This window comes from Centipeda noxia ATCC 43541, assembly GCF_000160555.1.
In the GTDB taxonomy this organism is placed as follows: domain Bacteria; phylum Bacillota; class Negativicutes; order Selenomonadales; family Selenomonadaceae; genus Centipeda; species Centipeda noxia.
The window spans coordinates 95915-144583 of sequence record NZ_GG749279.1; the positions used below are offsets into that span (position 1 = coordinate 95915).

43 protein-coding genes and 1 pseudogene are annotated in these 48669 nt (G+C 54.2%); 34 read left to right on the top strand and 10 right to left on the bottom strand.

What is annotated here, in order from left to right; translation table 11 throughout:
* Positions 1-335: 335 nt before the first annotated feature.
* The 4 genes from ahpC to HMPREF7545_RS01920 all read left to right on the top strand — a co-directional run bounded on the left by ahpC (position 336) and on the right by HMPREF7545_RS01920 (position 4058).
* Positions 336-917: an alkyl hydroperoxide reductase subunit C gene (gene ahpC / locus HMPREF7545_RS01905; RefSeq protein WP_006693978.1), complete on the top strand. Its 582-nt coding sequence runs from the start codon at positions 336-338 to the stop codon at positions 915-917.
* An 83-nt stretch (positions 918-1000) separates the two neighbouring features.
* Positions 1001-2626, top strand: a complete 1626-nt coding sequence (locus tag HMPREF7545_RS01910; protein WP_006693979.1) for an FAD-dependent oxidoreductase — start codon at positions 1001-1003, stop codon at positions 2624-2626.
* Positions 2627-2742: 116 nt separating this feature from the next.
* Positions 2743-3276 (top strand): rubrerythrin, encoded by a 534-nt coding sequence (rbr, locus tag HMPREF7545_RS01915; protein WP_006693980.1) that lies wholly within the window; start codon positions 2743-2745, stop codon positions 3274-3276.
* Positions 3277-3365: 89 nt separating this feature from the next.
* The gene (locus HMPREF7545_RS01920; protein ID WP_040571129.1) at positions 3366-4058 is read left to right on the top strand and encodes a thiamine phosphate synthase; all 693 of its coding nucleotides are present in this window, start codon (positions 3366-3368) and stop codon (positions 4056-4058) included.
* A gap of 32 nt (positions 4059-4090) precedes the next feature.
* Here HMPREF7545_RS01920 and HMPREF7545_RS01925 read toward each other — a convergent pair whose 3' ends face one another.
* Positions 4091-4951, bottom strand: coding sequence for an NAD(P)-dependent oxidoreductase (locus tag HMPREF7545_RS01925; protein WP_040571130.1), 861 nt, complete (start codon positions 4949-4951; stop codon positions 4091-4093).
* Between the two features lie 138 nt (positions 4952-5089).
* Between HMPREF7545_RS01925 and HMPREF7545_RS01930 the strand changes: the two genes are divergently transcribed.
* From HMPREF7545_RS01930 to HMPREF7545_RS01965, 8 genes are all read left to right on the top strand, one after another.
* Positions 5090-6700, top strand: coding sequence for an MBL fold metallo-hydrolase RNA specificity domain-containing protein (locus tag HMPREF7545_RS01930; RefSeq protein WP_006693983.1), 1611 nt, complete (start codon positions 5090-5092; stop codon positions 6698-6700).
* A gap of 167 nt (positions 6701-6867) precedes the next feature.
* Positions 6868-11151, top strand: coding sequence for a 2-hydroxyacyl-CoA dehydratase (locus HMPREF7545_RS01935; RefSeq protein WP_006693984.1), 4284 nt, complete (start codon positions 6868-6870; stop codon positions 11149-11151).
* Between the two features lie 276 nt (positions 11152-11427).
* Complete coding sequence (locus HMPREF7545_RS01940) at positions 11428-11778, top strand: LysM peptidoglycan-binding domain-containing protein (protein ID WP_006696344.1); 351 nt, start codon at positions 11428-11430, stop codon at positions 11776-11778.
* A gap of 88 nt (positions 11779-11866) precedes the next feature.
* Positions 11867-13786: a threonine--tRNA ligase gene (gene thrS / locus HMPREF7545_RS01945; protein ID WP_006693986.1), complete on the top strand. Its 1920-nt coding sequence runs from the start codon at positions 11867-11869 to the stop codon at positions 13784-13786.
* A gap of 191 nt (positions 13787-13977) precedes the next feature.
* Positions 13978-14544, top strand: coding sequence for a translation initiation factor IF-3 (gene infC / locus HMPREF7545_RS01950; protein WP_006693987.1), 567 nt, complete (start codon positions 13978-13980; stop codon positions 14542-14544).
* Positions 14531-14728 carry a 50S ribosomal protein L35 gene (gene rpmI / locus HMPREF7545_RS01955; protein WP_006693988.1) on the top strand — a complete coding sequence of 66 codons (198 nt, stop codon included), beginning with the start codon at positions 14531-14533 and terminating at the stop codon, positions 14726-14728. Before infC ends, rpmI begins: the two co-directional genes overlap by 14 nt.
* Before the next feature lie 50 nt (positions 14729-14778).
* Positions 14779-15132, top strand: a complete 354-nt coding sequence (gene rplT, locus HMPREF7545_RS01960; protein ID WP_006693989.1) for a 50S ribosomal protein L20 — start codon at positions 14779-14781, stop codon at positions 15130-15132.
* 51 nt (positions 15133-15183) lie between these two features.
* Entirely contained in the window at positions 15184-16023 is an 840-nt protein-coding gene (locus HMPREF7545_RS01965; protein ID WP_040571177.1) for a TrmH family RNA methyltransferase, read from the top strand.
* Between the two features lie 51 nt (positions 16024-16074).
* Here the strand turns inward: HMPREF7545_RS01965 and trxA are convergent, their stop codons facing one another.
* Positions 16075-16386 (bottom strand): thioredoxin, encoded by a 312-nt coding sequence (trxA, locus tag HMPREF7545_RS01970; protein ID WP_006693991.1) that lies wholly within the window; start codon positions 16384-16386, stop codon positions 16075-16077.
* A 267-nt stretch (positions 16387-16653) separates the two neighbouring features.
* Here trxA and HMPREF7545_RS01975 point away from each other — a divergent pair, with 267 nt between their 5' ends.
* From HMPREF7545_RS01975 to HMPREF7545_RS02005, 7 genes are all read left to right on the top strand, one after another.
* Positions 16654-18345, top strand: coding sequence for a putative bifunctional diguanylate cyclase/phosphodiesterase (locus HMPREF7545_RS01975; protein ID WP_006693993.1), 1692 nt, complete (start codon positions 16654-16656; stop codon positions 18343-18345).
* A complete protein-coding gene (queF, locus tag HMPREF7545_RS01980; protein WP_006693994.1) occupies positions 18346-18837 on the top strand; it encodes a preQ(1) synthase in 492 nt (163 codons plus the stop codon).
* Positions 18837-19667, top strand: a complete 831-nt coding sequence (locus HMPREF7545_RS01985; protein ID WP_006693995.1) for a pyridoxamine kinase — start codon at positions 18837-18839, stop codon at positions 19665-19667. Before queF ends, HMPREF7545_RS01985 begins: the two co-directional genes overlap by 1 nt.
* A 73-nt stretch (positions 19668-19740) precedes the next feature.
* A complete protein-coding gene (locus HMPREF7545_RS01990; protein WP_040571132.1) occupies positions 19741-20400 on the top strand; it encodes a TatD family nuclease-associated radical SAM protein in 660 nt (219 codons plus the stop codon).
* 138 nt (positions 20401-20538) lie between these two features.
* The gene (gene pheS, locus HMPREF7545_RS01995) at positions 20539-21567 is read left to right on the top strand and encodes a phenylalanine--tRNA ligase subunit alpha (RefSeq protein WP_040571133.1); all 1029 of its coding nucleotides are present in this window, start codon (positions 20539-20541) and stop codon (positions 21565-21567) included.
* A gap of 12 nt (positions 21568-21579) precedes the next feature.
* Positions 21580-24012, top strand: a complete 2433-nt coding sequence (gene pheT / locus HMPREF7545_RS02000) for a phenylalanine--tRNA ligase subunit beta (RefSeq protein ID WP_006693998.1) — start codon at positions 21580-21582, stop codon at positions 24010-24012.
* A gap of 15 nt (positions 24013-24027) precedes the next feature.
* Complete coding sequence (locus tag HMPREF7545_RS02005) at positions 24028-24285, top strand: cell division protein ZapA (protein ID WP_006693999.1); 258 nt, start codon at positions 24028-24030, stop codon at positions 24283-24285.
* Between the two features lie 53 nt (positions 24286-24338).
* Here the strand turns inward: HMPREF7545_RS02005 and HMPREF7545_RS02010 are convergent, their stop codons facing one another.
* The 4 genes from HMPREF7545_RS02010 to HMPREF7545_RS02025 are packed head-to-tail and all read right to left on the bottom strand — an operon-like array spanning position 24339 to position 28612.
* Positions 24339-25142, bottom strand: coding sequence for a TonB family protein (locus HMPREF7545_RS02010; protein ID WP_006694000.1), 804 nt, complete (start codon positions 25140-25142; stop codon positions 24339-24341).
* 4 nt (positions 25143-25146) lie between these two features.
* Entirely contained in the window at positions 25147-25554 is a 408-nt protein-coding gene (locus tag HMPREF7545_RS02015; protein WP_006694001.1) for an ExbD/TolR family protein, read from the bottom strand.
* A complete protein-coding gene (locus HMPREF7545_RS02020; protein WP_006694002.1) occupies positions 25551-26174 on the bottom strand; it encodes a MotA/TolQ/ExbB proton channel family protein in 624 nt (207 codons plus the stop codon). The genes HMPREF7545_RS02015 and HMPREF7545_RS02020 overlap by 4 nt, the downstream gene beginning before the upstream one ends.
* Before the next feature lie 23 nt (positions 26175-26197).
* The gene (locus tag HMPREF7545_RS02025; RefSeq protein ID WP_006694003.1) at positions 26198-28612 is read right to left on the bottom strand and encodes a TonB-dependent receptor plug domain-containing protein; all 2415 of its coding nucleotides are present in this window, start codon (positions 28610-28612) and stop codon (positions 26198-26200) included.
* Between the two features lie 202 nt (positions 28613-28814).
* Between HMPREF7545_RS02025 and HMPREF7545_RS02030 the strand changes: the two genes are divergently transcribed.
* The 5 genes from HMPREF7545_RS02030 to HMPREF7545_RS02050 are packed head-to-tail and all read left to right on the top strand — an operon-like array spanning position 28815 to position 33134.
* Positions 28815-29969 (top strand): PIN/TRAM domain-containing protein, encoded by a 1155-nt coding sequence (locus tag HMPREF7545_RS02030; protein ID WP_006696335.1) that lies wholly within the window; start codon positions 28815-28817, stop codon positions 29967-29969.
* A 24-nt stretch (positions 29970-29993) separates the two neighbouring features.
* Entirely contained in the window at positions 29994-30764 is a 771-nt protein-coding gene (ispD, locus tag HMPREF7545_RS02035; RefSeq protein ID WP_006694005.1) for a 2-C-methyl-D-erythritol 4-phosphate cytidylyltransferase, read from the top strand.
* Entirely contained in the window at positions 30761-31237 is a 477-nt protein-coding gene (gene ispF, locus HMPREF7545_RS02040) for a 2-C-methyl-D-erythritol 2,4-cyclodiphosphate synthase (protein WP_006694006.1), read from the top strand. The genes ispD and ispF overlap by 4 nt, the downstream gene beginning before the upstream one ends.
* A gap of 24 nt (positions 31238-31261) precedes the next feature.
* Positions 31262-32206, top strand: coding sequence for a nitronate monooxygenase (locus HMPREF7545_RS02045; protein WP_006694007.1), 945 nt, complete (start codon positions 31262-31264; stop codon positions 32204-32206).
* Positions 32207-32222: 16 nt separating this feature from the next.
* Positions 32223-33134 carry a hypothetical protein gene (locus tag HMPREF7545_RS02050; protein ID WP_006694008.1) on the top strand — a complete coding sequence of 304 codons (912 nt, stop codon included), beginning with the start codon at positions 32223-32225 and terminating at the stop codon, positions 33132-33134.
* Positions 33135-33171: 37 nt separating this feature from the next.
* On the opposite strand, the gene HMPREF7545_RS02055 is transcribed toward HMPREF7545_RS02050, so the two are convergent.
* A complete protein-coding gene (locus HMPREF7545_RS02055) occupies positions 33172-34950 on the bottom strand; it encodes a nicotinate-nucleotide--dimethylbenzimidazole phosphoribosyltransferase (protein WP_006694009.1) in 1779 nt (592 codons plus the stop codon).
* Positions 34947-37136 (bottom strand): Tex family protein, encoded by a 2190-nt coding sequence (locus HMPREF7545_RS02060; protein ID WP_006694010.1) that lies wholly within the window; start codon positions 37134-37136, stop codon positions 34947-34949. The genes HMPREF7545_RS02055 and HMPREF7545_RS02060 overlap by 4 nt, the downstream gene beginning before the upstream one ends.
* 188 nt (positions 37137-37324) lie before the next feature.
* On the opposite strand from HMPREF7545_RS02060, the gene perR reads away from it, so the two are divergent.
* Positions 37325-37777: a transcriptional regulator PerR gene (gene perR / locus HMPREF7545_RS02065; protein WP_040571134.1), complete on the top strand. Its 453-nt coding sequence runs from the start codon at positions 37325-37327 to the stop codon at positions 37775-37777.
* Between the two features lie 123 nt (positions 37778-37900).
* On the opposite strand, the gene HMPREF7545_RS02070 is transcribed toward perR, so the two are convergent.
* Positions 37901-38359, bottom strand: a complete 459-nt coding sequence (locus tag HMPREF7545_RS02070) for an S-adenosylmethionine decarboxylase family protein (protein ID WP_040571135.1) — start codon at positions 38357-38359, stop codon at positions 37901-37903.
* 243 nt (positions 38360-38602) lie between these two features.
* On the opposite strand from HMPREF7545_RS02070, the gene HMPREF7545_RS02075 reads away from it, so the two are divergent.
* The 9 genes from HMPREF7545_RS02075 (at position 38603) to HMPREF7545_RS02115 (ending at position 48475) form a co-directional block, all read left to right on the top strand.
* Positions 38603-39634, top strand: coding sequence for a rod shape-determining protein (locus HMPREF7545_RS02075; protein WP_006694013.1), 1032 nt, complete (start codon positions 38603-38605; stop codon positions 39632-39634).
* The gene (gene mreC / locus HMPREF7545_RS02080) at positions 39634-40575 is read left to right on the top strand and encodes a rod shape-determining protein MreC (RefSeq protein ID WP_006694014.1); all 942 of its coding nucleotides are present in this window, start codon (positions 39634-39636) and stop codon (positions 40573-40575) included. Before HMPREF7545_RS02075 ends, mreC begins: the two co-directional genes overlap by 1 nt.
* A complete protein-coding gene (gene mreD / locus HMPREF7545_RS02085; RefSeq protein WP_006694015.1) occupies positions 40572-41069 on the top strand; it encodes a rod shape-determining protein MreD in 498 nt (165 codons plus the stop codon). The genes mreC and mreD overlap by 4 nt, the downstream gene beginning before the upstream one ends.
* A 30-nt stretch (positions 41070-41099) precedes the next feature.
* Positions 41100-42890, top strand: a complete 1791-nt coding sequence (mrdA, locus tag HMPREF7545_RS02090; RefSeq protein ID WP_006694016.1) for a penicillin-binding protein 2 — start codon at positions 41100-41102, stop codon at positions 42888-42890.
* Positions 42891-42899: 9 nt separating this feature from the next.
* Positions 42900-43562: a septum site-determining protein MinC gene (minC, locus tag HMPREF7545_RS02095; RefSeq protein WP_006694017.1), complete on the top strand. Its 663-nt coding sequence runs from the start codon at positions 42900-42902 to the stop codon at positions 43560-43562.
* Between the two features lie 9 nt (positions 43563-43571).
* A complete protein-coding gene (minD, locus tag HMPREF7545_RS02100) occupies positions 43572-44366 on the top strand; it encodes a septum site-determining protein MinD (protein WP_006694018.1) in 795 nt (264 codons plus the stop codon).
* A 12-nt stretch (positions 44367-44378) separates the two neighbouring features.
* Positions 44379-44666, top strand: a complete 288-nt coding sequence (gene minE / locus HMPREF7545_RS02105; RefSeq protein ID WP_006694019.1) for a cell division topological specificity factor MinE — start codon at positions 44379-44381, stop codon at positions 44664-44666.
* The gene (gene rodA / locus HMPREF7545_RS02110) at positions 44663-45772 is read left to right on the top strand and encodes a rod shape-determining protein RodA (protein WP_006694020.1); all 1110 of its coding nucleotides are present in this window, start codon (positions 44663-44665) and stop codon (positions 45770-45772) included. Before minE ends, rodA begins: the two co-directional genes overlap by 4 nt.
* A 75-nt stretch (positions 45773-45847) precedes the next feature.
* Positions 45848-48475, top strand: coding sequence for a TIGR03960 family B12-binding radical SAM protein (locus tag HMPREF7545_RS02115; RefSeq protein WP_006694021.1), 2628 nt, complete (start codon positions 45848-45850; stop codon positions 48473-48475).
* Here HMPREF7545_RS02115 and HMPREF7545_RS10345 read toward each other — a convergent pair.
* A pseudogene (locus tag HMPREF7545_RS10345) lies at positions 48461-48669 on the bottom strand (transglycosylase domain-containing protein); the annotation flags it as partial. The gene HMPREF7545_RS02115 and the pseudogene HMPREF7545_RS10345 overlap by 15 nt on opposite strands.

Below are 48669 nucleotides of genomic sequence, written 5' to 3' on the forward strand. Positions count from 1 at the left end.
CACGGTACGGTTACGGTGTAACGAGAGCCTGCATGATCCCGCCCCTCTGGCGGGCAATGAGAACCCGCAGGACTGCCACAGCGTGCATCATCTGCAGTCTGCGAAAAAGTGTACGGCATGCCAGGGCGTGCACTGGAAATTGGATGCAAGTTGGGAGAAGAAAAGAACTGTATGGGACCTTTTACCAATGACAAACAGTAAATAAAAATAATTATTAAAAAGTATAAATTTCTATTGACAAGAAATATCCATTGTGATATCATCAAACACATCAAAAGGACATATCCAATCGCCTGGAAGATAAGCGGTTGGTTTCAGCAAAAGGAGGATATTTAATGTCACTCATCAACAAGGAAATCAGCGATTTTAAGGTAGATGCATTTCAGAAGAAGGAAGGTTCTGCACAAGGGGAGTTCAAGCAGTACACAAAGGCAGACCTCAAGGGTAAGTGGAGCGTGTTCTTCTTCTACCCGGCAGACTTCACGTTTGTCTGCCCGACGGAGCTGGCAGATCTTCAGGATCAGTATGCAGAATTCCAGAAACTCGGCTGCGAGATCTTCGGCGTTTCCTGCGATTCCCACTTCGTGCACAAGGCATGGCATGAGAGTTCCGATCTTGTCGGCAGGCTGACGTACCCGATGCTTGCAGATCCGACGGCGAAGCTTGCACGCGATTTCGATGTCTACATTGAGGAGGACGGCCGTTCTGAGCGCGGTACGTTCGTTGTGAACCCCGAGGGCAAGATCGTTTCCTACGAGGTAAGCGCGGGCAATGTTGGCCGCAACGCTGCAGAGCTCCTCCGCAAAGTGCAGGCACTCCAGTTCGTCGCTGAGCATGGTGACGAGGTTTGTCCCGCACGTTGGAAGCCGGGTGAAAAGACACTCAAGCCGAGCTTCGATCTCGTCGGCAAACTCTAAGATACAGGCAAGAGCACTTCGCGAGGGCGCTCGCGAGGTGCTTTTTCCTATCAGCCAGAAAAAGAGGTGCTTTGGTGGACAAAATGTATGATGCCGTTATCGTTGGAGGGGGCCCTGCAGGTCTTTCTGCAGCGATCTATTTGGCGCGTGCGAAATGCAAAGTGCTTGTTATAGAAAAGGAAAAGATCGGCGGACAGATTACCATTACCGCCGATGTCGTGAACTATCCCGGCACGGGGAGGGTCAGCGGTTCTGAGCTTGCAGCGCAGATGGAGCAGCAGGCACGCGGATTTGGTGCGGAGTTCGTTTCCGCAGAAGTCATCGGCCTAAAGCTCGATCAGGATGTTAAGGAGCTTGAGACGACGGCGGGTACAGTACAGGCGCTGAGCGTCATCCTTGCCACGGGAGCAAATCCGCGCAAGGTGGGCTTCCTCGGAGAGAAGAAATTCCAGGGGCGCGGCGTTGCCTACTGCGCAACTTGCGATGCGGAATTCTTTTCCGGGATGGACATCTTCGTCATCGGCGGCGGTCTTTCGGCAGTGGAGGAGAGCATGTTCCTTTCGCGCTACGGAAGATCCGTCACTATACTCGTGCGCAGCGACAAGTTCCGCGCGCCGCAGACAACAGTAGATGCGCTTGCCAACTATCCGAATATCAAGGTGCGCTTCAACACCGTTGTGGAGCGCGTCGACGGTGAGACGATGATCTCCCGTGCCGATTTCCGCAACAGCGCGACGGGAGAGGTGGAGCATTATACGGCAAAAGAAGGAGAGACGTTCGGCGTCTTTGTCTTTGCCGGCTATCTCCCGAATACCGGATTGTTCCGTGATCAGGTCGTACTGAACGAGGACGGCTATGTTATTACGAACGAGGAAAAGGAGACGAGTGTCAAAGGCGTCTTTGCGGCAGGCGATGTCTGCATCAAGACACTGCGCCAAGTTGTGACGGCGGTCTCGGACGGCGCGATCAGCGCCGTTGCAGCGGAGCGGCATGCGGCAGCGCTGCACGATCGATTGAAGCTGCCTGCATTTGTGCGTGCCGAGGTGGATACGAACCGCTTTGAACAACGTAAGTCCTCCATTGAAAAAGAGGCAGCAGAGGGGAATGAGACAAACTTCATCTCCGCCGAGATTCGTGAGCAGCTGGCGGTTGTCTTTGATAAATTTGCGGCGCCGGTCAAGGTTGTCGGTCATTATGACGACGGCGATCTCTCGCGTGAGCTGCGCGGCTTTATGGATGAGTTTGCAGGGCTCACGGATAAGGTAAGCTACGAGGAGCGCAAAGACGCGAACGGCGCTCCAGGGCTTGAACTGTTCTATGCCGATGGGACGCCGAGCGGCATTACTTTCCATGCTGTTCCGGGCGGACATGAGTTCAACTCGTTCATCCTGGCTCTTTACAATGTGGCAGGCCCCGGACAGGAGCTGCGTCCCGAAACGCGCGCGAAAATTGAGCAGATTTCTGCCCCTGCCGATGTTAAGGTCCTCATGTCGCTGTCCTGCACGATGTGCCCCGATGTTGTGGCCGCAGTGCAGCGTATTGCGGCAGAGCGAAAAGATATCCGTGCGGACATCTATGATATCCGCTATTTCCCCGAGCTGAAAGAGAAATACAGCGTCATGAGCGTGCCCTGCATGGTCGTGGGGGAAGAACTGCACTTTGGCAAAAAGAACATTGACGAAGTCGCCGACATCCTCGGGAATCGCTGATCATTACGGCGGAGCATTTCTGTTGCCTGCGTCCCTGAGCAAGGCGCATACGGGCGGAAGAATGTCCTGCCGATTGATATATGTGTATCTGTGTATTATGAAAGAAGGAGAGCATTATGGAACTCAAGGGATCACAAACCGAGAAAAACCTCTGGGCCGCATTTGCCGGTGAATCGCAGGCGCATGCGAAGTATCTCTTTTATGCATCGCAGGCGAAGAAAGACGGCTATGTCCAGATTGCAAACATTTTCGATGAGACGGCGGTTAACGAGAAGGCACATGCGAAGATCTGGTTCAAACTTGTGAGCGGCATCGGCGACACAAAGGAGAATCTTGCTGCTGCCGCCGCCGGAGAAAATGAGGAATGGACGAGCATGTACCCCGAGTTTGCCCGTGTGGCACGTGAGGAAGGCTTTGACAAGATTGCCCGCCTCTTTGATGCCGTCGGCAAGATTGAGAAAGAGCACGATACGCGATACAATTTGCTCCTCGAAAACGTCAAGGAGGACACGGTATTCCGGCGTGATGAGAAGATCATCTGGCAGTGCCTGAACTGCGGCTACGTTTGCGAGAGTACGAAGGCCCCGATGAAGTGTCCAGTCTGTGAGCACCCGCAGTCCTTCTTTCAGCAGCTCGTGCAGGATTATTAAATCTCTTCGTCGAATCCAAGAGATGCACGGCTGCCGTATGAGAAAATCCCCGCCGTAAGGCGGGGATTTTTGTTTCACAGGAGGATAAAATGTCAATGCGACATCAATTTGATCTCTCATCTTATCTCGTCATAGGTCCCGAAAATACGAACGGACGACCCGTTGCGCACATCATTGCAGAAGCGCTGCGCGCAGGATTTACCTTTGCTCAAATCCGCGCAAAGCACGCAGAAGCAGCTGAGATCATCCGGCTTGCACGCGCGGCCGCAGATGCCATCGCCGGGCAAAAGAAGTCGGATGAGGTGGCTCTTGTTATCAACGATCGGCTGGATGTTGTGCTCGCTGCGCGGGAGCTGAGGATAAAGGTGGACGGCGTGCATGTCGGGCAGGAGGATATCCCGCCCGCTGTCTGCCGCAAGTATCTCGGCGTGAATGCCGTAATTGGCCTCTCTGCGCGTACTTCGGATCTGATCAACTATGTGGAGAGCTGTGACACATCGTGCATTGATTACTTCGGCGCAGGGCCGCTCCATGCGACGGCGACAAAGCCCGATGCAGGGATGGATCAGAATGGAAAAATTGTCACACGCAGCCTTGACGAACTGCGTGCGCTGCACCGCGTCAGTCCACTGCCGGTCGTTGTAGGCGGGGGAGTTAAGGCAGATGATCTGCCCGCGCTTCGGGCGACCGGCGTTGACGGATTCTTCGTCGTCAGTGCCGTAGCGGGAGCAGAGCATCCCTATACTGCGGCGAAGGAACTGGTGCGCTGCTGGCACAGCTAAGCAGTTGCAGGGGCTGCGCCAGAGAAAATCATTTACGCATACCAGCGCAGGAGGCTCTGCGTGCCGTCTGCGCCGCCGCCGCGCTCCTCGAGCGTGCGCGCCTCGCACAGCACTTGCTCCAGGATCGGCAGATCGACTCCGTATTCTTTGCTTGTTTCTGTACCAATCGTCATGTCCTTGACAAAATGTTTGATCATAAACCCCGGGGCAAAGTTGCCGTCCAGTGCCATGCGGATCATATGGGACATCTGAAAGCTTGCTGCTGCGCCGCCTGAGATGGATGCAAATACTTTCTCCGTATCGAGACCTGCAGCGCGCGCGTATGCAAACGCCTCGCAAGCTCCTGCGAGTGCACCTGCAATCGCGATCTGATTCGCCGCTTTTGTTTTCTGACCGGCACCTGCGCCGCCCTCGTAGATAATATTTTTGCCCATCACGGAGAAGATGGGACGCATTGCCTCATAGGCCGCTTCACTGCCGCCGACGAGAATATTCAGCGAGGCATTGCGTGCGCCTATATCACCCCCGGTTACTGGAGCATCAAGCGCGTATATCCCGCGTTTTTTTGCTTCTTCGTAGATACGCTCGGCGAGTGCCGGCGAGGAGGTCGTCATATCGACTGCGTACGCGCCGGCGCTGAGGTTTGCGAGAATGCCGTCTGCACCGAGGTAGATTTCCTCCACGTCCTTCGGATAGCCGACAATGGTGATGACGACATCCTGTCCGCGCGCACATGCGCCAGGACTGCTGCAGTATTTTGCCCCGCGGGCGACGAGAGCGTCCCCCTTCGATTTTGTGCGGTTGTAGACGCTGAGCTCAAATCCTGCATCCAGGAGATGTCCCGCCATGGCCGCGCCCATGATGCCAAGTCCGATAAATCCGATCTTTTTCATAACATCTGCCCCCCGTTTCATTATATTGTTTCTGCGTTCAGTGTAGCATAAAATCCTGTGGAAATGCAGGATTTTTTTGTTTTATTCCGAATTTTATAGAGCAAGAAAGCACTTTGGATCACAAAGGGAGGATGTCCTATGCGGATCGAATTTTTGGGTGCGGCACACGTTGTTACGGGCTCATGTTATCTGCTCCATGTGGGGGATCACAGATATTTGGTGGACTGCGGCATGTATCAGGGAACGCGGCGTCTGCGCGAGATGAACTATGAGGAGTTTCCATTTAATCCCGCGGAGATTGAGGCAGTCTTTCTGACGCACGCACATATCGACCATTGTGGGCGTATTCCGCGGCTCGTACGCGAGGGGTTTCGCGGCAAGGTCTATGCAACGCAGTCAACCTGCGATTTGGTCCGCATCATGCTGCCGGATTCGGCGCATATTCAAGAGAGTGATACAGAACTCTTCAATCGAAAAAATGCACGCAGGAGCGAAGCGCCGATCTCGCCGCTTTATACGCAGGCGGATGCCTTTGCAGCGCTCGAACTCTTCGAGCCCGTTTCTTACCATGCCCCGCTGCAGGTGAATAATCTGAAGCTCGTTTTCCGCGATGCAGGGCATATTCTGGGCTCGGCGATCTTGGAAATGACGGTGGAGGAGAACGGGCAGACGACCAAACTTGTCTTCTCAGGTGATCTCGGCCAACCGAATCAGCCTATTCTGCGTGATCCGGAGACGATCGTGGGAGCGGATTTTCTGCTTGTGGAGTCCACCTATGGCGACCGCATCCACCGTGACTACGACAAGGAGACGGCGCTGCTTGAGGTCATCCGCGATACCATGGACCGCGGCGGCAATGTGATCATTCCCTCTTTTGCCGTCGGCAGAACGCAGACCCTGCTGTATTATTTTTACAATCTCTGGAAGGAGGGACGTCTGGAGGGAGACATTCCCATCATCATCGACAGCCCGCTGGCCATCCAGGCAACGCGCATTTTTCTTAAAAACTATGAGGACTTTGACGAAGAGACGATTGCATTCTTCGGCGAGAAAGGAACGATTCCGTCGTTCCCGCAGGTACGTATTGCGGAAACGGCGGCGGAGTCGCGTGCACTCAACTCTGCCGAGGGCTCGGCGATCATCCTGTCCGCTTCAGGAATGGCAGATGCGGGGCGCGTTCTCCATCATCTCAAACACAACCTCTGGCGACCGGAGTCCACGGTGCTCTTTGTCGGCTATCAGGCGGAGGGAAGTCTCGGGCGGCGTCTCGTCGACGGGATTAAGCGCGTACGCGTGCTCGGCGAAGAGATTTCAGTCAAGGCGCGGATTCAAATGCTTGAGGGCTTCTCTGCGCATGCAGATGCTGCGCAGATTGTTGCGTGGATGGGGGCGATTACAGCGCCGCGCCCTGCGAAGGCGTTTCTCGTCCATGGCGAAGGGCAGGCGCAGGAGGCGCTGAAGGAACGCATTCAAGAGGAACTCGGATGGGAGGTATATGCACCCTTCCTTGGGGATATCGTGACGATTCAGGGACGCAATTGTGTACTCATTCCGTCAAATATTCCGTCGGTTTCCGTCGAGGCCGAGATGGAGGATGTCATGCGCGATTTCGACGCCGAGTACCGCCAGCTGCGCAAGGCGATTATCCGCACCGTCGTCCGTCAGCCGAAGCTCATGGAGCCGATCATCCGTACGATGCAGAAAGCCCGGAATTACTTCAAGAAGCTTGCTTCTCCCTATAATATTTGAGTAAAATTCTTGCAATAAAATAAGGAATGATTGGCTTAGAATTGGATATTGCCGGACTGTGGGCCTCACACTTGCATAGTCCTGTGAAATGCGTTAAAATAGGGAAGTTTTAAAAAGGCTTTCCTATTTAATATGTTTCAAAGGGAAGAATTCACCGTTCTTTCCATATGGATATGATAATGGGTGGTGTTATAGTGGAATCCCCATTTCGTGTCGGGGTGGATGTCGGCTCAACGACGATAAAGCTGGTTGTTCTCGGCGAGGAGCATGCGATCCTTTACAAGAACTACGCACGCCATTTCTCGGAGATCGGCAAAGCCCTGCAGGAAAATTTGAGACAACTCAAGGAAGTTGTCGGCGATGCAAAGTTCTCCTTTGCGCTCACAGGCTCGGCGGGCATGGGTATTGCCCAGCGCATCGGCCTGCCCTTCGTCCAGGAAGTCGTTGCCTGCGCTTCGGCGGTACGCCGTCTCATACCGGAGACAACGACGGCCGTAGAACTCGGCGGCGAGGATGCAAAGATCACATATTTCGGCGATGCGCCGGAGCAGCGCATGAACGGCGTCTGTGCGGGCGGTACAGGATCGTTCATCGATCATATGGCATCGCTTCTCTCGACGGATCCGATCGGTCTCAATGCGCTTGCAGAGAAGGGGAAGCGTGTCTATGCGATCGCTTCGCGCTGCGGCGTATTCGCCAAGACGGATGTTCAGGCGCTTATGAACGATGGCGCAGAGAAGGCAGATATTGCGCTCTCCGTGCTTCAGGCAGTTGTGAATCAGACCATCGGGAACCTCGCACAGGGGCGCCCGATCGGAGGAAATGTCGCGTTCCTTGGCGGCCCTCTGCACTTTCTCCCAGAATTGAAAAAACGTTTTATCGAGACATTAAAGCTCGACGATGATCATGTCGTTGATGTGGATTACGGCAATTATTTCGTTGCGGTCGGCGCGGCGCTCTCTGATGATGCCAGAGCAACCGATATGCGGGAGATGGAGACGTGCATCGCGCGTGCGGAGCAGGAGGCAGCGGCGGAAACGCGCACAGCTGACTTCACTCTGTTCAAGGATGCGGCGGACTATGAGGCGTTCAAGCAGCGCCATGACCGTGACCGGGTCAAACGCGGAAATCTTGCGGACTATCGCGGCGCGATCTGCATTGGGATCGATGCAGGCTCGACGACGACGAAACTTGTTGCCATTGGAAGTGACAAGGAACTGCTCTATACATCGTATGGCAGCAACCAGGGGTCGCCGCTGACCTCTGTCATCGAGGCGCTTCGTGCTTTTTATCGTGAAATGCCCGAGGGGTGTCATATCGCAGGTGCTATGACGACGGGGTACGGCGAGGCAATCGTTAAGGCCGCGCTGCATGCGGACGGCGGCGAGGTTGAGACTTTCGCACATCTGCGCGCAGCGCAGGAGTTTTGCCCCGATGTCAGCTTTGTGCTGGATATTGGCGGGCAGGATATGAAGTGCTTCTTTGTGCAGGACGGCAGTGTCGGCAATATCACGCTCAACGAGGCGTGCTCGGCAGGCTGCGGTTCCTTCATCCAGAACTTTGCAGAGGGGCTTCATATGACTCCGGCGGAGTTTGCGGGCAAGGCGATCGGTGCCAAAGCCCCAGTCGACCTCGGAACGCGCTGCACGGTCTTTATGAACTCAAAAGTCAAACAGGCGCAGAAGGAGGGGGCAGAAGTCGCCGATATCTCGGCAGGCATTGCGCTCTCGGTTGTCAAGAACGCACTGTTCAAGGTCATGCAGCTCAAGGATGTCTCTGCGCTCGGCGACCATATTGTCGTACAGGGCGGGACATTTTACAACGATGCCGTCCTGCGCGCGCTTGAGAACCTGATCGGCAAGGATGTTATTCGACCTGATATTGCAGGGCTCATGGGAGCATACGGCGCGGCTATTCTTGCGCTGGAGACGGGCACGGAGCATTCAACCCTCCTCGGGGCGGAAGCGATCGGAGACTTTAAGACCAAGACCAGCTCCTACCGCTGCGGAAAATGTGGGAATAAATGTCTTATCACAATGCAGCAGTTCCCCAACGGTGAACGCTATTTCACAGGAAATCGCTGTGAGCGCGGCATCGGCGGCGAAAAGCATGAGGACGATACGCCGAATATCTACAAGTTCAAGTACCGCCGCGTGTTCAAACACTACAAGTCGCCGGCGGAGCCGCGGCGCGGGCGCATCGGCATTCCCCGCACGCTCAATATGTACGAGGACTACCCGTTCTGGTTCACCTTCTTTGATCAGCTCGGCTACGGGGTTGTGCTCTCGGGGAAATCTTCGCCGCAGCTTTTCTACAAGGGCATGGCGACGATTCCGTCGGATTCGCTCTGCTATCCGGCAAAACTCGCACACGGTCATATTGTCGACCTCGTCGAAAAGGGCGTCGATACAATTTTCTATCCCTGTGAGCCGCACAATATGACCGATAAGCCCGGCTCATCGGCCAATCATTTCAACTGTCCGATTGTTGCGTCCTATGCGGAGAACATTCGCATTAACATGGATATCCTGCGCGAGAAGAACATTCGCTTTATCCAGCCGTTTCTGCCCATCGACGACCGGAACCGCATGATCGAACGCCTTGTGGAGGAATTTGGGAAAATTGAGGGCATCGGCAGGAAAGAGATCGCGGCCGCTGTGGATGCCGGCTATGCCGAGATCGAACAGTATCGGCAGGATGTGCGCGACTACGGTCAGCAGATACTTGAGCGCATTGCGAAGACGGGCGAGCATGCCATCCTCCTTGCGGGGCGTCCGTATCATGTCGACCCGGAGATCAATCACGGCATTCCGGAGATGATCCAGTCCTATAAACTGCCGATTCTATCGGAGGATGCGGTCTACCATATGCCGGTACGGGAACGCCGCCTGCAGGTTGTCAATCAGTGGAGCTACCATGCGCGTCTTTACCATGCGGCGCAGTTTGTTGCCGAGCATCCGAATGTGACGCTCATCCAGCTCAGTTCGTTTGGCTGCGGTCTCGATGCGCTCACGACATCGGAGGTGCGCGAGATCCTCGAGTCACATAAGCGCATCTACACGATGATCAAGCTGGACGAGGTATCGAACCTCGGCGCTGCACGGATACGTCTGCGCTCTTTGATTGCGGCGCTCGCGCGGAGAGAACCTCCTGCCTACCATGAGGTCCCCGTCATCGAGCGGCCGCGCTTCACCGAGGACTGCAAGAAAACGCATACAATTCTGGCGCCCCAGATGGCACCGACTCACTTCGAACTCTTCCGAACGACGATGCGCAAACATGGCTATAACGTCGTCATTCCGCCGATGCCGGACAAGGCAGCAATCGATACGGGGCTGCGCTATGTGCACAATGACATGTGCTATCCGGCGATCGTCATCATCGGACAGCTCCTTGCCGCACTCAAGGCAGGGCTCTGCGACCCCGATCATACGAGCATTGCCCTCTTTCAGACCTGCGGCGCATGCCGTGCGACCAACTATCTTGGCGTGCTGCGCAAGGCGCTCCGTGATGCGGGCTTCCCGAATGTCGCTGTCTTTGCCGTACGCGGCCTGCCCGAGGAGACGGACAGCTTTGCATTTAACCGCGAGATGATGGTGGATGCTGTCAAGGCAGCCATTTACGGGGATCTGCTGATGAACGTGCGCAATCGCATGATGCCGTACGAACTCGTGAAGGGGACAACACAAGCGGCGTTCGAGAAGTGGATGGCGCGTGCGAAAGAGGAACTCGAACACGGCAGCGTGTTCAAGTTTCGCCGAATGATCAAGGACATCGTGCGTGACTTCGATCATATTTCGATCGATGAGCGGCTCTGGAAGCCAAAGGTCGGCATTGTCGGTGAAATCCTCGTCAAGTATCATCCCGTTGCGAACAATGACATCGAGACGGTGCTGATGAATGAGGGAGCGGAAGTCGTTATGCCGGACTTCGTCGACTTCTTTCTCTACTCGGCGTACGATCCGATCGCGCAGCACAAGCTGCTCGCGGGCTCTTACAAAGATCGGCTTTACGGACGCATGTTCATCAAAGTTATCGAATTCTTCCGCGCGCCGATGCGCAAGGCCTTGGAGGAAAGCCGCCACTTCCGCCCGCCGCAGTCCATCGACCATACGGCGGAGCTTGCTGCCCGCCACGTCAGCCTCGGCAATATGGCAGGTGAGGGCTGGTTCCTTACGGGCGAGATGGTCAAGCTCATTGAGGAAGGCGTACCCAACGTTGTCTGCCTTCAGCCCTTCGGCTGCCTGCCGAACCATATCACGGGCAAAGGGGTTATGCATGATCTGCGCAAGGCATATCAAGGAGCGAACATCACAGCGATCGATTGTGATGCGGGCTCAAGCGAGGTCAACCAGCTCAACCGCCTGAAGCTCATGCTTGCCGTGGCGAAGGAACGCCGCCCGGCAAAGGCGGATGCCTCGGCGCCGACCGAAGCAGCAAGTCTGCATTAAAGTGTGGACGCCTACATTCTCGCTTCAAGGACCATGGAAAGACCTCCTAAGTCCGAAGAGATAGGGGGCCGCGTAAAGATAAAAGAATAAAATAAGACAGGAGTTACTGCATATGCGCAGTAACTCTTTTTTTACAAAAGCACGTTCCACGAACAAATTTTTCACAAAAATATGTTCGAAAATAGTTGACCGAACCTCCTTTCTGTGATATTCTATATGCGAACAAAAGTTTTGAGAATGTATATACGAATATTGATATAAATGGAGGGATGGAATATGAAACGCATCGGTTTCGTGCTCAGCATATTTACGCTCGTTTGGATGGGGGTATCTGCACTTCATTTGACGAACCCATATCTGCGTTCATCCGAGTTTGTCGAGGTATCGGTGATACGAGGAGATAGTGTCTGGACGATCGCCCGCAAATATGCGGCGAAAGAAACAATGGCGGAAGAGCTCGAAGAGGCAATCATCGAGGTGAATGACCTTCCGCCCGACGGCGCTGTTTATGCCGGACGCCGCCTGCTTGTGCCGGTCTTGGAGCCCGCCGAGCAGCTGCAGGCAATGGCGGACCACAAAGCCCTTGACACAGGGGGCCGTGCGCCTTATAATGGCTATACCGAGTAGGGTGGAAACATATAGCCTTGTCCCTATGGGATGGATTTCCTATCCCAAGGGGCAAGGCTTTTTTCTATGATTGGGAGGAGAGCGTTCTATGGTAAAGCTGACACTGCCGGATGGCTCCATTCGCGAGACAGAGGCGGGGACGACGCTGCTGGATGTCGTCAAGGGGATGAGCAATTCGCTGGCAAAAAAGGCACTGGCAGCGAGCCTCGACGGGAAGGTTGTTGATCTGACAACGCCCGTAACGAAGGATGCCGCCTTTCAGGTATTGACCTTTGCGGATGCGGGCGGACGGCTTGCTCTGCGTCATACTTGCTCGCACATTATGGCGCAGGCAGTGAAGCGTCTCTATCCAGAGAGCCGTGTGCAGCTCGCAATCGGACCTGCGATTGAGAATGGCTTCTACTATGATTTCGATATGGAGCATCAGTTGACAGACGCTGATCTGCGCGATATCGAGAAGGAAATGAAAAAGATCGTCAAAGAGAATCTGAAACTTGAGCGGCGTGAGATTCCGCGTGATGAGGCAATCGAATATTTCCGCGCCAAGGGTGAAAACTATAAGGTAGAACTCATCCGGGATCTGCCTGCCGATGCGACGATCTCGATCTATACGCAGGGAGAGTTTATCGATCTCTGTGCGGGCCCTCATGTCATGTCGACGGGCAAGGTTAAGGCGCTTAAGCTGCAGAGTGTGGCGGGAGCCTATTGGCGCGGGAGCGAAAAGAATAAGATGCTTCAGCGCATTTATGGCACGGCGTTTGAAAAGCAGGAAGAGCTTGATGCCTATCTCCATATGCTTGAGGAGGCAGCAAAGCGCGATCATCGTAAGCTCGGCCGGGAACTCGATCTCTTCAGCCTGCATGAGGAAGGACCGGGGTTCCCGTTCTTCCACCCGAACGGCATGATCCTGCGCAACGCTCTCTTGGAGTATTGGCGCGAGGTACATCGTCGCTATGGATATCAGGAAATCAGTACGCCCGTGATCCTCAGCCGTAAGCTCTGGGAGACTTCCGGGCATTGGTTCCACTATCGTGAGAATATGTATACGACTGAGATTGATGGAGAGGATTATGCGATCAAGCCGATGAACTGTCCCGGCTGCATGCTTGTTTACCGCTCTCAGCTGCACAGCTACCGCGATCTGCCTCTGCGCCTCGCGGAGCTCGGCCTTGTGCACCGGCATGAGCTGTCGGGCGCGCTGCACGGACTCTTCCGCGTGCGCAATTTTACGCAGGACGATGCGCATCTCTTTGTGACGCCGGATCAGATCGAGGGAGAGATTCAGCACACGATCAATCTCTTTGACGAGGTTTACCGCACATTCGGTCTCTCGTACAAGGCTGAGCTTTCGACACGTCCTGAAGACTCTATGGGCTCGGATGAGATGTGGGACCTGGCGACGGAAGGCCTCAGGAATGCTCTTGAAAATCGCGGTTTAGACTATATTGTCAACGAGGGAGACGGCGCGTTCTACGGGCCGAAGATCGACTTCCATCTGCGCGACTCGATCGGGCGGACGTGGCAGTGCGGGACCATCCAGCTGGATATGAGTCTGCCCGAGAAATTCGATCTGACCTATATCGGAGAGGATGGGGAGAAGCATCGTCCCGTCATGCTGCACCGCGTAGTTTACGGTTCTATTGAGCGCTTTATCGGTATTCTGATCGAAAATTATGCCGGTGCATTCCCCGTATGGATGGCTCCTGTTCAGGTGCGGATCCTGCCCATTACCGAACGGCATACAGCATATGCCGAGAGCCTGCGGGGCCGGATGTTTGATCTCGGGATCCGTGTCGAGGTGGATGACCGCAACGAAAAGACCGGCTATAAAATTCGCGAGAGCCAGGTCAAGAAGACCCCGTATACACTTGTCGTCGGCGATCAGGAACAGGAGACGGGGGCTGTTGCGCTGCGCAAATACGGAGAGAAGGACAGCGTTGTTATGGCGGCGGATGATTTCATCGCACTTGTGCAAGAAAAAATTGCAGTGCGGGCGCAAGAGTATTGACAAGTCTTCGCCATTTGTGATATTATGGCTTCTGTTGAAAGCAGGAGCCACCGCTTCTCACCTGCGGACACAGTTGTCCGTCAGGTCGAAAATAGGATTTTTTAGGGTGGCTTTGTGCCGCCCTTTTCTATTTCCCGGATGATGTATATGAATCCGAACCAGGAGGTGTTCTTGCCATAAGCAGGGAATCTTTGCGAATCAATGAGGAAATCCATATCCGTGAGGTGCGTGTCACCAGTGCGGAGGGAGAACAGCTTGGCATCATGCTGACGCGCGATGCCCTACGTATGGCGGAGGAGCAGCATCTTGACTTGGTCGAGGTAGCGCCGAATGCAAAACCGCCTGTTTGCCGCATTATGGACTTTGGGAAGTTCCGTTATGAGCAGCAGAAGCGCGAGAAAGAAGCCAAAAAGAAGCAAAAGACCATCAGCATCAAAGAGGTCAAGCTGCGTCCGAACATCGATGAGCATGACTTTAATGTCAAGCTGAAGAATGCGCTTCGTTTCGTCGAAGAGGGCAACAAGGTCAAGGTGACAATTATGTTCCGCGGAAGAGAACTGTCTCATCCGGAACTTGGACGCGTGGTTCTCGACCGTGTTTCCGATCGGTTGGGCGATCTCGTAACCGTTGAGCGCGGCGCAAAGCTTGAAGGGAAGAACATGACTATGATTCTTTCCCCGAAGGCACAGAAGCCTGCCAAGGCGGCAAAACCTGCAAAACAGGAAAATAAAGGAGGAAATGACGATGCCGAAGATTAAAACACGCCGTGCCGCAGCAAAGCGCTTCAGCGTAACTGGGAGCGGAGAATTCCGCCGGAATAAGGCGTATAAGAGACATATTCTGGAGAAAAAGACGCCGAAGCGCAAGCGTAATCTGCGCAAAGCTGCGCTTGCCGATACGTCGGATTACAAGCGCATCCGCAAGATGCTCCCCTACGCATAATCGGGGCAAAAGAAAAACCCGTATGTGGGTAGGAACGAGGAGGAATCAAAATGCCAAGAGTAAAGAGCGGTGTCACAGCACATCGTCGTCATAAGAAGATCCTGAAGCTCGCGAAGGGGTATCGCGGCGCACGCAGCAAGCAGTTCAAGAAGGCAAATGAGACCGTCATGAAGGCGCTCTACTATGCGCGCCGTGACCGTCGTGCGAAGAAGGGAACATTCCGCCGCCTCTGGATCGTGCGCATTAATGCTGCCGCACGTGCGAACGGCATCTCATACAGCCGCCTGATGGCCGGGCTGACGAATGCTGGTGTTGAGGTCAACCGCAAGATGCTTGCAGATCTTGCCGTCGCCGATGCGGCTGCCTTCACACAGCTCGTCAACGTGGCGAAGGAAAACCAGTAAGAAGAGATGGAGCCTAATGAATCCCAAGATTCATTGGGTTCCTTTTTTGCTATGAATCAAATACAAAGAATTACCAGCGCGTCGAACCCTCTTATACGGCTGACATCTGCCGTTGTACACGTACATCGCCGCGCGGCAAAAGAAGGGCTGTTCACCGCAGAAGGGCTGCGCCTTGCGGAGATGGCGGCAGTTTCCAACTGGAAGATTCGATGTGCATTTCTGACAGAGAATGCTGTGGCAGGGGAGCGCGCGCAGGCACTGCTGAGAATACTCGCTGCACGGAGGGCACCTGTCGCCCTCATCCCGGAGACAATGTTTTCAAACTTATCCGAGACCGAGAGCCAGCAGGGGATACTTCTCCTGATGGAACGGGGAAAAAATATGTCGCTGCGGGAACTCGTCAGGCAGAGGAACGATGTCGATCCACCGCTCTATATTGTGCTTGACCGCGTCCAGGATCCCGGCAATGTCGGGACAATCCTGCGTACGGCAGATGCGGCGGGCGCATCCGGTGTCATTCTCCTGCGCGGATCCGCCGATGTATACAGCGGCAAGGTTGTGCGTGCAACGATGGGGGCACTCTTTCATGTGCCTTTTGCAGAAGGAATTGCGGTGATGGAACTGATGGATTTCGTCCGTTCTGAGAGGGTCACCCTTTGTGCCGCCGCGTGTGATGACGGGGCATGCATGCATTATGCCGCAGATTTGCGCCAACCTCTTGTTATTGTATTCGGAAATGAAGCAAACGGCGTATCAGAGGAACTTTTGGCCGCTTCAGAGCACATCTATATACCGATGTGCGGCAGTGCCGAGTCGCTCAATGTATCCGCTGCAGTGGCTGCCGTCCTATATGAGGCGATGCGGCAGCGTTTCTATACGGAAGGCGTATGATAAAAGGGGTGCCGCACATTGTGCAGCACCCCTTGTGCATTCTGTTCTGATCTACTTTGGCAGGAGAGCGAGCAGGCGCTCCTTTGAGACCATTCCGATCAATTCGTCAACAGGTTCCCCATCCTTAAAGAGGATGATATGGGGAAGGCTCATTACTTCATATTTTCCGGCGATGTCCTGGGCTCCATCCACATTGATTTTGCAGATTTTAATATCCTTGCGCTCTTCGGCAAGTTCTTTCAGGATTGGGGTGAGCATGAGGCAGGGCGTACACCAGTCCGCCCAGAAATCGACAACAACCCATTGATCCGCCTGCAATACCTCAGCTTCAAATGTTTTTCCTGTCACCTCTGCAACAGCCATGACATCCAACTCCTTCGCATTATTTTATGATCCTCGCAGTCATCATAATCAAAAGGAAAATTTTTTTCAAGAGTTTTCGGAGCAAGACTTTTTTTGAAATTTGCTTCCCATTGATTGAGAAGGATGACATGTCTCTATTTTCCTAGCTGCGGCGTACTCTCCACGGATTGTTCGGTTGCGTGTGCCTGCGAAAAGGTATATAATATCGAGGACAGGGGAATCATATTCGCATCGTACATTTGAGAACAGAAAAGTGAGGAAGGGAATATGAGCGGAAAGAAGAGGATCTCGTTGAGCCCTGTGCTGAAGCAGCATAAGTTCATCTTTGATCTGATGAAAAATACGACGTCCGATTTCACCTTTATGATGGACCCGGCTGCCGATATCTTTCTTGCTGCACCGGCATTCGTCCAAACATATGGCCTCCCTGCAGAGACTTTAGTGCATGTTGCGGATGTCTTGGAACCTCTCGTCTATATCCAAGATCGAAAACCTCTGGAGGCCCTCTTTTCTTCGCTGGATCATCTGACAGAGGGACGGGATCGCCAGCTGGATTTCCGCATGCGCGACGCGAAAGGGGATTTTTCATGGCTGCGTTTGAAGGGAAGGCTCGGTTTTGCCGGGGATGGCACGCCGAACCTTTTCGTCGGGACGATCAGCCAGCTTGCGCGGCGCAGCGCGGCAGATTCTGTGACAGGTCTCCTCAATCGCTATCAATTCATTGAGGATCTTGGAACTGCCCTGCGTACGGCACGCGAGACAGGCGGCGGAGGCGGACTTCTCGTTATGGGGATCGACAATTTCCGTACCGTCAACGAGGCGTTTAATCACGAGGTCGGAGATATTATTCTGCGGCAGCTCTCAGAGCGTATTCTCCAGAATATTCCGCGGAAACTCTCGCTCTATCGATTGGACGGCGACGAATTCGGACTCATATACCCAGATGCAGATGAAGAGATGCTCAAGGAGTTCTTTGCCCGTGTACAGCGTGAATTCGCGCATCCTCAGGTCTATGACGGGCGTCAGTATATCGTCACTGTGTCGGCCGGCATGGTGTTCTATCCGCAGTCAGCGCGCGATCCCCTGGTTCTGCACAAATACGCGCAGGCTGCATTGGATGCGGCGAAGGCCGGCGGGAAGAACCGCATCAATGAGTTCTCAAAAGAGGTCTATAACCGTTGGCTGCGCTCGCTTACCATTCAGGAGCAGATTTTGCAGGATGTGAAGGCGGGCTGCCGCAATTTCGAACTTTACTTTCAGCCGCAAGTGGCAGGCGACGATCAGCACTTGGTCGGAGCTGAGACTCTGTTGCGCTGGAAAAACAACAAGGGGCGCATGGTTGCTCCGATGGAGTTTATCCGGATTCTCGAGGAGACCAAGACGATTGTGCCGGTAGGCCGCTGGATCTTCGAGCAGGCGCTGCGTGTCTGCAAGGAATGGAGAAAGCAGATTCCAAATTTCTGCATGAGCATCAATATGAGCTATGAGCAGATCAAGGACCTATCGCTCCTTGAGTTTGTGGAGGACTGCCTGCGGCGGCACGATATGCCGGCGGATGCAGTGGTGCTCGAGCTGACGGAGAGCAAGATTGTCAGCGATCTGAAATTCGTCAATGCACAGTTTGATGCATTCCGCAGACGCGGCATCAAGGTTGCCATGGATGACTTCGGGACGGGCTATTCATCGCTGTCCTCACTTAAGAACCTCAACTGTGACATCGTCAAGATTGACCGCGCGTTTGTCATGCGAATCCTTGAGAATCATTTCGATCGGAAGTTGGTCGAGTATACAGTCGATCTTTGCCACAGCATTGGCATGACGACATGCATTGAGGGTGTTGAACGGCAGGATGAATACGACTGCCTTGTCAAGATATGCAAGACAGATACGATCCAGGGGTATCTCTTTGGTCGTCCCGAACCGCAGGATATATTCGAACAGAAATTTTTAGGTATGTGAATGGCAAGAGAAAAAACGGGGGAAGGGCTTACTCTCCTCGGGGAACAGCGGACAAATTACGGCTATGATTATGCGCCCGAGGCGCTTGAGACCTTCCGGAACAAACATACAGATTATGATTACTGGGTGCGCTTCAACTGCCCTGAGTTTACGACGCTCTGCCCGATTACCGGACAGCCGGATTACGGGACGATTTACATCTCCTATATGCCGGCAGAGCGCATGGTCGAGAGCAAGTCGCTGAAGCTCTATCTAGTGAGCTTTCGCAATCATGGAGACTTTCACGAAGATGTGGTAAATATCATCATGAAAGATCTCATTCAGTTAATGGCTCCGAAATATATCGAAGTGCAGGGGAAGTTTCTGCCGCGCGGCGGGATTTCCATCGATCCCTATGCGAACTACGGCATTCCGGGGACGAAGTACGAGGAGCTGGCATGGACTCGCCTCTCTATGCATGACCGTGTACCAGAACGGGTGGATAATCGCTGATGGCGCACCAGAAACGAATTGCCCTCATCAACGACATCACGGGATTCGGCCGTTGTTCCGTGACGGTGCAGCTTCCTCTGATCTCAGCGATGCGCGTGCAGGCATGTCCGCTCCCGACGGCGATACTTTCCGTGCATACGGGATTCCCGAATCACTATCTCGACGATTATACGGCGCGTATGCGCCCCTATATGGAAAATTGGGCAGAAAACGGACTGACTTTCGATGCTCTGCTGACAGGGTTTCTCGGTTCGGAGGAGCAGATCGAGGTCGTGCTTGAGTGCATTCGCCGTTTTAAGGGGAAGGATACCGAGGTTATTGTCGATCCCGTCATGGGAGACAACGGTAAGCTCTATTCTTCCTATACACCGGAACTCTGTGCGAAGATGCGGCAGCTGCTTCCGCATGCGGATGTAGTGACGCCGAATCTCACGGAGGCGTGTCAGCTGCTGGGGGTCCCGTATCCGCCGGGGGGATTGGTGTCTATGCCTGCGCTTGAAAAGATGGCGGCAGACATTGCGGCGATGGGACCGCGCGATGTCATCATCACGGGCCTTCACGCGGGGGATCGGGTGCGGACCTATCTCTATGGAAACGGCAGAGGCCATTCTTTTGACAATGCAAAGGTCGGCCATGATCGATCCGGTTCCGGCGATGCGTTTGCGGCGATTGTTGCGGCCGCACTCGTGCGCGGTATGCCGCTTGCGGAGGGGGCACAGGTTGCTGCAGATTTCATTGGGCACTGCCTTCTCTATGCTGAGGAGCTTGGCCTGCCGTGGAACTATGGACTTCCGTTTGAAGCGTTTATGGGTGAGCTTACGGTGCTGTGAGTGTCTTTGCATGCAAAAGCTGCCGCGATGCGGCAGCTTTTCTCATATCTGTGTATGATTAGGAGTATATGTTATGATTGTATATGCAACACATGCGGGAGGCCGTTATCTCCCGATGGAAGAGAGCCTTCGCGAGCAGCCGGAGGGGAAGCGTGCCGTCTATGTCAATATTACGAATGACTGCAACTGCGACTGCGTTTTTTGCCTGCGCAGTATGAAGGAGATGGCGCGGGAATCCTCGCTCTGGATCGAACATGATCCGAGTCTCCCCGAGATTGTCGAGGAGCTTGAGCGCCTGCCGTGGCAATATGTGCGCGAGGTGGTGTGCTGCGGATTCGGCGAGCCGCTGATCCGCCTTGACACGGTACTTTCCGTATTGCGCTGGGTCAAGGAACATCATCCGGATATGCCGACGCGCGTTAATACGAACGGCCTCGGCGAACTGGAACACGGATATGTATTTGCTGATCAATTTGCGGGTCTGCTCGATACCGTCTCGATCAGTCTCAATGCTTCCAATGCGGAACGCTATCTCGCGCTCACGCGTTCGAGATTCGGCATCTCCTCCTATGAGGCAATGCTCACATTTGCCGAGCACTGTAAGCCATACGTGCCGAATGTCGTGCTCACGGTGGTGGAAAAGGTCGAGGATGCAGAGGAGATCGCCCTTTGCCGAAGGATCTGTGCAGAGCGCGGGCTGACTCTGCGCGTTCGTCCTTATGAGGACAGTTGACGGGACTGCGCTCTTTGCGCGTGCTAAAATATAGATTTTTTGAGATGGATATGGTAAACTGATTGTTGATATTTTTGTATAAGAGACAGAGTAAGTCCCGACAGAGGATATGATTTCGTGCGCATACAGGAGGACGATATGGACGAGAAAATCAGAGAACTCAAGGCGCGTGCCCGCGCTGCGATTGCAGACACGGCGAGCAGTCTTGGCGAACTCAATGATATTCGCGTGAAATTTCTGGGAAAAAAGGGAGAGATCACGTCGCTTCTGCGCAGTATGAGTGCGGTTGCGGAGGAGGAGCGTCCGCGCATCGGTAAGATCGTCAACGAAGCGCGTGCCGAACTCGAGGCGCTGTTCACGGAAAAATCTGAGGAGCTCTCGCGCCGTGCGCTTGCGGAAAAGATTGCCTCTGAGCAAATTGATGTGACACTGCCGGGACGTACGGAGCAGGTCGGGCATCTCCATCCGCTGACGATTACGCTGAACCGCATCAAGAAGATCTTTCTGCAGATGGGATTCACCATCGAGGAAGGCCCTGAGATCGAGAGTGATTACTATAACTTTGAGGCGCTGAACCTGCCGAAGGATCATCCCGCGCGCGATATGCAGGACTCGTTCTATATCACGGAGGATATTCTCCTGCGGTCGCAGACTTCGCCTGTCCAGGCGCGTACGATGCAAAAGAGCGAGCCAAATGCCCCGATTCGCATGATTGCGCCTGGGCGTGTTTATCGCCGCGATTCATATGATGCAACGCATTCGCCAATGTTTACGCAGGTAGAGGGGCTTGTGATCGACCGAGGGATCTCCTTTGCCGATCTCAAGGGAACGCTTGAACTTTGCCTCCATCAGCTTTTTGATGCGGAGGCAAAGGTGCGCTTTCGACCAAGCTTTTTCCCGTTCACGGAACCCTCAACAGAAGTCGATATCTCTTGCTCCTCCTGTCATGGCACAGGATGTCGTGTGTGTAAGGGGACGGGATGGCTTGAGATCCTCGGTGCAGGTATGGTACACCCGAATGTCCTTCGTATGAGCGGCTACGATCCCGAGCAGGTATCCGGGTTCGCATTCGGTATGGGCGTCGAGCGCATTGCGATGCTCGCCTACGGTGTGGATGATCTGCGCCTGTTCTATGACAACGATGTGCGGTTTTTACATCAGTTTTAAGGAGGCGATACAATGCAGGTTTCCATCAAATGGCTGAAAGACTATGTGGATATTGATGAGACAGCGGAGGAAATTGCAGATCGCCTCACGATGGCAGGTGTCCCCGTGGAGCGCATCGTACGTGCAGATGAAGGGCTGGAAAAAGTCATCACAGGGCGCATCGAAAAGATCGTACCGCATCCGGATTCCGATCATCTGCTCATCTGTCAGCTGAACATCGGTCGAGATGATCTCCTCCAGATTGTTACCGGCGCGTCGAATGTGCGCGAAGGACATGTCGTTCCCGTCGCTCTGGTCGGCTCGATTCTTCCCGATGGGAAGAAGATTTCAAAGGGGAAGCTGCGCGGCATTCCTTCAAACGGAATGATGTGCTCGGCGGGGGAACTCGCGATTGATATCGAAGGACTGCCCGATGAGCAGATTCACGGGATCTATATCCTGCCGGATGACACACCTGTCGGGATTCCCGCAGCAGAGGCGCTTGGGCTGGACGATGTCGTGCTTGAGTTCGAGCTGACGGCGAATCGTGCAGACTGCTTCAGCGTGATTGGGATTGCACGTGAGATTGCAGCACTGACCGGAAAAGAACTGCATCTCCCGAAGATTGAGGTAGGAGAGACGGCCGAGGATAATGCCTCTGATCTCGTCACGATTCAAATTGCAGACGCGGATCTCTGTCGGCGCTTTTCGGCGCGTGTCCTGCGTGATGTGAAGATTGCCCCATCGCCTGCATGGATTGTGGATCGCCTGCACGGCGCGGGTATTCGTTCGATCAATAATGTCGTCGATGTTACGAACTTTGTCATGCTCGAGCTCGGTCAGCCTCTTCACGCCTATGACTACGACGCTGTTGCCGGACATATCCTCACGGCTCGCCGTGCGCATGCGGGGGAAAATCTTCATACACTCGACGACTCCGCACGTACAGCTGTCGGCGATGAGTTGGTGATTGCCGACAGTGAAAAGCCCGCCGGACTTGCAGGCATTATGGGCGGTCTGGAATCTGAGATTACAGACGGGACAACCTCCGTCATTCTGGAAGCTGCGGCCTTCCATGGACCGACGATCCGGCGTACAGCACGCCGCATTGGGCTTCACTCTGAGGCTTCCGGCCGCTTTGAACGAGGTGTTGATGAGACCGAGACCGTGCGCGCGGCAACGCGAGCTGCACAGCTCCTTGCGGAGATGGGAGCATGCACGGTAGCAAAGGGCGTTGTCGATATCTATCCGACGCGTCGCGTCCCGACAGTACTTGAGTTCAGCGCACGCACGGTCGGGGAGCGCATCGGTGCGAATATCCCCGGCGACTGGATGGCATCCGCGCTCCGCTCGCTCGGGTTCATTGTTGAGGAGAAGGCGCTTGAGACCTATCGCGTCGCCGTTCCTTCGTGGCGCGGAGACGTGACGATGATGGAGGATATCTCTGAGGAGGTTGCACGCTTCTACGGATATGATAACATCGCTTCACGTCTGCCCATGGGCGCTGTTCAGCAAGGACGTACGAGTGAGATGCAGGATTTCGTCGATGCCATGCGTGAGTCGCTTTGTGCACTCGGCATGACGGAAGAACTGTCATTTAGTTTTACCAGCGAAAAAACACTCGACAAACTCGGCGTCCCTCCGGACAGCCCGCTGCGTCAGGCAATCCCGATTATGAATCCACTGACCGATGAATATCCGCTCATTCGGACGACGCTCCTTACCAGCATGCTTGAGAATGCAGCACGCAATGTTGCGCGCAAGAATACAGATCTCCGTCTCTTTGATATTGCGCCGGTATTTTTTCCGAAGGCACTGCCTGTCACGGAACTTGTTCACGAAAAACTCAAGATCGCGGGTCTCATTACGGGACGCCGCAGCCCGATCGCGTGGGATACGAGCAATGATCTGGTCGATTTCTACGACATGAAGGGCATTGTGGAGCGCTTCCTCGCGGCGATCGGCGTGCAGAAATATACCGTGGAACGCGGCGAGCACTTTGCCCTGCATCCCGGCAAGACAGCCTTCTTTAAGAAGGGCCGTGATGTAATCGCTGTGGTCGGGGAGCTGCATCCGACGATTGCCGCGAATTTTGGAATCGCACAGAACGTTTATATCTTTGAGATGGATGCGGAGACGCTTCTGCGCTATCGCAGGAAAAAGACCGTGATCGCGGCCCTGCCGAAGTATCCGGCATCGACCCGTGATCTTGCGATTCTTGTCGATGCCGACCTCACGACATCGGAGATCGATCGCGTGATCGCCAAGAATGGCGGGAAATTTTTCCGCAGCGCGACGCTGTTTGATATTTATATGGGCAAGCAGGTCGCAGAGGGGAAAAAGAGCATGGCATTCCATCTGTATTTCCAGTCGGATGATAAGACGCTGACTGACGAGGAAGTGGACGCGGCATTTTCTGATATCCTGCGTGCGGCAGAGGAGCAGCTGCACGCGCAGCTTCGATAGAAGGCGGTGTGAGCCATGGCTGAGGAGAAAAAGGAAATACAACGGGTCGTCGTTGAGATGTTCGGGCAGAGTTACCAGCTCAAGACGGATGAGCCGGAACGCCTCAAACGTCTTGCGGCGGAGAGTGATCGACGCATCAAGGCAATGTCGAAGAAGGTGCGAAGTTTCGATGTGCAGCGCATTGCCTCTCTTACCGTTCTCCAGATGATGGACGAATATGAGCAGCTCCAACGCGACTATGATGAGCTCGTTCAGCTGCTCGAGGAAAAGTAACAGGCATAAAAACAGGCTGCGATGGAATATTTCCATCGCAGCCTGTTTTTGCTTTACCGAAGATTGAAGCTGATCTTTGTGGTGACCGGTAGCGCTGCACCGGTGGGATTTGGAAAGGTACCGACAGCGTATGCTGCATTGACTGCTGCCTCGTCAAGCAAACTGTTTCCTGAAGATGAGGCAACCGATACATTTGTGATCACGCCGGAGGCGCTAATTGTGGTGATAATCGTCGTTGTGCCCTCGATCTGGCGCTTCATAGCCATGTAGGGATATTCCTTGTTCGCATTGACTGCGGCCCAGAAGCCTTCTTTATCAAAAGGAACATTGCCCGTGCCGGAGACATTGCCGTTGCCCGACCCTTGACCTGCTCCAGAGCCCTCGCCGACGCCCTGACCGTCGCCTGTACCGTCGCCGCTGCCCGTTCCTGACCCCGAGCCGTTGCCGCCGCCGCTCCCGCTGCCGCTGCCGGGTTCACCCCCAGTTGATGTTCCTGTTGAGGAGGCTGCGGATGGTGTTGACGCAGATGACTGCGTGGGCGGAGAGACGGCATCCTGTACCGGTGCCACAGTCTCAGATACAGGATGTACCGTTGGCATGGTCTGCTGTACCGTCTCGACACGTTTTGCTACTTCCTCTGCCTTGAGCGGTTCGGGGAAGAGGCTCTCACTGCCCCCGCCGCCCCCGGCATGACCGCTGCCCTGGCTGAAATCAGAAGCCTGCAGGTCGATCTCATACGTCTGCTGCTCTTTTTCGGCAACAACGACGGCAAGACCGATCGCGAGCAGCAGGAAGATCACGAGATGTATGACGGCAGAGACGATATAGGCTTTACTCCATGAGAGTTGCTGCTCCATATATCTATCCCTTCTGTTCTGCGGCGATCGAGAGCCGTTTTACCCCCGCTCCTTTGAGCATATCCATTACGGCGACCACCTGACCGTGTGCCGTGCGCTTATCTGCCTGCAGGACGACCGCAGCGTTCGGGTTCTCCTGCATATGACGTTTCATGATTGCCGCGGACTCTGTGATGCTCACGGGATTGTTGTCGATTGTGATATGACCTTCCTCATCAAGCGTCATAATGATCGGCAGCTGCGCCGGGGCAGTTGCACTTTGCGCCTGCGGGAGCTGAACGGCAAGAGCCTTTTGTGCGACTGTCTGCAGGCTGTTCATCATAAAGAAGACGAGCAGGAAGAAAATAATGTCGATCATCGGGATGATCATGAACTCCGGCTTCTTTTTCAGTCGATGATTGCTAAAATTCATCGTTCCTCCCAGCTTTCTTTTTTCGCAGTGACAATTGTTGCGCAGAGACGCTCTGTATCCGTGACGACAGCATCGAGCTGATGGCTGAAGTAGGTGTAGACGCAGAATGCAATGATGGCAACGCAAAGACCCGTTGCCGTTGCAACGAGTGCCTCACCGACACCACCCGTGATCGCTCCTGCGCCGCCGCCTTCATCGAGGACACTGAATGTCTGGATCATACCTGTAACCGTACCGAGCAGCCCGAGCAGAGGGGCAATCGTGACGATTGCGCTCAGGTAGTCGAGATAGCGGCGGAAGTTGATTGCCTCCATGGACATGCGGTCCGAGAATGCGCCCTTCATCGCTGTCTCTGTGCCGGCATTCTCTATGCCGCTCTCAACGATGCGGCTGACTGCGGAAGGGAACTCTTTGCAGAGCTTGCCGATCGTATCCCAGTCCTTTTGTACAGCGGCGTGATAGACACCGTGGAAGAACGTGCGCGAACCTTTGCGATTGATGCGGTAATAGTAGAAGCGCTCCACAGCAATCGCAAATGTGATCAGCGAGAGAATCAGCAGGGGATACATAACCAGTCCGCCGCTGTGAAAGAGGTGTACTGCACTTTCGAAACCTGACATATGTTGTTGCTCCTTTATAGAATTTAGAATGTCATGCGCATACCGAAGCGGTAGATGCGCCCTGCCATACCAAGGTATGGATCGTATTGATTGAACAGATTCGTGATGCCGGCGTAGAACGTGAGGAAGTGGTGATAGTCCTTTTCGATCATGAGATTCCACAGGCCGTAGTTCTTCTCGCGGGCGACTTTCTCACGGGTGAAGCCGTGCTCAATATCGCCTCGCATGTAAGTTTTTGCATCGCCTTCATTCCGGAATACACGATATACTTCTCCTGTATTTGGATCGGTAAACTCGAGATGCTCCATTGCTCCGGCGCCGCCAAAGATGCGTCCCGTTGCGACGCGGTCGCGGATATCGAGGTAGTTCCGCGTATAGTCGCCCCAGAGGGTAGCGCGCCAGCCGTGTTTACGGTCATCGTAGGTCATCGTGAGGTTGAACATATGGCGGCCGCGCCCCTCCAGGCGGTTGCCGGTCTGGCGGTCATAGGCGTCGAGATAGGTATAGCCTGCCTTTATATTGAAATCTCGAGACATCTGGTGCGAAACCTCCGCCTCAATGCCCTGCGTGCGTGCCTTTGAAATATTTGCATAGGTATAGACATCATCCGTAGCCGGAATACCGCTTGCATAAGAGGAGTCGTCAATCACATTGTTTTCGATGTCCGTCCAGTTGTTTGCTGCTTGAAGTGCTGCTGCAAGATCATCATAGCTGCTGAACCCCCAAGGGTCCGGATATCGTATATGCGTATCATAATAGGTGCGTCCATAGAGATTCTTACTCTCTTTTTCTCCCGTATACATGATCTGCATATAGTCTTTGTAATCGTTGCGGAAGAGTGTAATCTTCGCACTCGTCTTTTTGTCGAAATCCTTTTCAACGGAGATATCCATATTGAGCGCCTTCTCAGGCTTGAGCTCGGGATTGCCTTCGAACAGCCATCCGTTGCGGATCGGCGGTGAAGGGTTCAGGGAGGGCTCATACATCTCCCAGTCATGGTAGAGTTCAGCAATGCCGCCTGTGGCAAAGCTCGTTCCGATGTTTGCCTTGATGCGGACGTTGCTCTGCGGCTTATACGTTGCGCCGATGGATGGTGAGACGTTTACGCCGAAATGACTGTGGTTCGTGTAACGCATGGCAGGAATTACGAGCAGTTTCTTGCCGACCTGCCAGTCATCCATAATATAGGCGCTGTAGTAGTTGAGCGAGGTCTCATAGATATCGCCGGTGTAAGACCGTATATTCGGATCGGACGGATCGCTTGGATTGGGGAAGGTGTAGAGCCTTGTCTGCTGAGATGGCGTTTGTCCCGGGACGCGAATGCGTGTCCCTTCGCCGCTCTCATCATGATAGTCTGCACCGAGAGTCACGTAGTGCTTATCATGCGCCATAATCCCCGCCGACGCCTCCAGGACATTATCCACGCGATTGAAATAATCAAAGTAGAAATGGCGGTAGGGAACGCCGGGCTTGCCGAAGACATCATAATTCACATCGGAGTCATGTTCCGTTTGATAGGCGCGTATACGGTAATCCACGCGATTGGTCTGCTTTTTCCAGTCGACACTGAAGTTATTGCGCCATGCGTCTTCAAATGCTTTCATATCTATGATTCTGCCCAGCGGAGTATCCTTCTCCAAGTCCTCCGTCTGCCGATCAGCAGAAATTGTCAGAGTCTCATTTTTGCCAATATTGAACTCGACGCGTGCGCTCATCGGATTACGCTTTCCGTAGTACTGCATGGACGAGCCGTCCTTATCGTAAAGATACGGCGCAGTCTTGCTCCAGCCATAGGAGAAGTCCATATAGGTGCCGCCGCCAAGATCGCCGGTCGAGTAGCCAATACTGTGGTTGTACTGGCTGCCGCCCGCATCGATCCACGAGCCCTCGGTTGTGAGACGAATCCTCCGTTTGTGCGAGATCTTTGTGATGATGTTGATGACGCCGCCGATGGCATCCGCGCCATAGCGTGCTGTACCAGAACCGCGGATGATCTCGATGTGATCAATGTCATCGAGTCCGATGCGGTTGATTTCATCTGTCGCACCATAATATTTGCTCAGCCCTCCCGCAAGTCTGCGGCCATCGACAAGAATGAGGGTGTGACGAGGTTCTGCGCCGCGGATGCCGACAGTCTTGCGGCCCATGTTGTCCGTTCCCATCTGGATGTCCTGTTCTGCAGCGAGCGCGTCCGAGAGTGTGCGTGCCCCCTTGCGGTCAAGGTCGGCGCGGGAGATGATGGTCTTCGTCTCGGGCGCTTCCTTGAGCATCTCTTTATCAAAGTCCGCTTCCACGTGAATATCTTTGGTTGAGACGTTTGATGTATCCTCCTCCGGAATGTCTTCTGATGCATAGGCATATGGTGAACTAAGGCAAGCAAGTACGGCGGCTGTCAGTACGGCGGCTCTTCCTTGACATATTTTGCCTTTGAACGACATTTTTTTATCCTCCTATAAATGAAGAAAAGATTGAATACCATTATCATTATAGGGGGATAGGGGGATATGTCAATTAAAATACTTTAATAATTATACCAGTGCATTTTGACAATGCAACCTTTTTTTATTATACTGAAAAAGTTGAGGAACACAGTATGAAGCGGTGATCCTGCAAGATATTTATACGAGGGGAGGTGAATATTTGTTACTTGAACGTGTATTACGTTTTTTTGTTGTTCTCCTTATGGCAATTGTCGGCGGAACGCTCTTTGAGCTTGCCGTGCCGACTGCAAATGATTATTTTTCAGCGCCGTTATGGCATACGGAACTTGGAATCTTCGGACTCACGCTTGCGGGGCTCCTCTGCATTCTCACCGGTACGATTCTGGGCGGTATCATTGGCTATCCTCTCGCGCCGTTCTTTACGGGACGTCTCAAACGTTTCTCAGTGTGGGTAGAGGGACAGCTGGGCAAGATGCCGACACGCGATGTCATTGCCGGGGCGATCGGACTTTTCATCGGACTCATCATTGCACGCCTGTTGGGCGATTCGTTTTCTACGATTCCTATCGTCGGCGATTACATTCCCATTGTGTTCAGCGTTGTGCTCGGCTACCTCGGCGTCCACATCATGGTCAAGAAACAGCAGGAAATTACGGAGGCGTTTGACTTTATTCCGCGTTTCCTGCGCGAGATGACGCGCATCCGTGAGGGGCGTGTTCCGGCACCGCTTCCGGTGCAGATGCGAGACGGACAAACGGAACGCCAGTATAAACTGCTCGATACGAGCGTCATCATCGACGGCCGCATCGCGGATATCTGTGAGACAGGCTTCCTTGAAGGAACGCTGCTCATTCCGGTCTTTGTCCTCGAAGAGCTGCAGCATATCGCGGATTCTCCGGACTCTCTCAAGCGCGTCCGCGGGCGCCGGGGGCTCGACGTTCTGCAAAAGATCCGTAAAGAATCGCGTATGAAGGTGGAGATCACTGAGGCAGACTTTGAGGATATCACAGAGGTTGACTCCAAACTTCTTCAGCTGGCGCAGGAAGTCGGCGGCAAGATTATCACGAATGATTTCAACTTGAACAAGGTCGCGCAGCTGCGCGGCGTTTCTGTACTCAATATCAATGCGCTCTCCAATGCAGTGAAGCCAGTTGCTATTCCGGGCGATTTGATGACGGTGCAGATTGTCCGTCCGGGAAAAGAGCATGGACAGGGGCTTGCCTATCTCGATGACGGGACCATGATCGTTGTAGACGGCGGGTTCCGCTGTATGAATGAGGTTGTCTCTGTCGAGGTGACGTCGGCGCTCCAAACGGCTGCAGGCCGTATGATCTTTGCAAAATTGACGCGGTAATCGCCAGGCGCACAGGAGGATATTATGGTTAGTGTGGTCTTCCCGGCGGCGGGTCAGGCGCATCGGATGCAGGCGGGACTGAATAAAGTCTTTCTGACTCTTGCTGGGAAGCCGATGCTTCTTCGCACGCTGCTCACATTTTCCAAAGTGCCAGAGGTCGGAGAGCTGATTATCGCCGTCGGCGCGGATGAGGTGGAACCGGTTACGAATCTTCTCAGCCGCGTCAAGGGGCTTGCTCCGTGGCAGGTCGTTGAGGGCGGTTCTGAGCGCCAGTATTCTATTCGCAACGGATTGAAACTTGTGTCAGAGGAAGCAGATATCGTTCTGGTACATGACGCGGCGCGCCCGCTCATCCGGCGTGAAACGATCGAGGAGCTCATCCGCGTCGTGCGTGCCGAGGGCGCAGCGATTGTCGCTGTGCCGGAGAAGAATACGATCAAGATCGCCTCTGAGGATGCCCTTGTTGTTTCTACGCCGCCGCGCAGCACTCTTTGGCAGGTGCAGACCCCGCAGGGGTTTCGCAAGGATCTTCTGATCGAGGCGAATCGGCGTGCGGACGAGGATAACTTTCTCGGGACGGACGACGCGAGCCTTGTAGAGCGCATCGGCGCGAAGGTTCACATTGTCAAAGGAGAATACAGCAACATCAAAGTAACCACGCCTGAGGACATGATCATTGCGGAGGCAATTCTGCGCAATGATATGGGCGCGGGAGAACTGATGAAGACTGCCGTGCATGAGGCAAAACGTCTGCTTGGCGGGGTCGTTCGGCGGCGAAAGGGGGACGGGGAATGACGAGATTTGGGATCGGCTACGATGTCCACCGTCTGGTTGACGGACGAAGACTTATTCTAGGCGGGGTAGATATTCCGTATGAAAAGGGCCTGCTCGGGCACTCGGATGCAGATGTGCTTCTGCACGCCGTTTCGGATGCCTTGCTTGGTGCAGCGGCGCTTGGGGATATCGGAAAGCATTTTCCCGATACCGATGTGCGTTTTGCAGGCGCAGACAGCGGAAAACTGCTCGAGGAGACTGCTCGTCTCGTACGAGCCGAGGGCTATGCCATTGGCAATGTGGATGCAACAGTTGTAGCTCAGGCACCGAAACTCCAGCAGTATATTCCGATGATGCGCGATAATCTTGCACGCTTCCTCGGCCTTGATGCAGGAGATGTCAATGTTAAGGCGACGACAGAAGAGAAGCTCGGATTCACGGGCGCAGGTGAAGGGATGTCCGCCTATGCTGTTGCAGGCATAGAGCGTATATAGAGTATGTGTTATGGAGGTAGTAGTATGGAAAATCAGCTGAAGAAACTGCTGGGGATTGAGGTTCCTATTATTCAGGGCGGCATGGCATGGATTTCGGAGGCAAATCTTGCCTCTGCAGTCTCGAATGCGGGAGGCGCAGGCATCATCTCGACAGGCGGCCGCACAACGGAGTATACGCGGGATGAGATTCGCCGCTGCCGCACGCTGACGGATCGCCCGTTTGGCGTGAACGTCATGCTTATGGCACCGAATAGGGATGAGATCGTCGATGTTATCTGCGAGGAAAAGCCGGCATTCGTTACGCTCGGTGCGGGCAATCCCGTTCCCTATTTTGAAAAACTCCATGCTGCCGGGGTAAAGGTTATCCCTGTTGTTCCGAGCGTGAAGCTTGCGAAGCGTGTGGAGGAAAAGGGCGCGGATGCCATCGTTGTAGAGGGGATGGAAGCCGGCGGACACATCGGCGTACTCTCGACGATGCCGCTGATGGAACAGGTTATCCCGGAGGTTTCTCTGCCGGTCATTATGGCAGGCGGTTTCGGCGACGGACGGGGGCTCGCAGCAGCACTCCTCATGGGGGCCGCAGGTGTTCAGATGGGAACGCGCTTCCTTGTCGCCGAGGAATGTGTCGTACATCCGAATGTGAAGGCAAAACTCATTGAAGCCGTGGATACGGATACAATTGTCACAGGCATCACTATCGGCGGCGCGGTACGCGGCGTCAAGAATAAATTTTCTGAGGAATTCGTTGCGCTCGAGTATTCGGGCAAGGCGACGAAAGAGGAACTGTTGGACCGTGCAACGGGGACGAACAAGCTTGCCGCGGTGGACGGAGATGTTGTCAACGGTATGGTACAGGCGGGAGAGACGCTGACCCTTCTGCGCAGCATTGAGCCGACGCGCGTCATCATTGAGCGCATTGTGCGCGAGGCACGCGAGACGCTTGCACACGCCAAATCGATTGAGATTTAAGGGGTAAAACAAGGGAATGGGCACGGACGAACTGACACGGATTCATGAACTCGCGAAGCGGGTAACGCTTCTCGAAAAGATGGTGCTGCGTCAGCAGAGCCGCATTGATGAACTGGTGCAGAGCATAGAGCGTGCAGCGGACAATAAGAACCGTCCGCTGTCCATGCGGGCAGATGCGACGCAAAGCGCTGGGGACCGTGCGGCAGAGGAAAATACTACCGCCGTACGTGCCGTTCCCTCTGTAAGCGATCTCCTGGATGAGGAGATGAAGCATGAGCTGACACATGCCTACACGGCATCCCCGGTTCAGCAGCAGGAGCCACCTTGGGACAGAGCTGCGAGTGCGATGGAACGGGCAGCGGGGAGCTATGCGAGAGCAACAGGCGGCAAGGAGCCGATGCAGAGCGACCGTGCAAAACAGAACGAAGCCGCACGCAGGAAAATCGCCGAAGAAACATTGGAACAGATTCCCGTGCATGAGCTGCGTGAGCGCACGCCTGCCGAACGGGCATCAGACTATATGCGGGACTATAATGCACTCTACGATGTGCCGGGGACGATGTTCCAAAAGAAGAGGGCGCAGGATGACTTTATCAAGCTCTATGAAGTGCTGGGCCTGCGCTGTACGAATATGCAGCTGCGCCTGAGCCGCCCTGAGCTGGAGCCTCGTTTTGTTGCCGTTACGCCGACGCGTGACGCTGATTTTTGGGGGATGCCTCTCGGCAACAACCTTTTTGCCGTTGTGCCGAATCCGTTTCTCGTCTATGGCGAAGAGATGCATATGGCGGGCGGTATGCGCGAAGCATTCAATTCCAACTATCGCGCGGGGAATACCTACGGTCGGTTTACGGTCAAGGAAACGGCGACGTTCCAATTCGGCACGATTGGAAAGGTGTTCAAGAAAGGACAGCTTGAAGCTGAGATATAGCAGCAAAAAAATAAGGCAGAGATCTCTGCCTTATTTTTTATGCGTGTCCGCGTACCTGCCGACCTGCGCCTGCGCCGTCAATGGCGACGGCGACACCGGTTTCGGCAAAGGTTTTCATATCGTTTACAACATGAAGAGCAGCGCGGACGATTTCTGTGCCTAGGATGCCGGCGATTCCCGCAGGCATCTCCGTATCCGCTGTGAGCATGTCCGGAACGATGTGCAGAATGTATGGACGGAGCGACGAATTCGTGCCGGCGTACTTACGCGCGACGCGATCCGACTGTGTGTCGCCGGGCAGGATGAGGCTGCCGGCTTCTGCTGCTCCGTTGATTGCCCCGGCAAGAGCATCATCGCCTGCGCCCGCCGCGCCGAGAATGAGGAGCGGATGGCTGCGGGCCAGGGTATCTGCCGCTCTGCGCGCTGCGTTCGATGCAGACATATTTTTCGGGGTGGAGAGAAGATATACGGAGATATGCGTATCGGCGGTTATTGCAGAGAGAATTTTGCTGAGATCTGCTGAGAACAGCTTCCCATCCGCAAGTATAAGGAGCGCTGCTCCCAGATCAGAAGGGGGGCATTCACGGCCGGTAGTCCCTGCAAGCTGCACGGCAATCCGTTCGAGATAACCAAGGCTGTGAATCGGTTTTGCCAGGTTGTCCAGCCGGTATTGACATGCTTCCATCGCAGATGCGCTCGGTGGCGCGAATGTGACCGTGGTTTTTTCTTCCTGTGGGCAAAGAGACGGACATGGAAAGTTGAACGGGGGGGAGAGAGGAGATCCTTCTTTGGCTTCGTCCAATATGTCCCATATCTTTATCATTTGTGTGAGCATGCGGAGCGCAATGGAGGAGCCTGCCGCTTCGCTCAGACGAATATCGAGACGCAGGATGGGGGAGAGACTGAGACGACGTAGTGCATGGGGCTGCGAATGTTCTGTCAGCGATGCGTGTGAGGCGAGGAGATAATGAACGCAGTTCGGAGCAAGAGCGTGGGCAATCAGCGCCGCAGAGGTGGTATTTGCACCGTCAAGCACGATGAGCATTCGTCGTGCGGCGGCGCCCAGGATGAGGCCGGCGATGCAGCCGAGCTCGAAGCCACCGACCTTTGCCAGAACGTCCAGACCATCGTGCGCATCGGGAGCGTTTACGGTGAGGGCGCGGCGGACGATTTCAATCTTGTGTGCCAGACGTCTGTCCGAGATGTTCGCGCCGCGTCCCGTGACCTCCTCGGGAGTGAGCTCCAGCAATGCGGCGACGATCGCCGCACTCGAAGTCGTATTGGAGATGCCCATTTCGCCCGGCAGGATACAGCGATCGCCGTGATCAGCACGGTCATTTGCGAGAGCGATTCCCGCTTCGACGGAACGAATTGCCTGTGCGCGGGTCATGGCAGGTCCTGCCGTCATATTTGCGGTTCCGCGTGCAATGCTCTTGTGCAGGAGTCCTGGAATATCTGACGTATCGGCGTTTACACCGAGATCAGCAACAATAAGCTGTGCATTCGCATAATTGGCTACGGCGTTGGCCGCGCCCCCGCGGGTGATGAGATAGTTGCACATCATGTTGAGCGTGGTCTCAGGGGGGTAGGCGCTGACACTTTCGGCGGCGACGCCGTGATCGGCGCAGGAGATGATGACGCTTGTCTGCGGCGGGGCAGGATGGCGCTCGCCTGTGATGCGGATATAACGGAGCAGTACCTCTTTCAGGCGGCCGAAGTTCATGCTTGTATGTGTTGTGAGAACGGTATCGACGGTATGGGGAAGTGCCGCATCCGGGATTTTTATGGATGAAATTGTCTGTTCTAAAAGATTCATGCGTGTGCCTTTTCCTTTTTGATGCGTTTCAAAGAGAGACCGATGCGTTCGCGTTCCTCGTCAACGCTGATAATCATGACATCAAGTGCATCGCCGACAGACAGTATGTCAAGTGGATGACGCACGCGGCGGCAGCTCATCTCGGAGATGTGAAGGAGTCCTGCCTGCTTGAGCCCGATGTCAATGAATGCACCAAAGTCTGTGATGTTGCGGACAGTTCCCGGCAGAATGGTGCCGATGGCGAGATCGGAGAGCTTCACGATGTTCTGCCGCATGAGCGGCGCGGGGAGTTCCTCACGCGGATCACGGCCGGGACGAGCGATTGCCCGCAGGATATCCGTTACGGTTGGGATGCCTGCACCCAGTTTTTTGGCCAAGCCGGCAGGCTCCGCCCGTGCTGTTTTGAGCGCGAGAGCTGGGAACTTTGCCCGGTCGCGTAGATCATCCTCTGCAGTGCCGAGCTCCGCGAGAATGGCACGCGCGAGTTCGTAAGACTCGGGGTGGACGGCAGTGCCGTCGAGCGGCGTTTCTCCTCCGTAGATGCGCAGGAAGCCTGCACATTGAGTGAAGGCTGCATCGCCGAGACGGGATACTTTATGGAGTGCCTTTCGATTGGTAAATCTGCCGTTTTTATTACGGTAGGCGACAATGTTCTTTGCAACCGCGGCATTGATGCCTGCAATCCGCCTCAGCAATGCGGGAGAAGCGGTGTTCAGGTCAACACCGACATGGTTTACGGCATCTTCTACGGCGGCATCCAGACGTTCTTTCAGTTCTTTTTGGCTGACGTCATGTTGATACTGTCCGACGCCGATTGCCTGTGGATCGATTTTGACGAGCTCCGCGAGCGGATCCTGCACGCGGCGGGCAATGGAGACTGCGCCGCGGATTGTGACATCATAGGAGGGGAGTTCCTCTTTCGCCAGCTGGGAGGCGGAGTAGACGGAAGCGCCCGCTTCGTTTGTAATGAGGTAGTGCACATCTTTGAGCTTATTGTCACGAATCAACGCCGCGACAAATTGCTCCGTCTCGTAGGAGGCTGTACCGTTGCCGATGGAGATGAGCGTAACGCCGTGTGTTTTGATGAACTTTTGGACAGACAGCGCCGCTGCTTTGCGCTCTCCTTCACTCTTTGTAATTTGTATAACACCGCTCGCGAGAACATTGCCTGTGGCGTCAACAACTGCCATTTTGCAGCCCGTACGATAGCCGGGATCAAGACCAAGAACTGTATGTCCCGCGAGCGGCGGCTGAAGGAGCAGCTGGCGCAGGTTGCGTCCGAACAGCTTGATGGCCTTTTCTTCGGCAAGTTCTGTCAGCTGTGCGCGCAGCTCACGCTCGAGCGAAGGAACAAGAAGACGTTTATAACCGTCCTCAATTGCCGTGCGCAGTTCTGCTGAGAAGATTGACGGGTGCCGGCAGATCCTCCCGCAGATCCACTCGATATACGCCTCATGATCAACAGAAATGCGGACGGTGAGGCATCTTTTCCGCTCTCCGCGGTTAATTGCGAGAATGCGATGTGAGGGCAGAGTGCGTACCGGCTCACTGTATCCGTCGTACATCTGAAACACATGTGCATCCTCCGCTTTTACATCAAGGGCTGTCTCGAGCAATGCGTTTTTCCAGAATTTTTCACGAATAAGGCGGCGCAGTTCTGCGTCGTCCGTGACGGTCTCGGCAATAATGTCGCGCGCGCCGGCAAGAGCATCGGCAGGGGAAGGTACCTCCTTTTCCGCGCTTACAAATGGTGCGGCGTATTGCTCCGGTGTGCCGTGCATTTCACTCTGCAGCAGGATGGCGTCGGCAAGCTGCTCAAGACCGCGTGCCCGTGCAATGGATGCGCGCGTATGTTTTTTCTGTTTGTAAGGACGGTAGAGGTCTTCAAGGGACTGAAGTTTTTGTGCGGTTTCAATCGCCTCGCGCAGTGCATCGGTCATTTTCCCCTGCTCCTCAATGCGCGCGATGATCTCCTCCTGCCGCTTGACGAGACTGCGCAGATACGTCAAGCGTGCCGCGATGCGGCGCAGTATCTCATCATCGAGGGAGCCGGTGGCTTCTTTGCGATAACGCGCAATAAACGGAATGGTATTGCCGTCATCGAGCAGCGCAACGACAGATGCTGCCTGCTGCGGACGAATGGAGAGCTCGTCTGCAATCGCGGAGGGGATATCGGAGATGCGCATGGAATCAAACCTTTCTCGACTGAAATATTCCTCATTATAGCATGATTTTAACAAGACGCAAAAAGTGAGATGAATTCGCATATGGGGGAAGATGGGCTGGGACTATTGACAGGAGTTTTCGAATAGAGTATTATGATATATAAATAATAATGATTTTAGTTTTGAGAACATGAAAAGTAGGAACAATTATGCATGAACATACAATGCTGACACTCAATGAGGTTACAGACATTCTGCGGCAGAATAAGAAAAAAGTGACGCCGCAGCGCCTGGCCGTCTATGCTGCTCTGGCGGCAACGCATGAGCATCCTACAGCAGAGACTCTGTACAAGGAACTGCGTCCGAACTACCCGACGATGAGTCTTGCTACCGTCTATAAGTCGCTCGATGCGTTCTGTGAAATCGGTATTGTGCGCGAGCTGAACGTGGGCGAAGAGGCATTCCGTTATGATGCGGATATCTCCGTGCATCCGCATGTTCGGTGTATTTCCTGCGACAAGGTTGCTGATGTTCCGATTGCTGCGCTTCCGGCACTCGACAAGAATGTTTCGTCTGTGACAGGCTACCGCATTGTATCGCAGCAGATGTATTTCTTCGGTTACTGTCCGGAATGTCAGAAGAATAAAACGGCGCAGCGCTGATCTAAAGCTTTAGAGCCCTTTTCGGGCCGACGCGCTTATAGAAAAAACCCTTGAACAAACTCTGTTTATGAGCGCTGTTCAAGGGTTTTTCGCGTGTATCTGGCAGTCGTTTATCTTGGGTACCTATCCGCGATTGCGTCGCGCAAGAATACGGATCACCTTGGCGCCCGTACTTTTGATCTTGCGTATAGGGGCAACGCGGGTTGTGGTTTTCGGACGAATCTCCGACGGTGCGCGAAAGTCGCCTCGCCGCAGATGTGTGCTCTTGATTTTTTCCGGTTGGAATATATTGCGCATGACATGCGCGATGGGATCGAGTGCTGCATCCTCACAGCAGAGATAGATGTCGAGCGATACATGACGCAGATCCGGATGAACGTGAAGTGCGAGATGACCGTCCGGCAGCAGTGCCATCAAGGAGATATGACCGTTTTCCTGTACATCTGTGATCGTCTGCAGAGGAACGAGATCAAGTGCCGCAAGTGTTTCGGAGACTTTGACACGAAGGGCTTCTTCATTGCTGAACGATTCGCCTTTGCAGTTAAAAAAATCCACCGTCAGCAGTCTCGATTGAATGTTCATCGGTCTCTTTCTCCTCCATTACGGTACGTTTACATGATCTCATTATAGAGGAAAGCCCGTCGTCCGTCAAGGAATATGGTCGAATCGTCCTAATTGGGACAAGTGCGGCAAATACAACATTTTTCCCAATAAAATCTCATGGAAAAAAAAAGTTGCTTATGATATACTGATTCTGCATGTCTGTGTACATGGAATTATTGATATGAATATAGGTCGCGTGAATGGAAGGAGACTCCACTTACAATGTTTGGTCTTTTTGGTGGACACGATATGGGGATTGACCTCGGTACAGCCAATACGTTGGTGCATGTTAAGGGCCGGGGGATTGTGCTGCGCGAGCCCTCCGTCGTGGCGATAAGAAACGACTCGGGCGATGTGCTTGCCGTGGGCGAAGAGGCAAAGCAGATGATCGGGCGTACGCCCGGAAATATCGTTGCGATACGTCCGATGAAAGACGGCGTTATTGCAGATTTTGACGTCACGCAGGCGATGCTGAAATACTTTATTCGCAAGGCGATGCGGTCGAAGTCGTTTGTTCGTCCGCGTGTTGTGGTCGGCGTTCCGTCCGGCGTAACAGAGGTCGAAAAGCGGGCGGTCATTGATGCCGCACAGCAGGCGGGCGCACGCGAGGCGTATCTGATCGAGGAGCCGATGGCAGCGGCGATCGGTGCCGGTCTTCCGGTCGAGGAAGCAACGGGCAGCATGGTCGTCGATATCGGCGGCGGCACGACAGAGATTGCGATCATCTCGCTCGGCGGCATTGTGACGAGTTGTTCTATACGCATCGGCGGCGACGAGATGGATTCGGCGATCGTCCAATACATCAAGCGCATGTATAATCTCATGATCGGTGAGCGAACAGCAGAGGAGATCAAGATCGCGATCGGTACGGCGATCGTAACGCCGGATACGGATCGTACGATGGATATCCGCGGACGCGATCTCGTAAGCGGACTGCCAAAGACGCTCACAATCCATGCAAAGGAGATCCGCGAAGCACTGAACGAGCCGATCTATAAGATCATTGACGCCGTGAAAGGGACCCTCGAGAAGACACCGCCGGAGCTTGCTTCGGACGTCATGGATCACGGCATTATGATGACCGGCGGAGGGGCGCTTCTCATGAATCTGGACAAGCTCCTCTCCCATGAGACGGGAATGCCGGTGCTCGTGTCCGAGGATGCGCTCTCCTGTGTCGGTGAGGGGACGGGGCGTACGCTTGAGAATATTGGACTGCTGAAGAGTGTTGTTATGTCTTCAAAGAAATTGAGATAATGATTGATCGCATCGGACGGGCACGACAGGCGGGACATAAGATCTGGGCACTGCTCTTCGTTCTGCTCACGCTTTTCTGCATCATTTTCTTTGCTGCGCGCGGCAGGTTTCAGGCATCTGCGTCGACGAGTACGGCAGGGACGGTTTTGGCGCCGTTTGAAATGGTGTTTTCGTATGTTGGTCAGCAGATCCAGCATATTACGTCCAATCTTTGGGAGATTGCGACGGTGCACGAGCAGAATCAGCTGCTCAAAAATGAAATTGAGCAGCTGCGGCAGCAGAATACGATGGCAGAAGAGTACGCAGCGGAAAACATGCGGCTGCGTGAGATTCTTGCATACAAACAATCGGCGCATCAGTTCGATCTCCTTGCTGCACGCGTGATCGGGCGTGATTCTGCACTCTGGACTAGTATGATCGTCGTCGATCGCGGCAGCAGCGACGGAGTGCGTGAAAATATGCCCGTCCTGACGGGCAAGGGGCTTGTGGGACATGTGACGGAAGTCGGCCCGATCTCATCGAAGGTCCAGCTCATTCTCGATGTCCGTTCCTCGGTGGGGACGCTCATTCAGCGTCCGGAGTCTCGTGTGACGGGAATCGTTACGGGAACGATGGACAATCCGTATATGCCGCAGATGGTTAATATCCCACGCAATGCGGATGTAGAGGACGGTGACGTCATTGTTACATCCGGCTTCGGCGGAATCTATCCCAAAGGGATTGTCGTGGGGCGTGTCTCCTCACAGCACGGCGATGACAGCGGATTGCTCAAAGTAGCCGTGGTCGAGACTGCTGTGGACTTCCAGCGTCTCGAGGATGTAGCGATCATTACGGCATCACGCGAAGCGCCGCCGGATCCTGTACAGGCACAACAACTCAGCCCTGGCGCGGCTGCAGCGGCACAGATCTCTGCTGCGCAGACAAAGGCGGCGGCACAGTGAAAAAATATCGGTTTTTCATATTGTTTTTTCTCACGCTCTTTATTCTGCAGTTCTCTTTTTTGCCGCTCATTGCGGTACATGGGGTGATTCCGGATCTCCTTGTTTTGGCGACAGTTTCTTATGCTTTTCTGCGCGGCAGTGTGTGGGGAAGCTTCGTCGGATTCTCGTTGGGGATCATGCAGGATCTTAGTGCGGGCTCGTTCTTCGGACTGAATGCGTTCACGCTGACACTGATCGGACTCGTCTTCGGACGTTTTTCTGACCGTGTGTTCAAGGAGCAGTTCTTCCTGCCAATCACGGCATCCGTCGCGGCGACCCTTGCCAAATATCTGATGTCGGCGCTGATTGTATATTTGCTCGGCTATCACTTCAACCCGCTGCTGCACATGGGGCGCGTACTCTTTATTCTGCTCATATTTCAGCTGATTTTTGCTTATCCGGTTCACTGGGCGACATTCCATCTGGATAAGCGTGTACATGATCCGGAGCGATAGTGTCAAAAAACATTTTCTCGGAGAGTAATTGTGAACGAAAATGAAGATTTCAGCGGACGGCTGCAATTCCTGAACGTGGTGATTGTGCTGATCATCGCCGTGCTCATTGGCCGGGCGGGATATCTCCAGGTGTATGACGGCGAGCTCTATGCGCGTCTCGCCGAGGGCAATCGCATTCGAATCATTCCGGCAGAAGCGGCGCGCGGGACATTTTACGATCGGAACGGGGAACCCCTTGTGACGAATCGCCCCGGCTTCACTGTTTCCCTCCTTCCTCTGACGGAGCCGATTTCTCCCGAAGTTATTGCACGCGTGTCAAAACTCATTAACGTTCCCATCGAGGAGATTCAAGAAAAGATCGACGCGCATGTCGGATTTGATCCGATTCGAATAAAAAATGATGTGCTGCCGGATATTGTCACAATTATTGAGGAACAAAAGGATGATTATCCCGGCGTTGTCATCGAAGTTCTCCCGATTCGCGACTACATCTATGGGGAGTATGCGGCGCATGTATTTGGCTATGTGAGCGAAATCAACGAGGAGGAGCTCGAACGCCGCAAAGACGAGGGGTACAAGTCCGGCTATATCATCGGAAAGTTCGGCTTGGAGCGCATCTACGACAAAGAGGTGCGCGGGATCAACGGAGGCGATCAAGTAGAGGTGGATGTATCGGGGCGTCCTGTCCAGATCCTCGGGCGTCAGTCTCCTATCCCGGGCAACGATCTCATTCTGACGATTGATAAGCATATCCAGGAGACCGCAGAGCGCGCGGTGGATGAGCAACTCGCTCTTGTGCATGCATATGCAGCCGCAGCAGTAGTTATGAACCCGCAGACCGGTGAGGTGCTCGCCATGGTCAGCCGTCCGGCGTTCAACCCGAATCTCTTTGCGGGGGGAATCTCAACACAAAACTGGAATGTGCTGAACAATAATCCCTATCACCCGATGGACAATAAGGCGATCACGGGCGAATATCCGCCCGGTTCGACATTCAAAATCGTAACGGGGACAGCGGCGCTCGCCGAGCACAAGGTGACGCCGCAGGAAAAGATTTTCGACGCTGGTCACCACTGGATCATTCCGAAGACGAATGCAAGCGGAGAAGCACTCGGATGGATTAATTTTCAAGAGGCGATGGCACATTCGGATAATGTCTATTTCTATGAAATGGGCAATCGTCTCGGGGTTGACACGCTCGAACGCTATGCGCGGATGTTTGGCCTTGGCGCGCGGACAGGAATTGATCTGCCTTATGAGGCGGAGGGGCTTGTACCGAACCGAAAGTATAAGGCGGATAATTACGAGGACGGCGAATGGTATCTCTCAGAGACCTTTGACGCGGCGATCGGGCAGGGGTTCAATCTTGTGACACCTCTGCAGGCCGCAATGGTTGTAGGTGAAATCGCGGCAAACGGCAAGCGATACCAGCCGCATCTCGTTCAACGAATTGTGGACGTAAACGGGAATACGGTGCGTGATTTCCAGCCGGTGCTCCTCTCTGAGCTGGAGGTGAGCCAGAATGTGATCCAGAGCGTGCAGGAGGGACTGCACGATGTGACAAAAATCGGTACGGCGGCAGGCGTTTTCGCCGGCTTTCCGATTGATATTGCAGGAAAGACAGGTACGGCAGAGAATTCACATGGGCGCGATCACGGATGGTTCGTGGCGTATGGACCGTATATGAATCCGAATGTCGTAGTGGCAGTCATTGTGGAGCAGGGCGGCTTTGGTTCGATGTCCGCAGTGCCGATCGGGCGCAGGATCATGGAGGCGGCATTTCGCCTCGACCGTGTGCAGCCGGCTGTAGGGAACAAGTGAGGGAAGGAAATGAGTGAGGAAAAAATCAAGATCAAAGGAGAGAATGACGGGCTGATGCTCGAATTTCCCCCGGATCTGTCTTTTTTAGAGATTGCAGAAGAGCTTTCCAGAAAGCTTGATTCCGGTTCGGGATTCTTTCTGCGCGGAACCCTTGTGCGTGTACCGCGAAATCGTTTCTCAAAAGAGGAACTTGCAGAGCTGCAGGAACTCTTTCGCACGCATGGATTGATTTGTCGCCTGGAAAAACCTGTTCCAATGCGCAGCGCCTCACCTGTTCCGCCTTCGCCGAAGCCCGCTGTTGCCTCCGTGTCCCCGCAGGAAGCAATGCAGGATGCGCCTGAGCTGCAGCGCATGCTTGTCATCGACAAGACGCTGCGCGGCGGTCAGGCTGTTGAAACGGAGGGCTCTGTCATCGTCTTCGGCAATGTCAATCCGGGGGCACAGATTACGGCAGGCGGCAGCGTCGATATTCGCGGCACCTGCCGAGGCCTCGTTCACGCTGGAGCCGCCGGGGATTCAACAGCGTTTATCATTGCGGATCATCTGATGCCGACGCAGATTCGCATCGCGAATTATGTTGCGCGATCGCCGGATGAACCGGAGGACTTCGGTAAGGCGGAACGTGCCTATGTGAAGGATGGTCAGATTGTCATTGAGCCAATAGAGAGGTAGGTTCGAAATATGAGTGAAATCTATGTGGTGACATCCGGAAAAGGAGGCGTTGGCAAGACGACGACGACAGCGAATATCGGTGTCGGTTTTGCCATGCGCGGCAAGAGCGTCGTCCTCATCGATACTGATACGGGACTGCGAAATCTCGATCTCCTGCTCGGTCTTGAGAATCGGATTATGTACGATCTGGTCGATGTAACATCGGGACGCGTGCCGTATAAAAAGGCGCTTGTCCGCCATAAGAAATATGACTCCCTTTATCTCCTTCCTACTTCGCAGGTCAAGGACAAGAGCGCCGTCAATCCAGAGGAGCTTGCAGCTCTGTGCGAGGAGCTGCGCCATTCCTATGATGTTATCATCATCGATTGTCCTGCAGGAATCGAGCAAGGGTTCAAGACGGCGATCGCCGCTGCTGATACGGCGATCGTGGTAACGATGCCGGAGATCTCTGCTGTGCGTGACGCCGATAAGATCATCGGCGAGTTGGGGCGTGCGGATAAAAATGATATTCGGCTCGTCGTGAACCGCATTCGTCCAAAGATGATTGAAAAGGGCGATATGCTGGACATGGACGATATCGATGAAATCCTTTCGGTTGGCTGTATTGGTCAGATTCCGGACGATGAAATGGTTGTGACGAGTACGAACCGCGGCGAGCCCTGCGTGACGATGAAGGATTCTCCGGCGGGACAGGCTTATCTCGACGTAGTCGGGCGGCTCTGCGGAGAGGAAATTCCGTTCCGTGAGTTTACAAAGGATAGTCTCTGGGAGACAATCAAAGGAAAATTCTTTGGGAAAAAGTAAGGAGGGGTTGGCGTGATTGAGGCACTGAAAAGGCTTCTTGGCAAGAAAGAAAATTCCGGCGATGTTGCGCGCCGCCGACTCCAGCTCGTCATTATCAATGATCGAGCAAATGTCTCTCCGGAGATCATGGACAATATGCGCGCAGAGATCATTCAAGTGATTTCAAAGTATATGTACATTGATACGCAGGAAATGGAGTTTGCACTCGAGAACGAAAACGATACGATGGCGCTTGTCGTCAATATTCCTGTTGTCAGCGTTCAGCACGGCGGCAGCGATGTATCCAGGCATCAGCGATGATACTCTCTAAGCGGCTTCTGCGGCGCACAGATTTGACGCTGATTGTGGCAGCGGTCGCAATTGTTATTATGAGCCTTGTCATTATCGGCAGCGCGACTCATGTCAATACGCCGAGCGAGGAGCGTTACTGGTTCGTCCAGCGGCAGGGCATTTCGATCGTTATCGATATTGCGCTGGCTGCGTTTCTGATGAATTTTGACTATAAGATATTGCAGCGATACGGCAACCATTTCTACGTGTTCAACCTTATCCTGCTCATATTGGTTATGCTCGTCGGGCAAACGGCGCTCGGCGCGCAGCGCTGGATCGCACTCGGACCGATCAGCATACAGCCGTCTGAGTTCTCGAAACTTATCATGATCATTGCGCTCGCTGCTATGCTTGAAAAGCGCGGCGGGAAGATCAATACGATTACAGATCTTGCCCCTGTTGCCGCCTATGTCGGTGTACCGTTTCTGCTCGTTCTGAAACAGCCGGATCTTGGCACGTCTCTTGTGTTTCTTGCGATTTTCTTTGGCATGGTGTTTGTTGCAGGAGTTCGTCTGCGCCTGCTCCTCGGGATATTCGGCGCAGGACTTGCTGCGATGCCGGTGCTCTGGCATTTTTTGAAGGACTATCAGAAAATGCGCATCATGGTGTTCATGGATCCGAATGTCGATCCGCTCGGTGCCGGCTATCATATCATCCAGTCGAAGATTGCGATCGGCTCAGGGATGCTCTTCGGCAAGGGACTGTTCGGCGGGACGCAGAGCCAGCTGAATTTCCTGCCGGAGAACCACACGGACTTCATCTTTTCTGTTGTGGGAGAGGAGCTTGGCTTCGTCGGATGTGCGATTCTGCTCCTCCTCTACCTCGTTGTTTTGTGGCGCGGGATACGTATCGCGCAGGATGCGAGCGATATGTTCGGACGTTTGCTCGCAGTCGGAATCACCTCGATGATCGCGTTTCACGTCCTCATCAATGTCGGGATGACCATGGGGATTATGCCAGTTACAGGTATCCCGCTGCCGCTGATGAGCTACGGCGTGAGCTCGCTCACAACGAACATCATGGCGATCGCCATTCTGCTGAATATTCAGCTGCGGCGTCAAAAACTTTTATTCTAGATGTGTATTTGGTGAGGCTGTCTGCCTTCGCGCGACAGCCTTTTTCTTTTATTATGCGGGGGAGAATACGGAACAATGGTGCAGCTCGATCACAGTATCCTGCAGTCGGTACTGAAACCTGCGCGCTATACGGGCGGCGAGTGGAATGCCGTACGCAAGGACTGGGCGTCCGCAGAGTGCAAATTTGCGCTGGCACTGCCCGATGTCTATGAGGTCGGCATGAGCAATCTCGGGCTTGCAATTCTCTACGAGATTCTGAACCGCCGCCCCAATATTGCCGCGGAGCGGGTCTATGCTCCGTGGATCGATATGGAGAAGCAGATGCGTGCGAAGGGGATTCCTCTCTTTTCGCTTGAGTCGCGCCATCCTGTCGCTGATTTTGATTTCCTCGGATTCTCCCTGCAGTATGAGATGATCTATTCAAATGTTCTCAATATGCTCGATCTCGCGGGGATTCCGCTCTATGCGTGTGACCGTGGGGAAGATATGCCGTTCATCGTCGGCGGCGGCCCCTGTGTTTATAATGTTGAGCCGATTGCGGACTTTTTTGATTTCTTTCTGATCGGAGAGGGAGAGGAGGCTGTCCCCGAGTTCTGTGACGCGCTCATTGCGTGGAAAAAGGAGGGCAGTCCGGGCGGACGGCAGGGATTTCTAACGCGTCTGCTTGAGATCGACGGCATTTACGTACCGTCATTTTATGAACCGGTTTACGATGCGGCGGGAAATTTTTCTGAGATGCGGCCTCTGCATCCTGCAGCCCGCCCCATCATCTATAAGCGCGTTGTGCGCGATATGGACAAAGTGCTCTCAGTGGAGCACCCGATTGTGCCCTATATGGACATCGTACACAATCGCATGATGCTCGAGCTCTTTCGGGGCTGCTCACGCGGCTGTCGCTTTTGTCAGGCGGGGATTGCCTACCGTCCTGCGCGTGAGCGCACAGAGGAGCGCCTGCGGCAGATGGCGAACGGGCTTGCAGAGAGCACAGGCTATGATGAGATGAGCCTGACCTCGCTTTCCTCGGCGGATTATTCCTGCCTCGGACGGCTCGTGGATGATTTGATGGAGGATTATGCGGAGGAGAAACTCAGCTTTTCTCTGCCTTCACTGCGCATTGACAGTTTTTCAATTGATCTTGCGCACAAGATGCAGGCGGTGCGTAAGTCCGGGCTCACCTTTGCGCCGGAGGCTGGCACGCAGCGCATGCGCGATGTCATCAACAAGGGAGTGACGGAGGAAAATCTGCTGGAAGCGTGCGGCGCAGCGTTTCGTCATGGATGGAAGCAGGTCAAGCTCTACTTTATGATGGGCCTGCCGACGGAGACAGATGAGGACATTATCGGAATCGCGCAGCTTGCGAAGAAGGTCGTTGATCTCTACACGGAGATTCGCGGCAAGCGCGGCTGCAAGGTGACCGTCTCGGTCTCCTGTTTTGTGCCGAAACCGTATACTCCCTTTCAGTGGTTCGGACAGCTGCCGATTGAGGAATTTCAGCGGCGCCAGCAGTTGCTCAAAGAGCACATTACGGACCGCTCGATCACATTCCACTATCACGATGCGCGTCTCTCCGTGATTGAGGGCGTCTTTGCGCGCGGCGACCGGCGTCTTGCACCTGCGCTCTATGAGGCATGGAGGAACGGGGCGAAATTTGACGGCTGGTCGGATCTCTTTGACGACAGCCGATATTTCTCTGCATTCAAGACATGCGGCGTTGATTGGGAATATTTCAGTCGCCGCACGCGCACGATCGGAGAGCCGCTGCCGTGGGCACATACCTCGCCCGGCGTGCTCGAGCGTTTTTTGAAAGCAGAGTGGCAGAAAGCACTCACCGCCTCTCTTACGGTGGACTGCCGGCGTACGCACTGCACGGGATGCGGCATATGTCCGACGCTTGGCGTGGATATCATCGACTATGAAAAGAGTGAACGGGAGCGCGTCTTAGACACAGGCACAGCAGCAGAAAAAAATTCTGCTCTTTTGCCCCATGAAATCGGGCCGAAAAATCTTCCGGTGCACCGCTCTCTGACGGTTTATCGCGGTATGATTACCAAGGGTGAGGAGCTGCGGTACGTATCGCATCTCGACTATGCGAATCTTTTTGTGCGCGCGTGCAAGCGTGCCGGTCTTCCCATGGCCTACTCAGAGGGATTCAATCCGCATATGAAGGTTGCATTCGCCTCAGCTCTCTCGCTTGGAGCCGCAAGTGATGCCGAATATGTGGATTTCGAGATGACAGAGCCTCTTCCAACGAGCGAGGTGATGGCGCGCCTGCGGGAGCATCTGCCGCACGGTGCACAGATCGTCCGTCTGCGCATCATGGAGGGGAAGCACAGGGCACTCATGGCGGATGTGGACGAGGCCCGCTATCGGATTGTTGTTCCCTATATGGGTGCGGCGGAGCCTGTACGCGAGAGTGTACTTCGGTATAATGCTGCTGAGAGTGCCGTATGGCATCGGGTGACACCGAAGAAGAGCCGAGCGATCGAGACGAAGGACTATAGTAAAACACCCGTCTCCTTTCAGATGGAAAACGGGCGTCTGATTTTTTGGATGAATATTATTGTAACTCCTGCAGGAAGTGTGAAGCCCATCGAGATCCTCAGCGTAATGGCACGGGACTTCGCGCTTCCCATTGATCCCCGTGAGGCATATGTGACGCGTACAGGACTGTTTGCAGACGGAAAAGCTCTAATTGACCGATGAAGTGCTTCTCTTTGGCCGGAAAATCAGCGGCTGCATTTTTGCATCCTCGGCAGTTCTCTGTTCGATGAATCCTTGTGCCTCCATTGTATCCAGTACGATCGCTTGGCGCTTCTTTGCCGCGATGAAATCGTCGAACGGGGAGAGGGCGGAGGGGGCGTTAAGAACGCCTGCGAGCATCGATGCTTCCGGAAGAT

Bases quoted from the DNA above. Each gene is read 5' to 3' on its own strand.
- rpmI (WP_006693988.1), top strand. From the start codon at position 14,531: ATGCCGAAGATTAAAACACGCCGTGCCGCAGCAAAGCGCTTCAGCGTA.
- trxA (WP_006693991.1), bottom strand. From the start codon at position 16,386: ATGGCTGTTGCAGAGGTGACAGGAAAAACATTTGAAGCTGAGGTATTG.
- queF (WP_006693994.1), top strand. From the start codon at position 18,346: ATGGCAAGAGAAAAAACGGGGGAAGGGCTTACTCTCCTCGGGGAACAG.
- HMPREF7545_RS02060 (WP_006694010.1), bottom strand. From the start codon at position 37,136: ATGCGCATCTCCGATATCCCCTCCGCGATTGCAGACGAGCTCTCCATT.
- HMPREF7545_RS01985 (WP_006693995.1), top strand. From the start codon at position 18,837: ATGGCGCACCAGAAACGAATTGCCCTCATCAACGACATCACGGGATTC.
- HMPREF7545_RS01990 (WP_040571132.1), top strand. From the start codon at position 19,741: ATGATTGTATATGCAACACATGCGGGAGGCCGTTATCTCCCGATGGAA.
- HMPREF7545_RS01975 (WP_006693993.1), top strand. From the start codon at position 16,654: ATGAGCGGAAAGAAGAGGATCTCGTTGAGCCCTGTGCTGAAGCAGCAT.
- HMPREF7545_RS02055 (WP_006694009.1), bottom strand. From the start codon at position 34,950: ATGAATCTTTTAGAACAGACAATTTCATCCATAAAAATCCCGGATGCG.
- HMPREF7545_RS02020 (WP_006694002.1), bottom strand. From the start codon at position 26,174: ATGTCAGGTTTCGAAAGTGCAGTACACCTCTTTCACAGCGGCGGACTG.
- rplT (WP_006693989.1), top strand. From the start codon at position 14,779: ATGCCAAGAGTAAAGAGCGGTGTCACAGCACATCGTCGTCATAAGAAG.
- HMPREF7545_RS02045 (WP_006694007.1), top strand. From the start codon at position 31,262: ATGGAAAATCAGCTGAAGAAACTGCTGGGGATTGAGGTTCCTATTATT.
- HMPREF7545_RS01930 (WP_006693983.1), top strand. From the start codon at position 5,090: ATGCGGATCGAATTTTTGGGTGCGGCACACGTTGTTACGGGCTCATGT.
- ispD (WP_006694005.1), top strand. From the start codon at position 29,994: ATGGTTAGTGTGGTCTTCCCGGCGGCGGGTCAGGCGCATCGGATGCAG.
- HMPREF7545_RS02010 (WP_006694000.1), bottom strand. From the start codon at position 25,142: ATGGAGCAGCAACTCTCATGGAGTAAAGCCTATATCGTCTCTGCCGTC.
- HMPREF7545_RS01965 (WP_040571177.1), top strand. From the start codon at position 15,184: ATGAATCAAATACAAAGAATTACCAGCGCGTCGAACCCTCTTATACGG.
- ahpC (WP_006693978.1), top strand. From the start codon at position 336: ATGTCACTCATCAACAAGGAAATCAGCGATTTTAAGGTAGATGCATTT.
- HMPREF7545_RS01920 (WP_040571129.1), top strand. From the start codon at position 3,366: ATGTCAATGCGACATCAATTTGATCTCTCATCTTATCTCGTCATAGGT.
- HMPREF7545_RS02075 (WP_006694013.1), top strand. From the start codon at position 38,603: ATGTTTGGTCTTTTTGGTGGACACGATATGGGGATTGACCTCGGTACA.
- HMPREF7545_RS02070 (WP_040571135.1), bottom strand. From the start codon at position 38,359: ATGAACATTCAATCGAGACTGCTGACGGTGGATTTTTTTAACTGCAAA.
- HMPREF7545_RS01925 (WP_040571130.1), bottom strand. From the start codon at position 4,951: ATGAAAAAGATCGGATTTATCGGACTTGGCATCATGGGCGCGGCCATG.
- minD (WP_006694018.1), top strand. From the start codon at position 43,572: ATGAGTGAAATCTATGTGGTGACATCCGGAAAAGGAGGCGTTGGCAAG.
- perR (WP_040571134.1), top strand. From the start codon at position 37,325: ATGCATGAACATACAATGCTGACACTCAATGAGGTTACAGACATTCTG.
- HMPREF7545_RS02115 (WP_006694021.1), top strand. From the start codon at position 45,848: ATGGTGCAGCTCGATCACAGTATCCTGCAGTCGGTACTGAAACCTGCG.
- ispF (WP_006694006.1), top strand. From the start codon at position 30,761: ATGACGAGATTTGGGATCGGCTACGATGTCCACCGTCTGGTTGACGGA.
- pheT (WP_006693998.1), top strand. From the start codon at position 21,580: ATGCAGGTTTCCATCAAATGGCTGAAAGACTATGTGGATATTGATGAG.
- HMPREF7545_RS02050 (WP_006694008.1), top strand. From the start codon at position 32,223: ATGGGCACGGACGAACTGACACGGATTCATGAACTCGCGAAGCGGGTA.
- rodA (WP_006694020.1), top strand. From the start codon at position 44,663: ATGATACTCTCTAAGCGGCTTCTGCGGCGCACAGATTTGACGCTGATT.
- HMPREF7545_RS02005 (WP_006693999.1), top strand. From the start codon at position 24,028: ATGGCTGAGGAGAAAAAGGAAATACAACGGGTCGTCGTTGAGATGTTC.
- mreC (WP_006694014.1), top strand. From the start codon at position 39,634: ATGATTGATCGCATCGGACGGGCACGACAGGCGGGACATAAGATCTGG.
- rbr (WP_006693980.1), top strand. From the start codon at position 2,743: ATGGAACTCAAGGGATCACAAACCGAGAAAAACCTCTGGGCCGCATTT.
- HMPREF7545_RS01910 (WP_006693979.1), top strand. From the start codon at position 1,001: ATGTATGATGCCGTTATCGTTGGAGGGGGCCCTGCAGGTCTTTCTGCA.
- HMPREF7545_RS01940 (WP_006696344.1), top strand. From the start codon at position 11,428: ATGAAACGCATCGGTTTCGTGCTCAGCATATTTACGCTCGTTTGGATG.
- HMPREF7545_RS02015 (WP_006694001.1), bottom strand. From the start codon at position 25,554: ATGAATTTTAGCAATCATCGACTGAAAAAGAAGCCGGAGTTCATGATC.
- minC (WP_006694017.1), top strand. From the start codon at position 42,900: ATGAGTGAGGAAAAAATCAAGATCAAAGGAGAGAATGACGGGCTGATG.
- thrS (WP_006693986.1), top strand. From the start codon at position 11,867: ATGGTAAAGCTGACACTGCCGGATGGCTCCATTCGCGAGACAGAGGCG.
- HMPREF7545_RS02025 (WP_006694003.1), bottom strand. From the start codon at position 28,612: ATGTCGTTCAAAGGCAAAATATGTCAAGGAAGAGCCGCCGTACTGACA.
- pheS (WP_040571133.1), top strand. From the start codon at position 20,539: ATGGACGAGAAAATCAGAGAACTCAAGGCGCGTGCCCGCGCTGCGATT.
- HMPREF7545_RS01935 (WP_006693984.1), top strand. From the start codon at position 6,868: ATGGATATGATAATGGGTGGTGTTATAGTGGAATCCCCATTTCGTGTC.